56 protein-coding genes and 1 pseudogene (2 of these 57 running past the window's edge) are annotated in these 57,671 nt (G+C 39.1%); 18 read left to right on the top strand and 39 right to left on the bottom strand.

Annotation, left to right across the window (positions count from 1 at the left end):
- Positions 1-290 carry the final stretch of a MerR family transcriptional regulator gene (locus LS684_RS10210; protein WP_233811474.1) on the top strand. Its footprint begins 451 nt before the window's first position, so the window shows 290 of its 741 coding nt (coding positions 452-741); the start codon falls outside the window, past its left edge; the stop codon is at positions 288-290.
- 1 nt (position 291) lies between these two features.
- Positions 292-1,023 (top strand): CPBP family glutamic-type intramembrane protease, encoded by a 732-nt coding sequence (locus tag LS684_RS10205; RefSeq protein ID WP_233811473.1) that lies wholly within the window; start codon positions 292-294, stop codon positions 1,021-1,023.
- A 251-nt stretch (positions 1,024-1,274) separates the two neighbouring features.
- Here LS684_RS10205 and LS684_RS10200 read toward each other — a convergent pair whose 3' ends face one another.
- The 4 genes from LS684_RS10200 to LS684_RS10185 form a co-directional block, all read right to left on the bottom strand.
- A complete protein-coding gene (locus LS684_RS10200; protein ID WP_233811472.1) occupies positions 1,275-4,034 on the bottom strand; it encodes a dynamin family protein in 2,760 nt (919 codons plus the stop codon).
- A 440-nt stretch (positions 4,035-4,474) separates the two neighbouring features.
- Positions 4,475-5,284: a ZIP family metal transporter gene (locus LS684_RS10195; protein ID WP_267930418.1), complete on the bottom strand. Its 810-nt coding sequence runs from the start codon at positions 5,282-5,284 to the stop codon at positions 4,475-4,477.
- 203 nt (positions 5,285-5,487) lie between these two features.
- Positions 5,488-6,312 (bottom strand): 5'-nucleotidase, lipoprotein e(P4) family, encoded by an 825-nt coding sequence (locus LS684_RS10190; RefSeq protein ID WP_432418810.1) that lies wholly within the window; start codon positions 6,310-6,312, stop codon positions 5,488-5,490.
- A gap of 296 nt (positions 6,313-6,608) precedes the next feature.
- Positions 6,609-7,760, bottom strand: coding sequence for an MFS transporter (locus tag LS684_RS10185; RefSeq protein ID WP_233811606.1), 1,152 nt, complete (start codon positions 7,758-7,760; stop codon positions 6,609-6,611).
- A gap of 292 nt (positions 7,761-8,052) precedes the next feature.
- On the opposite strand from LS684_RS10185, the gene LS684_RS10180 reads away from it, so the two are divergent.
- Positions 8,053-9,282 (top strand): MFS transporter, encoded by a 1,230-nt coding sequence (locus LS684_RS10180; RefSeq protein ID WP_233811469.1) that lies wholly within the window; start codon positions 8,053-8,055, stop codon positions 9,280-9,282.
- 43 nt (positions 9,283-9,325) lie between these two features.
- On the opposite strand, the gene LS684_RS10175 is transcribed toward LS684_RS10180, so the two are convergent.
- Both LS684_RS10175 and LS684_RS10170 read right to left on the bottom strand, forming a co-directional pair.
- Positions 9,326-10,618 (bottom strand): methyl-accepting chemotaxis protein, encoded by a 1,293-nt coding sequence (locus LS684_RS10175; protein WP_233811468.1) that lies wholly within the window; start codon positions 10,616-10,618, stop codon positions 9,326-9,328.
- A 23-nt stretch (positions 10,619-10,641) separates the two neighbouring features.
- Positions 10,642-11,382 carry an EAL domain-containing protein gene (locus tag LS684_RS10170; protein ID WP_233811467.1) on the bottom strand — a complete coding sequence of 247 codons (741 nt, stop codon included), beginning with the start codon at positions 11,380-11,382 and terminating at the stop codon, positions 10,642-10,644.
- A gap of 217 nt (positions 11,383-11,599) precedes the next feature.
- On the opposite strand from LS684_RS10170, the gene LS684_RS10165 reads away from it, so the two are divergent.
- On the top strand, positions 11,600-12,256 hold the full coding sequence (locus LS684_RS10165; RefSeq protein ID WP_233811466.1) for a response regulator transcription factor: 657 nt from the start codon (positions 11,600-11,602) through the stop codon (positions 12,254-12,256).
- A gap of 876 nt (positions 12,257-13,132) precedes the next feature.
- Here the strand turns inward: LS684_RS10165 and LS684_RS10160 are convergent.
- From LS684_RS10160 to LS684_RS10120, 9 genes are all read right to left on the bottom strand, one after another.
- On the bottom strand, positions 13,133-13,909 hold the full coding sequence (locus tag LS684_RS10160; protein WP_233811465.1) for an IclR family transcriptional regulator: 777 nt from the start codon (positions 13,907-13,909) through the stop codon (positions 13,133-13,135).
- Positions 13,910-14,041: 132 nt separating this feature from the next.
- Positions 14,042-16,234 carry a malate synthase G gene (locus tag LS684_RS10155; RefSeq protein WP_233811464.1) on the bottom strand — a complete coding sequence of 731 codons (2,193 nt, stop codon included), beginning with the start codon at positions 16,232-16,234 and terminating at the stop codon, positions 14,042-14,044.
- Between the two features lie 218 nt (positions 16,235-16,452).
- A complete protein-coding gene (locus tag LS684_RS10150) occupies positions 16,453-17,379 on the bottom strand; it encodes a dipeptidase (RefSeq protein ID WP_233811463.1) in 927 nt (308 codons plus the stop codon).
- Positions 17,380-17,393: 14 nt separating this feature from the next.
- Complete coding sequence (dat, locus tag LS684_RS10145) at positions 17,394-18,236, bottom strand: D-amino-acid transaminase (RefSeq protein ID WP_233811462.1); 843 nt, start codon at positions 18,234-18,236, stop codon at positions 17,394-17,396.
- Positions 18,237-18,376: 140 nt separating this feature from the next.
- Positions 18,377-18,901: an RNA polymerase sigma factor gene (locus LS684_RS10140; protein ID WP_233811461.1), complete on the bottom strand. Its 525-nt coding sequence runs from the start codon at positions 18,899-18,901 to the stop codon at positions 18,377-18,379.
- A gap of 21 nt (positions 18,902-18,922) precedes the next feature.
- Positions 18,923-20,902: a DUF6449 domain-containing protein gene (locus tag LS684_RS10135; RefSeq protein ID WP_233811460.1), complete on the bottom strand. Its 1,980-nt coding sequence runs from the start codon at positions 20,900-20,902 to the stop codon at positions 18,923-18,925.
- Positions 20,877-21,776 carry an ABC transporter ATP-binding protein gene (locus LS684_RS10130; RefSeq protein ID WP_233811459.1) on the bottom strand — a complete coding sequence of 300 codons (900 nt, stop codon included), beginning with the start codon at positions 21,774-21,776 and terminating at the stop codon, positions 20,877-20,879. The genes LS684_RS10135 and LS684_RS10130 overlap by 26 nt, the downstream gene beginning before the upstream one ends.
- A complete protein-coding gene (locus LS684_RS10125) occupies positions 21,760-22,158 on the bottom strand; it encodes a GntR family transcriptional regulator (RefSeq protein ID WP_233811458.1) in 399 nt (132 codons plus the stop codon). The genes LS684_RS10130 and LS684_RS10125 overlap by 17 nt, the downstream gene beginning before the upstream one ends.
- 344 nt (positions 22,159-22,502) lie before the next feature.
- The gene (locus LS684_RS10120; protein WP_233811457.1) at positions 22,503-23,282 is read right to left on the bottom strand and encodes a TerC family protein; all 780 of its coding nucleotides are present in this window, start codon (positions 23,280-23,282) and stop codon (positions 22,503-22,505) included.
- Positions 23,283-23,722: 440 nt separating this feature from the next.
- On the opposite strand from LS684_RS10120, the gene LS684_RS10115 reads away from it, so the two are divergent.
- Both LS684_RS10115 and LS684_RS10110 read left to right on the top strand, forming a co-directional pair.
- Positions 23,723-25,006 carry an ATP-binding protein gene (locus LS684_RS10115; RefSeq protein ID WP_233811456.1) on the top strand — a complete coding sequence of 428 codons (1,284 nt, stop codon included), beginning with the start codon at positions 23,723-23,725 and terminating at the stop codon, positions 25,004-25,006.
- A gap of 243 nt (positions 25,007-25,249) precedes the next feature.
- Positions 25,250-26,821 (top strand): bifunctional metallophosphatase/5'-nucleotidase, encoded by a 1,572-nt coding sequence (locus LS684_RS10110; protein WP_233811455.1) that lies wholly within the window; start codon positions 25,250-25,252, stop codon positions 26,819-26,821.
- Between the two features lie 112 nt (positions 26,822-26,933).
- Here the strand turns inward: LS684_RS10110 and LS684_RS10105 are convergent, their stop codons facing one another.
- From LS684_RS10105 to LS684_RS10055, 11 genes are all read right to left on the bottom strand, one after another.
- On the bottom strand, positions 26,934-27,830 hold the full coding sequence (locus LS684_RS10105) for a DUF4097 domain-containing protein (protein WP_233811454.1): 897 nt from the start codon (positions 27,828-27,830) through the stop codon (positions 26,934-26,936).
- Positions 27,827-28,387: an HAAS signaling domain-containing protein gene (locus tag LS684_RS10100; protein WP_233811453.1), complete on the bottom strand. Its 561-nt coding sequence runs from the start codon at positions 28,385-28,387 to the stop codon at positions 27,827-27,829. Before LS684_RS10100 ends, LS684_RS10105 begins: the two co-directional genes overlap by 4 nt.
- Positions 28,377-28,703: a PadR family transcriptional regulator gene (locus LS684_RS10095; protein ID WP_233811452.1), complete on the bottom strand. Its 327-nt coding sequence runs from the start codon at positions 28,701-28,703 to the stop codon at positions 28,377-28,379. Before LS684_RS10095 ends, LS684_RS10100 begins: the two co-directional genes overlap by 11 nt.
- Before the next feature lie 221 nt (positions 28,704-28,924).
- Positions 28,925-29,923, bottom strand: coding sequence for a DUF3231 family protein (locus LS684_RS10090; protein ID WP_233811451.1), 999 nt, complete (start codon positions 29,921-29,923; stop codon positions 28,925-28,927).
- Positions 29,924-30,017: 94 nt separating this feature from the next.
- The gene (locus LS684_RS10085; RefSeq protein ID WP_233811450.1) at positions 30,018-30,671 is read right to left on the bottom strand and encodes an NAD(P)H-binding protein; all 654 of its coding nucleotides are present in this window, start codon (positions 30,669-30,671) and stop codon (positions 30,018-30,020) included.
- A 20-nt stretch (positions 30,672-30,691) separates the two neighbouring features.
- Positions 30,692-31,471: an SDR family NAD(P)-dependent oxidoreductase gene (locus tag LS684_RS10080; protein WP_233811449.1), complete on the bottom strand. Its 780-nt coding sequence runs from the start codon at positions 31,469-31,471 to the stop codon at positions 30,692-30,694.
- A gap of 69 nt (positions 31,472-31,540) precedes the next feature.
- A complete protein-coding gene (locus LS684_RS10075) occupies positions 31,541-31,843 on the bottom strand; it encodes an ArsR/SmtB family transcription factor (protein WP_233811448.1) in 303 nt (100 codons plus the stop codon).
- 200 nt (positions 31,844-32,043) lie between these two features.
- Complete coding sequence (locus LS684_RS10070) at positions 32,044-32,661, bottom strand: histidine phosphatase family protein (RefSeq protein WP_233811447.1); 618 nt, start codon at positions 32,659-32,661, stop codon at positions 32,044-32,046.
- 17 nt (positions 32,662-32,678) lie between these two features.
- Entirely contained in the window at positions 32,679-33,422 is a 744-nt protein-coding gene (locus LS684_RS10065; protein ID WP_233811446.1) for a hypothetical protein, read from the bottom strand.
- Positions 33,415-34,140: a hypothetical protein gene (locus LS684_RS10060; protein ID WP_233811445.1), complete on the bottom strand. Its 726-nt coding sequence runs from the start codon at positions 34,138-34,140 to the stop codon at positions 33,415-33,417. Before LS684_RS10060 ends, LS684_RS10065 begins: the two co-directional genes overlap by 8 nt.
- An 81-nt stretch (positions 34,141-34,221) precedes the next feature.
- On the bottom strand, positions 34,222-34,563 hold the full coding sequence (locus LS684_RS10055; protein WP_233811444.1) for a winged helix-turn-helix transcriptional regulator: 342 nt from the start codon (positions 34,561-34,563) through the stop codon (positions 34,222-34,224).
- Positions 34,564-34,916: 353 nt separating this feature from the next.
- On the opposite strand from LS684_RS10055, the gene LS684_RS10050 reads away from it, so the two are divergent.
- Positions 34,917-35,549 (top strand): nitroreductase family protein, encoded by a 633-nt coding sequence (locus LS684_RS10050; protein WP_233811443.1) that lies wholly within the window; start codon positions 34,917-34,919, stop codon positions 35,547-35,549.
- A 49-nt stretch (positions 35,550-35,598) separates the two neighbouring features.
- On the opposite strand, the gene recQ is transcribed toward LS684_RS10050, so the two are convergent.
- On the bottom strand, positions 35,599-37,743 hold the full coding sequence (gene recQ, locus LS684_RS10045; protein WP_233811442.1) for a DNA helicase RecQ: 2,145 nt from the start codon (positions 37,741-37,743) through the stop codon (positions 35,599-35,601).
- Between the two features lie 298 nt (positions 37,744-38,041).
- On the opposite strand from recQ, the gene LS684_RS10040 reads away from it, so the two are divergent.
- Together LS684_RS10040 and LS684_RS10035 are read left to right on the top strand one after the other, a co-directional pair.
- Positions 38,042-39,130 carry an AI-2E family transporter gene (locus LS684_RS10040; protein WP_233811441.1) on the top strand — a complete coding sequence of 363 codons (1,089 nt, stop codon included), beginning with the start codon at positions 38,042-38,044 and terminating at the stop codon, positions 39,128-39,130.
- Positions 39,131-39,281: 151 nt separating this feature from the next.
- On the top strand, positions 39,282-39,479 hold the full coding sequence (locus LS684_RS10035; RefSeq protein WP_233811440.1) for an alpha/beta-type small acid-soluble spore protein: 198 nt from the start codon (positions 39,282-39,284) through the stop codon (positions 39,477-39,479).
- 35 nt (positions 39,480-39,514) lie between these two features.
- Here the strand turns inward: LS684_RS10035 and clpP are convergent, their stop codons facing one another.
- Together clpP and LS684_RS10025 are read right to left on the bottom strand one after the other, a co-directional pair.
- Positions 39,515-40,099 carry an ATP-dependent Clp endopeptidase proteolytic subunit ClpP gene (clpP, locus tag LS684_RS10030; RefSeq protein ID WP_233811439.1) on the bottom strand — a complete coding sequence of 195 codons (585 nt, stop codon included), beginning with the start codon at positions 40,097-40,099 and terminating at the stop codon, positions 39,515-39,517.
- Between the two features lie 35 nt (positions 40,100-40,134).
- Positions 40,135-40,782 (bottom strand): sigma factor-like helix-turn-helix DNA-binding protein, encoded by a 648-nt coding sequence (locus LS684_RS10025; protein ID WP_233811438.1) that lies wholly within the window; start codon positions 40,780-40,782, stop codon positions 40,135-40,137.
- A gap of 153 nt (positions 40,783-40,935) precedes the next feature.
- Here LS684_RS10025 and LS684_RS10020 point away from each other — a divergent pair, with 153 nt between their 5' ends.
- Positions 40,936-41,151 (top strand): methionine aminopeptidase, encoded by a 216-nt coding sequence (locus tag LS684_RS10020; protein WP_233811437.1) that lies wholly within the window; start codon positions 40,936-40,938, stop codon positions 41,149-41,151.
- Between the two features lie 131 nt (positions 41,152-41,282).
- Here the strand turns inward: LS684_RS10020 and LS684_RS10015 are convergent, their stop codons facing one another.
- Both LS684_RS10015 and LS684_RS10010 read right to left on the bottom strand, forming a co-directional pair.
- A complete protein-coding gene (locus tag LS684_RS10015) occupies positions 41,283-41,756 on the bottom strand; it encodes a hypothetical protein (RefSeq protein ID WP_233811436.1) in 474 nt (157 codons plus the stop codon).
- 118 nt (positions 41,757-41,874) lie between these two features.
- Positions 41,875-43,533: a glutamine--tRNA ligase/YqeY domain fusion protein gene (locus LS684_RS10010; RefSeq protein ID WP_233811435.1), complete on the bottom strand. Its 1,659-nt coding sequence runs from the start codon at positions 43,531-43,533 to the stop codon at positions 41,875-41,877.
- 244 nt (positions 43,534-43,777) lie between these two features.
- Between LS684_RS10010 and LS684_RS10005 the strand changes: the two genes are divergently transcribed.
- Positions 43,778-44,680 carry an AEC family transporter gene (locus LS684_RS10005; protein WP_233811434.1) on the top strand — a complete coding sequence of 301 codons (903 nt, stop codon included), beginning with the start codon at positions 43,778-43,780 and terminating at the stop codon, positions 44,678-44,680.
- 42 nt (positions 44,681-44,722) lie between these two features.
- Positions 44,723-45,319 carry a CBO0543 family protein gene (locus tag LS684_RS10000; RefSeq protein WP_233811433.1) on the top strand — a complete coding sequence of 199 codons (597 nt, stop codon included), beginning with the start codon at positions 44,723-44,725 and terminating at the stop codon, positions 45,317-45,319.
- 64 nt (positions 45,320-45,383) lie between these two features.
- Here the strand turns inward: LS684_RS10000 and LS684_RS09995 are convergent, their stop codons facing one another.
- Positions 45,384-46,598 (bottom strand): alanyl-tRNA editing protein, encoded by a 1,215-nt coding sequence (locus tag LS684_RS09995; RefSeq protein WP_432418809.1) that lies wholly within the window; start codon positions 46,596-46,598, stop codon positions 45,384-45,386.
- Between the two features lie 253 nt (positions 46,599-46,851).
- Positions 46,852-48,732 (bottom strand): selenocysteine-specific translation elongation factor, encoded by a 1,881-nt coding sequence (selB, locus tag LS684_RS09990; protein ID WP_233811431.1) that lies wholly within the window; start codon positions 48,730-48,732, stop codon positions 46,852-46,854.
- Between the two features lie 161 nt (positions 48,733-48,893).
- Here selB and LS684_RS09985 point away from each other — a divergent pair, with 161 nt between their 5' ends.
- Together LS684_RS09985 and LS684_RS09980 are read left to right on the top strand one after the other, a co-directional pair.
- Positions 48,894-49,490 (top strand): DUF421 domain-containing protein, encoded by a 597-nt coding sequence (locus LS684_RS09985; RefSeq protein WP_233811430.1) that lies wholly within the window; start codon positions 48,894-48,896, stop codon positions 49,488-49,490.
- Between the two features lie 64 nt (positions 49,491-49,554).
- Positions 49,555-50,307: an AAA family ATPase gene (locus LS684_RS09980; RefSeq protein ID WP_233811429.1), complete on the top strand. Its 753-nt coding sequence runs from the start codon at positions 49,555-49,557 to the stop codon at positions 50,305-50,307.
- Positions 50,308-50,690: 383 nt separating this feature from the next.
- Here LS684_RS09980 and LS684_RS09975 read toward each other — a convergent pair whose 3' ends face one another.
- Positions 50,691-50,882 (bottom strand): hypothetical protein, encoded by a 192-nt coding sequence (locus LS684_RS09975; RefSeq protein WP_233811428.1) that lies wholly within the window; start codon positions 50,880-50,882, stop codon positions 50,691-50,693.
- Positions 50,883-51,377: 495 nt separating this feature from the next.
- Here LS684_RS09975 and LS684_RS09970 point away from each other — a divergent pair, with 495 nt between their 5' ends.
- Positions 51,378-51,557: a hypothetical protein gene (locus tag LS684_RS09970; protein ID WP_233811427.1), complete on the top strand. Its 180-nt coding sequence runs from the start codon at positions 51,378-51,380 to the stop codon at positions 51,555-51,557.
- Between the two features lie 320 nt (positions 51,558-51,877).
- On the opposite strand, the gene LS684_RS09965 is transcribed toward LS684_RS09970, so the two are convergent.
- A complete protein-coding gene (locus tag LS684_RS09965) occupies positions 51,878-52,261 on the bottom strand; it encodes a hypothetical protein (protein WP_233811426.1) in 384 nt (127 codons plus the stop codon).
- 151 nt (positions 52,262-52,412) lie between these two features.
- Here LS684_RS09965 and LS684_RS09960 point away from each other — a divergent pair, with 151 nt between their 5' ends.
- Together LS684_RS09960 and LS684_RS09955 are read left to right on the top strand one after the other, a co-directional pair.
- Positions 52,413-52,976 (top strand): C39 family peptidase, encoded by a 564-nt coding sequence (locus LS684_RS09960; RefSeq protein ID WP_233811425.1) that lies wholly within the window; start codon positions 52,413-52,415, stop codon positions 52,974-52,976.
- A 473-nt stretch (positions 52,977-53,449) separates the two neighbouring features.
- Positions 53,450-53,897 (top strand): annotated as a pseudogene (locus LS684_RS09955) (Tn3 family transposase); the annotation flags it as partial.
- Positions 53,898-54,461: 564 nt separating this feature from the next.
- Here the strand turns inward: LS684_RS09955 and LS684_RS09950 are convergent.
- The 4 genes from LS684_RS09950 to LS684_RS09935 form a co-directional block, all read right to left on the bottom strand.
- The gene (locus LS684_RS09950; RefSeq protein WP_233811424.1) at positions 54,462-54,653 is read right to left on the bottom strand and encodes a hypothetical protein; all 192 of its coding nucleotides are present in this window, start codon (positions 54,651-54,653) and stop codon (positions 54,462-54,464) included.
- A 76-nt stretch (positions 54,654-54,729) separates the two neighbouring features.
- Positions 54,730-54,915 (bottom strand): hypothetical protein, encoded by a 186-nt coding sequence (locus tag LS684_RS09945; protein ID WP_233811423.1) that lies wholly within the window; start codon positions 54,913-54,915, stop codon positions 54,730-54,732.
- Positions 54,916-54,974: 59 nt separating this feature from the next.
- Positions 54,975-55,193, bottom strand: coding sequence for a hypothetical protein (locus LS684_RS09940; RefSeq protein ID WP_233811422.1), 219 nt, complete (start codon positions 55,191-55,193; stop codon positions 54,975-54,977).
- A gap of 251 nt (positions 55,194-55,444) precedes the next feature.
- Positions 55,445-56,377: a hypothetical protein gene (locus LS684_RS09935; protein ID WP_233811421.1), complete on the bottom strand. Its 933-nt coding sequence runs from the start codon at positions 56,375-56,377 to the stop codon at positions 55,445-55,447.
- Positions 56,378-56,724: 347 nt separating this feature from the next.
- On the opposite strand from LS684_RS09935, the gene LS684_RS09930 reads away from it, so the two are divergent.
- Positions 56,725-57,671, top strand: partial view of a YhgE/Pip domain-containing protein gene (locus LS684_RS09930; protein WP_233811420.1) — the 5' portion only. Its footprint extends 253 nt past the window's final position; the window shows 947 of its 1,200 coding nt (coding positions 1-947); it begins with the start codon at positions 56,725-56,727; its stop codon lies beyond the right edge, outside the window.

The raw sequence follows: 57,671 nt of genomic DNA, 5'->3' as shown, positions 1-57,671 counted from the left end.
ACAAATCCGAGAAAGAACAATTAGAGCTTGAAATCAAATGGGCTAAACTCCTCTCAGAGATTAAGAGATTGTATGGCAGAGAGGCTAGCGATCCAGAGGTCAGTGGATTAACTGAACAGCTTCTTGAATTATTTAATGAAGTGGTTGGTGAAGAATTATCGTCTATTCTTCAAATGTCCGAAGCAGAGCTGCCAGAAGATCCAACGAGCCCGCTACCCTTAACAGATGATGAAACAGAATGGCTAAGGAGATTGATTGAACCAATGCTAGCTCAGAATGGAGAGGAGTAAGATGATGAATGTCCAAGCGATTATTCTCCTCCTTTCCCTTTCCCTACCAGGAATGCTATTTATGGCTAGAAGCGAGAAAAGACTCATACAATTTTTAAATCCGGAAGAAATTCCTCCACCACTTTGGTTGAGATTAGTAAACCATTTCGTCATAGTGATTTTATTTATCATTCTTGGAGTGTCCTTTTATCAACGAGCTGGCTTCACGTTACCGAGTTTTACGGGCATTCATACCGCAACCATCCTAATTAGTGTCGTTACAGCTTTGATTCACGTTGGTTATTATTATTTAATCGTCGTTAAGAGAATGGATGAACGCTCCTATAACAGAGTGGAACGTTCAAGACGAGAGACTGGAATTTTCGCACGGGTGCTTTATGGTGGAATTGTCGAAGAAATCATGTTCCGGTTTGGCTTATTGAGCTTTATCATGTGGGCATTAGCCTTTGTGTTTCAGAATGAACTATTCGGGTTTTGGATCGCCAATCTAGCTGCTGCTTTCTTATTTGCACTTGCTCATGTACCTGGCATGCACCAACTGAACATTAAAGTAACGGTAAATCTATATGTGTACAGCATAAGTATGAATATGTTGGTTGGTATCGTTTGCGGCTGGCTATTTTGGACGAATGGACTTGAAGCAGCCATCGTCTGTCACATGCTGTTTCATATCGTTTGGTACATTTTTGAATCACTGAACATCGGGAAGCCGATGAATCTGACAGAAGACTGAAGATCCTCGACTTTTACGGGATTTGCTGAATAGGTGAGATCCAGGAAGCGCTATAGTCGCTAAGGAGGCTCACCGCCCTCCCGCGGTAAGCGAAGCATGTATCCTGTTATGGAAATCAACTGCCCCAATAAATCAAGTGATTCATTCAGAACGTAATCAGCGACTTCGTATGCAAGCTTAATTCACGGAAATCACATTTCTTTTCAATCATAAAATAAGGGATGCTAAAAAAGCATCCCCCTCAAAATAAATTAAATCGTTTGTTTTTTAACTCCAATCATCAGCTGCCATTGCAATTGTCGCAAACGAAGCTCAAATAACTTGATTGGATCGAGGTACACATCAGGTTTTTCCTTCATCTCTTCCAATAGTTGCTTATGATGGTGAATATCAGCTTGAATTTCAGCCACCACCGTGTCTAACCCTTCGTAACAGTTCCCAAAGAATAATTTTACATCACGATCTAATGCTCGTTCAAAAAGCTCAAAGGGTTGTAAAAATTGCTTCGCGATCGACTCAGCGACATCATGATAATCTTCATTTTCAATGTAAGCTGTATAGCGATTGTAGAGGATCGCTTTATTTTGCGGAATCGCTCCAAAGAGCTTGCTTGCACTTTTTAATAAAAATTGCGAAGGGTTAAAGCGCAGCAGGATGTTCATTTGCTCTAGTTGTATACTACTGGTTAATCTATTGATATCCCGCTTCCAGTCTTCCATAATTTGAAAATCGCATGCTAATTGTAGACGTTCTTCAGAAAATAAGGCATTAAATCCATCCCTCATCTCATCCATAAACAATTGACTCTGTGTTAATTCTTCTTGTGACAATTGCATCCATTCTTCCAAATAGCGAAAATAAGTAGGTAATAGCTCCCTTTGAAGGTATTCTTGAATCCGTAAATTCATTTCCTCATTTAGTTCTTGATGAATGTTTCTGAAATCGGAGTCTTCTGAAATGAGACTGGCACAATTTCTTAGAATCGTAGGGATGTTCTCAGTAATTTCCGACTTCACTCGTCGTTTTTGTTCAGCAAAAGCATTTCTTACCTTAACCACTTGATCTTTCTGTAAGTCATCAAGCTGATTGAGCGCTCCCTTTAACTTTCCAATCATTTCTTCGTCCTCTTGGATTTTAGCCTCCAATTCATGCTCTACTTGAACACGCTCATTTAATAAATGATGAATGGATTGATAGATCACATGTAAGAGTTTTTCGGTCCGATTTTCCTCTACTTCCTCAAAATTGGTAATGAGCTCTAAGAAATTGCTGAAATCATTGATCTGACTCATCCGATCAAATTTTGAGCTAAAGGCAAATAGCTTGCCGTTTGGAAAGTAGAACTTTATACGTGCTTCTGTTTCGTCCACTAATTGAATAGCCTCTTTCTCATTGTAAATCATATCCATTTTATTCAAAACAAAATGAATAGGCATGTCAGGATACATGGCTCTTATGCGAAGAACCGTTTCTCTTTCTAATTCAAGAAAAGGTTGATTTGCATTTAGAACAAATAAGATACGATCTACAAATGGTACCCATTTTAACACTTCTTCCCCCTGATTATAGTGACCATTTATCCCAGGCGTATCAAGAATGGCTAGCTGGTTTTTTTGAAGGAAGGTGTTAGGGATTCTCACATCAACCAGTGATGTATTTGTCAACGCTTGCCTTCCAACAGTGGTCTTCTCATATAATTCTTCTAAACCAACTACCTCGGTGCGGCCATTGGATGTAATTTCGTCAATTTCTATCTCGTGATGATGCTTAAACCGAACAACTGTTGAGGTCGGTGCTTCTCCAACAAGCTGTTCACCTAATAGAGAGTTAATAAAGGAGGATTTCCCATTTCCAGCCATCCCTACTACCAACATGTTCGCCGTTTGATCATCTACAAGCTCTCCTGCTGACCATTTATACGTATAATCCATTGATAGCTCGTGCTGATTAGCCCAAGCCTCCATCTCTTCAAAAAGGGCAATGACTTCACTTTGGCTTGATTCATGTTGTCTTGCAACAGTCAGCACTTTCTCTGCCTTTTCAATTGATTCAGGAGATATGCTTGCAGGATATTGATCATTCCATGCTAATATCGTCGTGGCAGCAAATAGGTTATGTGATGAAGTGGCAACCGTTAAGTAATTTGTAAGTAATGAGGGAAGGATCCCCTGAATTTGTTTAATTAAATAGTTCCCACTTATCAGCTCAGTAATCGTTCCTTTATATCGATTTGAAAGCTCCTGCCATTTGCGCGTATCTTCTATTTCGAGCTTTGACAAAAATTCATTAAATTCAATTAGCCACTTAAAGTAGGACGGCTCTGCATGAAAGCTATCCCAGATCGAAGTAGCTAACTGTTCAAATCGCTTTTCATCCACTTCATAAAGTCTCATTAACACTTGAAGATAGGTTTCTGGCATCAAGCCTTTCGTAAACCCATTTTGAATATACGAAACTAACGTATCAAACCAAATCGGATTTTCTGTACGCAAGCATTCTGCGATGGCAAGTTCCACCGCACTTTCCCAATCCCCTTGATTTTCATAAAATGTCCTTGCTAATCGAGTCACATTTTCATAATCTGGGTGAATCAAGACCACTTTCTTAATCACCTTACTCGCCGCTTCCATTCGGTCTTGTTCAAGATAGATGGAAAACAGTTGGAGTCCGACCTCTACATTTAAAATTGGATGATCCGATTCTATCGATTTATAAAGTTCCACTGCATTTGATAACAAGCCAAGCTGGTAAAAGGCATCTGCCCGATTTTTTTGAGCCCATGGCTCTAGTTCATTTTGGACATGCTCCCATTTAAAAATAGCAGCTTCATAATCCTTAATATGATAATAAAGCTCCCCTTGGGCAAACCGAATATCAGCTAAGTCACCTATCTCCTTCTTTTGCTCAGCAACAAACAATTCACCTAATCTATGTAATGGATGTTCTTCTACTTCTGTTCCTAGCAACGTTTGATAATAGCTTTTCTGAATCAAACTCTTTTCAATACTCATATCCAGCCTCCATTATTTAAGCATCTCTTATATGTATTCGCAGGCAACAAGCTCATTCCGACCATTAAGGGATGTTTTTTTAATTTATCAAATTCAGATTATGAGTAAGTAACAAACCGTTATCAATTTAGAGACAACTCATCTGAGAAATGTAACGAAATTTTAATAAAGAGTGAGGATTTTCCTATTCATGTCGATGTTTTATGAAAAATGTGCCTAGAAGAATCGAAATTACTCACCGATAGAGCAACAATGAGCGAAAACGTGGAACCTACGAGCGAAAGTAAATCGAGTGGAGCAAATTATTGTCAATTGGGAGCGAGCATTTGAAAAAGCGAGCGAAATCTACCAACCTGCGAGCGAATGCTCACATTTGGAGTGATCGCTGGCTACTTGATCGAAGGCAAAAAAAACAGTCAATCCAATAGCGGATCAACTGTTTAACCTAAGGCAACATCGAGTATCATCATAATGACAAAGCCTATCATAAGTCCTAATGTAGCTAAGTCCGTGCTTCCTGAAGACTGAGATTCAGGGATTAATTCTTCTACGACAACGAAGATCATAGCTCCTGCTGCAAAAGCAAGCGCGTATGGCAATACAGGTTGGACCAACAGAACCGCAGCAGCACCAATTATGGCGGCAATTGGTTCGACAATCGCTGAAAGCTGTCCATAATTAAAGGCTCGCAATCGGGACATCCCTTCACCTCGTAATGGAACAGATAGAGCTGCCCCCTCTGGCATGTTCTGTATCCCAATTCCGATCGCAAGTCCAATCGCACCAATTAATGAAGCATCCCCTAAGCCTAAGGAAGCAGCTCCAAAAGCAACACCGATGGCCAGTCCTTCGGGAATATTATGTAGCATGATCGCTAGAAACAATAAGGTAGATTTTTTTAATTGTGTGGGTGGCCCTTCCGCTTTATCACGTGTATCCCCTAGATGTAAATGAGGAACGACAAAATCTAAAAGCCTGATAAATAATCCCCCTAATAAAAATCCGATGGCTGGAGCGAGCCATGGAATTTTCCCACTATCTTCACTAAATTCGATGGCTGGAGCTAAAAGAGACCAAAAGGATGCCGCAATCATTACCCCTGCCGCAAAGCCAAGCGTCATGTTCAATACATGCTTATCAATTCTTTTGAAAAAAAAGACGGCTGCAGCGCCAAATGCTGTTAGACCCCAAGTCAATAAGCCGCCAAAAAGTGCTTGAACCACAGGATTTAAGCTCTCAAACCAGTTCATCCACATATTGAATAAGTCCTCCATTACAAATGATATGGCATGTCTATAACTATACTAAATCGGTGTACCTATAGAAAGTAAAGATGCTTGTAAATGTTAGATCAATTTCTCATGTTACTTAACGATCATTGTATTTACTATGATAAGTAATCTTTCGCGTTATGAATAAACAAGCACATGGATACACTCCATGTGCTTGTCTTCTACGGTTGAAAAACCTTTAAGTGCTCCTTTTGATGCTTTACTTTATCTTGACAGGATTGCTCATAATCATAGTTGTATATGGCCCCTTCCCAATCTCCATAGATCGGGTTTGGAAAGACAATCAGCTTTTCACCGAATAGGCTTGCGTTTTTTTCGACGGCTTTGACTCTTTCAGCTGCCGACAACCCATCAAATCCGCTAAAATCCCCTAAATTGTCACCAAATAAAAGAATGATGTCATGCGTTTTTTCCACTTCTTTTCGCCGATCTTCCTTTCCCTCTTCACCCGGCTGAAGAAGGAAAATGTGGTCGGCAACAGATTGTGGAGCGCCAATTTTCTTTAAATTTTCAATAGTTGCTTTCTTAAAGGTTTCCTTCCGGTTTGATATGTAATAAATATCGACACCTTTTGAATCGGCATAGTGCAGAAAATCAAGTGCACCTGGAAGCGGTTCAGCACTCGCTTGATTAATCCATGCATCCCATTTCTCAGGGTATGCCTTTCCAGTTAAGACTGACCAGGCTTGGTAGGGACTATTGTCAAGCACCGTTTCATCTAGATCCAGCACAACAGCTGGTTTTTTCACTGGCTTTTTCTTGTTCTTTACAATCTCATCTAACCGCAGCTTTCCGAGATAATACCCCTGTTGAAAAAGGGCTTTCGCTTCCCCAGATGTTTGAAACCACAGAACAGACTTCATATTTTGTTCAGCTAAGGAGCAATCTGGTTGAAGCTGCTCCTCGGTTGCGTGAACGCGGGTATTACTTATCGATCCAAATAAAATAATAGCCAAGAAGAATAATTGAATTTTCTTCATTTTCAAACCTCCTTATTTAACAAGTCGAGGTTAGTATGTGAAAATAACAGAATTTCAATCATCTTATTGGCTTAATTTTACTTTAGTGTTTTCTTTGGCTCTGTTAAATTTCGTTGTTGATTTCTGCTACAGGCACTCGTTTTCCGTGGGCGAACCCGGGAGCCTCCTCTTCGCTAACACTCCTGCGGGGTCTTCCAAAGCCAATTTCCCACAGGAGTCTCTCACCTTTCGCTACAATCAACTGATTGTAAAAATCAACACTACGCTTTAACACAGTTTTTTCTTTCAACTGATTTCACCACTTATGAGGAAGCTTGTGTTTGAGGCTGTTTCCCTTTTTTTCCTTTAACAATCGTCATGACAATGGCAATAAGTAAAAAGACGCTTGAAATTTGGAACAGTGTACCTGTATCAACAAAAGGTGCAAGGATGCCGAAGACAAGTCCTCCTAAACCAATCCCAAGATCGATGGAAGAAAAATACATTCCATTTGCGACGCCTCGTCGATGTGGGGGTGTTTCTGATAAGGTCCATGACTGCAGCGTCGGAATAAGCGAGCCAAACCCAATACCAAATAAGATACCCGCGGCAGCAATCGTCCAGTTGTGATGGGCAAATGATAATACCCACATGCCAATAAACGTGATGAACAAGCAAAAGATTACGATTCCAATTGGCCCACGTGTATCAAACCACTTACCAGCAATCGGTCTCGAAATGGAAGCCATAATGGCATTTGTTAAATAGAAAAGAAAAACCTGATCGATTCCTCGTTCATCAGCAAAAATTACAATAAATGTGACAATAGAGCCATAGCCAAAGGTGGTTACAATTGTAATAAATGCCGGGTACCAGCTAGATTTTTCTATTAATGATCCCATATAAGAAAACTTTAACTCTTCTTTGTTTACTTGCTTAACGGCTTCTGGTGTTTGATATTGAATTATTGAAAGGAGAATAATAGCGATAAATCCTAAAGCAGCCGATAGATAGATGAGATTAGTAAAGCTCGTTACTTGATATAAGTAGATTCCTAGGCTTGGTGCGATAATCATTCCAATCGTGATGGAAAGTCCGTAATACCCCATACCCTCTCCTAATCGAGAGTTCGGTACAAGGTCAACTGCAGCGGTACCATTCACGGTAGTAGACCATCCCCATGCCATACCATGAATCAAACGAAACAAAAGGAAAAATAGGACAACGGATGATAGTGGATAAATGATGGTCACAGCAAAAAGCATGATGGCACCAATAATGACAAGTGGACGTCTGCCCCGGTATTCAAGCATATATCCAATAAATGGCCGACTAATGACAGCTCCGACTGAAAATAGTGTCGTAACTAAACCAATTTCTAACCCTGATGCTCCAATTGATTTTATGTAAGGCGGAAATGTGGGAATTAACATCTGGAAAGACATAAATACAAATAAATTTCCGACCATTAGCATGATAAAGGATTTTGTCCATAATGGCTCTTTATGTTGGTTGTTCAATGCACTCCCTCCCTTTCTCAAGAATGGAAACCTGTTGAATAAGAGATAATCCTATCATACTTTTATTCCAAAGAGAAGTAATCTGAACCAGTTAACATAATATAATTACCATCAATTAAAAGTGTTCCTGATTCAATTTTTTAATTATTTTAAAAAATCGACACTTCCGGGTTCATATTTGCTAATTATTTCGGTATGATTATATTTAGATAACCGAAATTTCTAACGAACAGAAAGAAGTGTTTAGATGACTCATCAAAGGATCGCGAAACGAAACATGGTGATTATGTGGTTAGCCAATTTTTTTATTGCAGGTAGTATGACCATGGTGCTCCCTTTTTTATCATTGTATATAGAAACATTTGGTTCCTACTCAAATGAATATGTCCAAAAGTGGTCGGGATGGACGTTCGGGGTCACTTTTGTTACTGCTTTTTTATTTTCTCCCTTCTGGGGTCGCTTTGGCGATCGATATGGCCGGAAGAAAATCCTCATCATTTCAAGCATTGGTCTCGGAGCTTCTATCTTTATGATGAGCTTTGTTGATTCGGTATGGGAATTACTCACCCTTAGGCTCATAATGGGGATCTTTACAGGATTTATCCCCATGTCGCAAGCATTCATCTCCACTCAAACACCAAGAGAAATTGCTGGGCGTGTACTTGGCACGTTGCAAACGGGAAGCATCACAGGGGCGCTATTAGGACCGATGCTCGGTGGTGTGTTGGCAGATACGATCGGATTTTCAACGACCTTTAAATGGACCTCTATCTCTATTTTTCTATCTACTGCACTCGTTCTTTTAGCGAAGGAGATTCGGATCAAAGATGTAGGTGATGAAGAAGCGAAAGCAAGTTACTCCCGTAAGGAAGTTTTACAGCATATTGTAAAGAATCCCATCCTATTAAATGTCATGCTTATTTCGGCTCTTGTTCAAATTGCGCATTTTAGTATACAGCCGATTCTATCCTTATATGTTAGTGAATTGCATGGTGTAGAAAATTTAGCCTTTTTTTCTGGTATTGCCTTTTCCGCAGCTGGCTTAGGAAACTTATTAATGGCTCGAAGATGGGGAAAGATGGGCGACGAAAATGGGTATATCAAACTTCTTGTTCTCTTGCTATTTGTGGCAGGTCTCGTCTATTTACCAGCTGCCTTCGTTTCAACTATTTGGCAGTTAGTGATCATACGGTTTATTCTCGGCATCACAATAGGAGGAATCATTCCTCTTCGAATGGCATATATTCGCCAAGCCGCACCCGTTTCTATGCAGGGAGAGGTACTTGGCTATAATACGAGCTTGCGTTTTTTGGGAAATATCATCGGACCTGCGATGGGCGGAATGATCGCAGGCTATTTTGGGTTTACGGCTGTATTTGTTTCAACCACGTTTTTGCTTCTCTTAAGTGGAATTATTCTTTATGTTGGAATGCAAAAGCATCCAGGCTTGGTAAAGCATTCCTCACTGAATTCATAAATAAAGCTGCTTCTCTTTTGGAGAAACAGCTTTTGAAATCCGATTACACCGATTCATGTGACCCAATTTTAAAGGTTGAAACGAGCTGGTCAAGTTCTTTCGAAAGGCTTTCTAATTGGGTAAAATGATTGAGTACTTCTTTTGTTGCCATGCTTTGTTGCTGGGCGGCTGCGGCAACTTCTTGAGAGCTTGCTTTTGACTGCTCAACGACGGACGCGGTATTGACAACTGACTGGACTACCTCTTCATTTCGCTTTGAGAGCTCTTCACTCGAACCAGAAATTTCTTCAATTTGAAGCTTAATTTGTGTTGCTTCATTTTTAATCGTATTCATCATTTTCTCTGTATCATTTACAGACAGAACCATTTCTTCCATTTCGTGCTCGCTTTTTTCCATTCGGCTAACGATTTGCTCTGTGCTCGATTGAACTTCACTAATTAGCGATTGAATATTTGCTGTTGCAGAGCTTGACTGTTCCGCTAGCTTTCTTACTTCATCGGCAACAACAGCAAAGCCTTTTCCATGTTCCCCGGCTCTTGCTGCTTCAATGGAAGCATTTAACGCAAGAAGATTCGTTTGTTCAGCTATTGAATTAATGATATTAATGATCGAGCCGATTTCATCCGACTTTACGCTTAGTAAACTCACACTATTAGATGTTTCTTGGACACTGCTTTTGACATTCTGTGCTTTTTCATAGGAATTTAACACATATTCGTAACCGGTTTGAATCGATTGCGATACATTTTGGACGGATGTCGATGCATTTTTAATATTACCTGAAATGGCCACATTTGAATCCTTAATTTCATTTGCGACATGTACAATCGATTGAACTTCATCCTCAATGCTCTCTGCACCAGAAGAGATTTGCTCAATACTTGCTGCAATCTGCTCCGTAGAACTTTGCGTTTCTTCTAAAATTGATTTCATCTCTTCATTCTTCCCGTTTAATTGATGACTAGATTGTTGAATCTCTTTAATCAGATTATTCAGCTTGTCAGCCATCAGATTAAACATATTTCCAAGCGTCTCGAATTCGTCCTTCGTCTTCATGTCAATTCGCTGGGAGAAATCATTATTCGTTAATGTTTCAGCGAATATCATAAGCTTTCGTAAAGGACGTTTTACAAAAAACAAGATAATGAAATAGGAAGCGATCGAACCGATTACAATAAAGATAAGCGAAGCACACACAAATAATAGAACACTATTATGAACATATGAACTGATGAAATTCATTGTTGCAGAACTAAGGGAGATTAAGATAAATAATAAGACGATGATAAAAAAAGTTAGCTTTACTTGTAAGTTTAAGCGTAATTTTCTCTTCATTATGTGACATCCTCTACGGTTATTTAATTTACAAAATCTTTTTGTGGTCTTGCTAGCAAATACCCTTGCCCATACATTACGCCAAGCTCCTTGGCTATCTGTAAGTCGTCATTTTCTTCAATTCCTTCTAAGATCAAGGTAATTTGATGCTGTTGGCAATAGCCGACAAGCTCTCGAACTAACATTTGATTCTTCAGAGTTGAAGATAGCTTTAAAGCCAAGCACTGATCTAATTTAATGATGTGTGGAATGATATTCTCCATCTTTTCGAGTGGCACGCCCCACTTCCCTATATCGTCCATTGCCACTTGAATGTTCATATTTTTAACGATGGTCAGATTACGAAGAAATTCTGGGGTATCTAAAATAGCCTCTTCTGTAATCGCTTCGTTTATTTCAAAGATGACTTGCTTCATGTTAGAAGGATAATGTTTCTTCAACTCGTGTAAGAACGCAGGAAACCTTGGATGAATGATAGTTGAAGGAAATATATTTAGAAAAAGGTATGTTCCGTCCAAGTATGAACGACTAAATTTTTCAAGTGCCATCTCTATGGAAATCGTATCCATATCATAGAGTTTATTTAGTTCATTCGCTTTATTAAAAAGAACTTCAGGATTCTGAATCTGTTTATGTCGTATGAACGCCTCAAACCCAATGATTTGATTATTGATTATGTTATAGATTGGTTGGAATACGTGTGTTAAACTCTCCTTTGCAAATAAATGTTTGACTACACCCATAGTTGTTTGATTTACTGCCATTTTTCACTCCCCAATTTCATTCATCACGTATTAATACTTCTAAAAAGGATTTAAATAGTATTAGAACTTTAAGACTACATTGGAAGTATAAACCATTAATGTAATTAAATCGACACTTTTCTACAACTTTTTTACTTATTTAGCATATTTAAACTCGCATTTACATGGATTAACAGATAAAATAGTACTATATTCATAGTGCAAAAGGAAAAACAATATGACAAAACTACTATCTTTAGAATATTTAATTGAGCTTTATTGTTACAAAAATCGGTATGCCTGCGTCGTAACTAACGAGAATGGCGAAATCATGATTAGAAATTGTAAGCATAATGAGCCAAGTAAAAGCATCGTTGAAAAGATGAACTTTCCACATTCACCAGAAGCATTAAAAGGCATCATCAATAATTTCCGTGGCGTTCAAAGGCCCATTATCATGAATGGGTACATCACGCTAAGGCCCAATTTTGTTTTTTCTCCCATTCCTAGTAAGCAACCACTGTATATATTTGTCGGTTTTTTTACCGATTCTTATAGTAAACAGATCATCACAGATTCGATTCAAAGCCCTTGGACCAGAGAACTGGATTTCTTAACTCATCCTTCAAAAGATGAACAAAAACAGATCGTGGAGGAACTCTCGAAGCTAGTCCTAGCTATTTCAGAGATGATTGATCAAGGTCAAAGAGAAAGGAATACAAAAAAGAAGCTCACAATTAAAGAAAAAGCAATTGTTGAGCTCGTCAACCAAGGACTTAGTAATGGGGAGATTGCTGCATCCCTTGGAGTGAGTGAAAATACAATTAAAAGCCATTTATATCGTATTTACAAGAAGCTGCAGATACATAATCGAAATGAACTTGAGCATGTATAGTAGATTGCATGAGAGCCATGAAGAAGGAATGTTCTTCATGGCTTTTTATCTATTCATTCGTTTACATACTGAATTCGCTGGTGAAAAGCTAGCAGCATTAAGAAAGGGGTGGTTTAATGTGCAGAAAGATTCGGAGATTTCCAATCTCTAAGTTGCCCTATACCAACTTGTGAGCGAACGCTCCTTTTTTGAGCGTTCGCTCGCGCATGGAGGAAATTCGCTCGTTATTTGTATTTTTCGCTCGCATTTGACTGAAATTCGCTCACTATCTACCTGATTTCGCTCATACATTCGATATTTTCGCTCATGATGGAGATTGGCGATGAGGGTGTAGCTTCGAAAGGGTACGTTTTTTCAGAAAAATGCATGGTTTTATAGAAAAAGAGAGTCGGAGATTTCCAATCTCTAAGTTGCCCTATACCAACTTGTGAGCGAACGCTCCTTTTTTGAGCGTTCGCTCGCGCATGGTGGAAATTCGCTCGTTATTTGTATTTTTCGCTCGCATTTGACTGAAATTCGCTCGCTATCTACCTGATTTCGCTCATACATTCGTTATTTTCGCTCATGATGGAGATTGGCGATGCGGGTGTAGCTTCGAAAGGGTACGTTTTTTCAGAAAAATGCATGGTTTTATAGAAAAAGAGAGTCAGAGATAGACAATCTCTGAGTTGCCCTATACCAACTTGTGAGCGAACGCTCCTTTTTTGAGCGTTCGCTTGCGAATGGTGGAAATTCGCTCGTTATTTGGATTTTTCGCTCGCATTTGACAGAAATTCGCTCACTATCTACCTGATTTCGCTCATACATTCGTTATTTTCGCTCATCATGGGGGGCAGTGTAGCTACAAATGTACGTTTTTTTAAAGTAATCTTGAATTCAACTCTGAATAGGTACAAATCCGAGTCTCTTCGAAATTTCATGACCGATTTCTAGCATTTTTCCTTGTAGCCCGCTTAACCGCTCGTCCGTCATCCTCCTGGTATGTCCTGAAATACTCATGGCAGCGACTACGTTCCCTAAGTGATCAAACAAAGGAACTGCCATGCATGTAATTCCTTGTTCATTTTCTTCGAGGTCGAGTGCAAAGCCTTTTTTCTTAATGGCTTCTAACTCCTTAAGCAATTGATCTTTATCAGTAATTGTATATTCAGTATGCACTGGCAGCCCTTTCCGATCGAGGATGTCGTGTACTACTGCTGTTGGGAGGTAGGCTAAGATCGCTTTTCCCACAGAAGTGCAGTGCATCGGGGCTCTTTTTCCAACTTTAGAGTGCATGCGAAGCGTTTCATTTCCCTCTAGCTTCTCAATATATACGACTTCACCTTGATCATATACAACAAGGTGTATGACTTCATTCGTTATTTTCTCAAGCTCTTGTAAAAAAGGCCTGGCTTCTGTACGAAGGTCAATGGATTCTAGCAATTTGGTGCTTACTGCTAAAAATTGATAGCCCAATTTATATCGATCTGTTGCTTCATCCTGTTCAATATAGCCGTATTGTGCAAGCGTCGTTAAGATTCGATACACAGAGCTTTTGTTAATATCCATTCTCTTTGAAATGTCAGTTACTCCAAGGCCGCCTCTATGCCCGCTTACGATTGCAATTATATCGAGTGCTCGGCTAACAGACTTGACCATATGTTCTCGTTCCAATTTTGCTCACCTCATGACATCCCATCAAAAACATGGTTTGTTGTTTTTCGTATATATATCGTTCGATTTCCTGCCGTTTTCCCCAAAAAGGAAATAAGGGCTAACGAATTGGGTTAGCCCTGACGCATGAAATTAAATGGACGAAAGATTCACCTGTTCCTTTTGTTTCGCTTTAGCTTCTAGTCTTCTACGATGTAAAATGGGCTCTGTGTATCCACTTGGTTGATCATACCCGCTAAACACAAGGTCGTATGCTGCTTGGAATGCAATCGATTCATCAAAATGTGGAGCCATTGGACGATAATTGTCGTCTTCATTATTTTGTAAATCTACGACATTCGCCATTCTCTTTAATGTTTCTTGTACTTGTTCTTTTGATACGATTCCATGATGCAGCCAGTTCGCCATATGCTGACTCGAAATTCGGAGTGTTGCCCTGTCCTCCATTAGCCCCACATTATTGATATCAGGCACTTTTGAACAACCCACACCTTGATCTACCCAACGAACAACGTATCCGAGAATTCCCTGGGCGTTATTATCGAGCTCCTGCTGAACTTCTTCTTCACTCCAGCTCGTTTCTTTTACAATTGGAATTTGCAATATATCATCCTGCCAATCCATTTGTCGGTTAAGCAGTTCGTTTTGCACAGCTTTGACTTCAATTTCATGATAATGCAAGGCATGGAGAGTGGCAGCTGTTGGCGAAGGAACCCAGGCTGTATTCGCACCGGCATTTAAATGACCGCCCTTTTGCTCCATCATATCTGCCATTCGATCAGGCATGGCCCACATTCCTTTTCCTATTTGAGCATGGCCTTGAAACCCTACAGATAATCCCACACTTACGTTAGAAGCTTCATAGGCTTGTAGCCATTTCGAAGACTTCATATCATTCTTTCGAATCATCGGCCCTGCTTCCATTGATGTATGCATTTCGTCACCTGTTCGATCAAGGAACCCTGTATTAATGAACACCACTCGATTCTTGACCTCGCGAATACATGCTTTTAAGTTAAGGGACGTACGGCGTTCTTCGTCCATGACACCAATTTTCAATGTATATCGGTCTAATCCTAATAAGTCCTCGACACGATTGAATAATTCATTTGCAAAAGCCACTTCTTTGGAACCATGCATCTTCGGTTTCACAATGTAAACGGATCCTTTTGAGGAGTTCTGGAATCGACCGTTTGCAAGAAGGGAATGCTTTGCTAACAAGCTCGTCATAACCGTATCCATAATCCCTTCTGGAATTTGATCTCCTGTTTGATCGAGAATCGCATTTGTTGTCATAAGGTGACCTACATTTCGCACAAACATTAACGAGCGACCTTTTAACGTAAGCTCTTCTCCATTTTTGGATGTATAGACCCGATCTGGATTCATCTTACGAGTAATGGTCTGCTCCCCTTTTCGGAAGGTCGCTTCTAGTTCGCCTGTCATTAGCCCTTTCCAGTTGCGGTAGACAACGACTTTGTCTTCCGCATCAACAGCTGCTACAGAGTCTTCACAATCCATAATTGTTGTAAGGGCAGACTCTACATAGACATCCTTTACGCCTGCTGCATCCGATTTTCCAATTGGATGTGTTCGGTCGATTTGAATTTCGAAGTGGAGACCATTATTTTTAAATAATAGGGCAGAAGGCTCTGCCTGCTCTCCTTGATAGCCGACCAATTTATCATTGTCAGCTAATGAAGTCATTTCACCAGATGGTAACTGAACGAAAAGCTGCTCCCCTTTCACTTCATATCTTTCCGCTTGTTTGTGTGACCCGGTTTGCAATGGGACGATTCGATCGAGAAAGCCTTTCGCATATGCTATTACTTTAGCTCCTCTAACAGGATTGTATCCACGGCCTTTGGTTGCTCCGTCTTCTTCACTAATCACATCTGTTCCGTATAATGCATCATATAAGCTTCCCCAGCGAGCGTTAGCAGCGTTAAGGGCATACCGTGCGTTATCTACAGGAACAACCAACTGCGGGCCAGCCACCTCTGCAATCTCTTCATCTACATTTTCTGTTGTCACTTGAAAATCTTCAGCTGCCGGTTCTAAATAGCCAATTTCTGTCAAGAAAGCTTTGTATTGCTTAAAATAAATTTCCTTATTTTGTTTATGCCATGTATTTATTTCCGCCTGCAGCGCTTCTCTTTGGTTTAATAGCTCTTTATTTTTTGGAGATAAATCGTGAATGAGCGAATCTAACCCTTCCCAAAAGGAACCTACGTCTACTTCACTCTTAGGAAGTGCTTCGGTTTGAAGAAAATCATAGAGAACCTCTGCTACTTGCAAGCGACCTATTTTCACGTACTTTGTCAAAATCAACTACCTCCCTAAATTCAATCGGCGTATGTTGTTGCGTAATAACAAACACCGTTTCTTTTTATCTGCTAAAAAAATCATACCATGAATCTTTTTGATTTTTCAATCTATTTTGTATAATTTTTCTAGGTTTCTTGAATTCTATGTGAACGGGATGAAAAAGGGGAATGATAAAAAAAGCTAGAGATTTAGGATTTAAACCTCTAGCAGCGTTTTTATTTTGGAAGATGATTGATAAAATTTTGGTAGGCAAACCCTCTTACTTCATGCTCTTTATAATATTTGAGCAATTCATTGATAAGATTTTGGGTTTTTCCCGCGTGTTCTAACCCAGTTATATAAGAAGCGATTCCATCGAAATCAGAACCTAACCCAATATGATGTACGCCACCAAGTGCGCAGAGATGATCAATGTGTCTTACGAGATCACTGATGGTTACTTGATCTTTATCCGATACAAAAAATGGGTAATAAACCACATGAATCATTGATTCTTTTGAAAACATAGCCTTTGCTTGCTCATCTGTTAAGTTCCGCGGATGATCGCAAAGCGCTTTTGCGTTGGAGTGACTTGCAATGGGGTAGTTCGCAAGATCCATGACATCCCAAAATGCCCGTTCACTTAAATGAGACACATCCGTTAAGATTTTGCGTTCGTTATTAAATTGTACGATTTCTTTTCCAAAAAGAGTAAGACCTCCGCCACGAGGCTCACCTGCACCGTCTGCAGCAAGATTGGCATGGTTCCATGTCAGCCCAATGGACATGACGCCTAATTCAGCTAACATCCGTAGCTTCATGAAATCATTTCCGATGGCTTCTACACCTTCAAGGGTTAGCATCGCGCCAATTTCCCCTTCTTCAAGTGTGTAGAAATCTCCCCAATTTTTTATGTGCTTCATCTCGGGATTTTTTCCTAGAACTTCATGATAAAAATAATCTACCTGCTGGAGGGCTGCTTGAAATTGTTGATCGGCGCTTATCTCTGGTTCAATAAAGATGGCAAAGCATTGAACCATCACTTGCCCTTCTTTCAACCGTGCTATATTTGCGTCGATTTCATTGCTAGTTGCAAAGCTTCGGGTTCCTTTTCCTTCCCAAAGCTTTAACAATGCATCACAATGGAGATCAATTATCTTCAATCCCTTCCCCTCACTTACTTTTGGTTTTCGATGGTACGACAAAACTCTTCATAAAGGGTAGTGGTTATTTCTCCAGGTATTCCATTTCCTACTGCACATTTGTTGATCTTCACTACCGGTAATATTTCGGCCGTTGTACTCGTCACAAATACCTCATCAGCTTCCATTAGTTCCTCTTGGGACACATGTTGTTCAATAAATGATATCTCTAATTTTTCTGCTATTTGTTTGACAGCCATACGTGTAATTCCCGGTAAGATTTGCTTAGAAAGTGGCGTTGTATAGACTTTTCCATCTTTTACAACGTACACATTTGAGCTCGTTCCCTCTGTCACAAATCCCTCTTTTAATAATATGGCTTCAAAGCAGCCTTGATCTTCTGCTTCTTGTTTCGCTAGGATATTTGGCAGTAGGTTTAACGACTTGATATAGCAATTAGCCCAGCGCTCGTCGTCACGTGTGATCGCAAATACACCCTTTGCTCGCTCGTCTTTATCAATCGTCTTTGCTGGGCGAACCGTCATCGTAATGGATACGGGTACATTAGGAAACAAATGATTTCGCGTTGCAATTCCCCGCGTGATTTGAATATAGACATTACAATCTGAAATGCCGGCTTTCTGAACGGCTTCCATAATGAGCTTTCTAAAGCTATCCAGGTCATCGGTAATCGGTAGCTTTATCGCATATGAACTGTTTATTAATCTCTCTATATGTTCATCTAGCATAAAAGGCTGACCAGCATAAAATCGAATCACCTCATATACGCCATCACCAAATTGATGCCCACGTTCATCAATTGGAATCACCGTTTCATCTAATGAAATATATTTCCCATTTATATAACCAATACTCATATCGCAGCCTCCTATACTTTCGATAATAATCATTGCCTCTATACTAAAATATATGAAAATTGAAAATTAATCCATCCATATTTTTTCGATTCAAATTAAAAACCCATTACCAAAGACTGTCCTTTGATAATGGGTTATGATTATGCCAATGTTTTTTCCAGCAGTAAGCCTTTGAGGCGTTTTCTTGCTCGATAAAACACGGTTTTGACCGTTGCAGGGTTTAGTTGAAGGGTTTCAGCAATTTCTTTCTCCTTCATGCCTTTTGCCGCTTTTAGGATAAAAATGTTTTTTTGATTCGGAGTAAAGTCATTGACCATTTCCTGTACTTCCTCCATTAAGAAGCTTAGTACCACTTCTTCTTCAACATGATCCTTGGCTTGAAACTCACGATTCATCAGCAACGTGCCTTCGAGTGAGATTTCATTTTTCTTTTTCTCTTTTCGAATGAAATCGATGGCTGTTCTTGTTGTAATGGAACATAACCAGGGCCCAATCTTCTCTTGATCATGAATCGTATCTATTTTTCGAAAGGCTTTGATTAATGATTCTTGAACAACGTCCTCTGCTAAATGGTGGTCACGGGTTACCCCATATGCTACATGAAAAAGACGTTTGTGATAAAGCGTACATATTTCTTCCATCAACCGCTCATCTGCATGTTCCACGGTCATTCCTCCCCTAACATCCTACTTAAAGAAATTCATGATTTCCTCAGGGGCGTTAGAATAGTCGATACTTCGAATATATGGTGTATCCTGTCCCTTTAAATAGACAGCTAACACAAAATGACCATACGGATCTGATACCGATTCATCTAAAGCTTGAATTACCTTTGCAGGATCTGTTATTTTCAACGTCTCCGTTGATTCTTGTATTTCTTCCAACACATTTTTTCCGTATCTAGTAAGATCGTGTATTTGTTCTTCGCTCAATTCATCTTGGTTGACAACAACGGCATAATCTATCTCATCCTCGACGATTTTCACATCATCTAATAGACCTTTCTTCTCCAGCCATTGTTCAAATTTTTGATAAGATGAAGGGAGACTTAAAAATTTGTTGTTATGACCACCATTCATCACGAATTGAATTTCAGAGCGCATTCCTCGATGATTATTCGTTTCTTCATAAGTTTCTTCGTATACTTCCTCTTTTAGAATCGCTAACGCTTCCTTCACGTCCTCTTTCTCAGAAATGATTACTCTACTATCAACCGGTCCTTCTGGAATAATCATCATGTAGTTTATTTCTTCAGCCTTTACATGAAGGATGGAATGATTCGCTTCTTTAAATTCTTTTGATTCAGAGATGACCTTATAATAGGACGTGTAATGATCTTCGTTAATGCCATATTCTCTGACAAGTTTCTTTCCATTTTTCAATTCGTATAAGAAGAATGCCGTCTCGTTCACTTTGTTTTGCTGACTTAGTTCTTGCTTTTTATTTAAGACAATTTCCTGGTGCAGATCCCGTACGAATTGAAGGTTTTCCTTTTCTTCTAAGGAAAATGGTTTATCTCCCTCAGGGTTTGTATACATGTAGGGGCTTTTACTTAAGTGCACCTTCTCTATTTCGGAAAGCTCTGGTACCTTTTCTTCAAATCCAAGCACATCCATTTGAAGAGCAACAATGACGACAACTAACCCCAATGCATAATAGAAAAAGCTCTTTACGTTAGAAAATACTCGCCATGTTTTTTGCAGGACCATTTCTGCTGCCAAAAAGCCGATAATTGAACCTATTGCATATCCGAAAAACAGCCACCCATTTGTGCGACCTTGCGTCTCTCCGAAATACATTCCAAATAGAAAGGATGTACAGCCAATTACTCCGAATTTGAAAATTGGCTTTAAAATAGGAAAAACCAATGCTTGTGAAACAGCTTCCACTTTTCTATTTTTATATATAATGAGTGATAATACATAGAACACAATAGCTATGGCTACGTAAAGGACAATAAGCTTAACAGGTAGTTTCATCCAGCTTAATCTCTCTGTGAGGACTAGCGGTGAATAGTATTCAATATTGCTGTTCATATAATAGTTTCCAGAAAAACCGAATAAAAGGTACTGTAAATTGTACGTAAACAGCATATACAGGCCAACTGGGAGTAACAAAAAGATATAGGTAAGTACTCCATGTACGATGGAAATCCCTGTAATCATACCAATTAGAACGGCTCCCAAATAGATCACCGTGTTCAGTAAAATGGTCGTGCCTGCCCAGTAATAGATATCAGCTACTGAAAAAGTACCCCATTTGTCCAAATTCCACATCAAATGCTGAATATGAACGATCATGGCAATGAACAAGACCGGTACAATTAAATAAATTAAGCCAGTTAAGGTGAATTGATGAAAAATCGCCTCTCTTTTAATAGGCAGACTATGCATTAAATCTGAGCTTTGCTTAAGTTGCATAAACCGGAACAAAAAGAGTGCAACTACTACAGGTGCTGCTAAAATCGTTAAAAATTGGATATCAAAGTTATAATTGTATAAAAATTCGACTGGCCAAAAATCTTCCCTTTCACTTGTTGAAATGGAAAAAAGATGAAGTGGCAGGGCAAAAATTAATACGATGAAATAAACAATCGAAACCCATCCCGCACTTCGATTCATTTGCTTCATTAATTCTTTATTAAACGAGAATACTGTGGATCGCATATCCCGCATCCCCCATTTCATAGATAAAAATTTCTTCGAGTGTCAGTGGCAGGACATCCAAAATAACTGGATGAAATTGTTCGATTTGGCGAATGACATCTGCCTCATTTCCTTTGACGATACAAAGGAGAATACTTCCTCGCCGTTCTTGGTGTACCACCTGTAGTCCAGAAAACACAGCATTGGGTATATCCCCTTTAAATGCGAGCTGGATTTTATGGATATCTGACTTCAAATAATCAAGCTCTTCTTCTAATATCATTCTTCCGTTATGAAGAATTCCGACCACATTACAAATATCCTCGACTTCTCTTAGGTTGTGAGACGAAATTAGTACCGTCATTTCTCTGTCTGCCACATCTTCAATTAGTAAACTTTTCATATTTTTCCGAACAACCGGATCAAGTCCATCCATTGGCTCATCGAGGATAAGAATTTCAGGCATGGTCGATAATGCTAAGATAAATGCCGCCTGCCTTTGAACTCCTTTTGAAAATTTATGGAGCTTTTTATTCCCTTCAATAGCAAAGGCCTCTACAAGCTTCCGAAAACGTTCCTCATTCCAATTGGTATAGATGCCTTGATAGAACTTCCCCATTTGGATAATCGAATATTGGGGCAAGAAGTAGGGGTAATCTGGAATAAAGAAGATTTTTTCTTTTACCGCAGGATTCTCGTATACCGATTGTTCATCAATCAACACATCCCCTTGGTCCTGTTTAAATATCCCCGCAAGTAGCTTCAGTAGGGTTGTTTTTCCGGCTCCGTTTGACCCGAGTAATCCATAAATAGATCCCTTTTCAATCGAAAGATCAACCTGCTCGATTGCTTGAAAATTCTCGAATCGTTTTTGGATATTATGTAAGCGAATCATTCTCATTCCCCCCTCTTACAGTTGTTTCCGCTTCTTTTATCAATTGAATAATTTCGTCGGCACTAATTCCAAGATATAAAGCCTCTGATAGTATTTTTAGCAACTCATTTTTCATTTTCATGATTTTCTCCGTGTTTTGTTTTGGGCTCGTTGGGCTAACAAAACTTCCCCTTCCTTTAACAGAGTAGATATATCCTTGGTTTTCTAGCTCTCTATATGCTTTTTGAATCGTATTGGGATTAACTGTAATCTGCTGGGCTAATGACCGCACAGAAGGTAGTTGTTCATCCTGTTTAAGAACTTCAGAGATAATGAGTTCTTTTAATTTATCGACTAATTGCTCATAGATCGGCTTTCGACTTCTTACATCTAATTCGAACATATTCAACCTCCCATCTGTATGCAGTGTACTATTATTCATAATACAGTTAGTACAGTTAGATTATATTACATGCATTTCCATTTGTGAAGCTTTTTTTTCTGTTCTCGTATTTAAATTTGTTGTTGAAACATTGGCAGTTTTCCGCTTACGGATACTCGCTTGCCGAGAGTCGTGCACTGAGCATCCCTGGCTTCTCCTGTTGGATTTCACCTGTCCCATTTCACCAGCACGAGTCTACGCATCCTTCCGTTCAGTTACCTATTTTTCTAAGAAGATCTTTACTTCATTTCCCAATAAATGCAAAAACCACCTATCTAATGAAGATAGGTGGCTAATCTCTTTCGTTATGCAGTTTTTGATACTTCGTTCTCATCCTTTTTTTCCTTTGAGAGAAACCAGCCGGCAAGTGCAATTCCGACAAGGACAATATAGAATGATAACTTCCAAGCTGAAGATTTAGCGAATGCTTCTGGTAATACGGATAATGCCGGGTGAGATAGTGTATATACTGCAAGCTTTACCCCTACCCATCCTACGATAGCAAATGCTGTAATCTCTAATCCTGGTCGCTTATTTAATAATTGTACAAAGAAGTTTGCTGCAAATCGCATGATGATTAAACCAATTAACCCACCTGCGAAAATGACGAGGAATTTCCCTCCATCAAGTCCCCCAATAGTTGGAAGGCCTGTATCAGGAAGGGCAACTGCTAATGCTACAGCAGCTAAGATCGAATCAACCGCAAAAGCCATATCTGCTAGCTCTACCTTCAATACCGTACCCCAAAACCCACTTTGCTTTTTCACTTTCGTGTCAGTCGCTTCTTCTGCCTTTTTCTTTACTAGTTTTCTCGCTATGTGATTAATGGCAATAAACAATAGATAAAGTGCACCCAGTGCTTGAACTTGCCATACATCCACTAAGAACGAAATCGCAAACAAGGAACCGAATCGTAATATAAACGCTCCCGCTAAGCCGTAGAATAAAGCCCGCTTTCTTTCTTCCTCAGGTAAGTGCTTGACCATAATCGCTAATACAAGTGCATTGTCAGCAGCTAGCAGCCCCTCTAATGCAATTAAAACCAATAATACCCAGCCATACTCTAATAATAAGGATAATTCCATTTGTAAGCCTCCCATTTCTTAATTATTGACAACAAAAAAACCTCTACCGCTACTGGTAAAGGTTTCTTGAAATAAATACAAAAAGGCCCTTACCAATATAAGTAAAGGTCTTGCTAACAACGAATAAGTTGCCAACAAAGCCGAGAGACTTGTCTCCGTAATGACGACTTTGCTGTAAAAGCTACTCCCCTTTGGAGAAGTATTCTGTTATGTTATTAGCTTATTAGATATTTTTGGATATGTCAATATAAAGCGATTGAAAAACTAGAGATTTACAATATCTTAATATTTCACCTAAAAGAGTACTATAATGAAATGCTCTTCAATTTTTTCAATGTATCTAGTATAATATTTACTTGTGTTCAATATCAAAATTTTTACAGCATCCACTTGTATCCTTCTATACAGATAGAAGCTGATATGAATAATGGAGGGTATAAATGATTACACTGATTAAACCACTTTTAGTCAATATTACCATCTTATTTTCATTTACCTTTAATGCCAATTTGTTTTTCCCGTTTCATAAAAAACAATCCTTTTCAATTAAACAAAAACTGATCTTTGGGCTTATTGGGGCCATTGGTGCCTTATTTTGCATGTTTTACCCGATCGAAACACTTGGAGATACACGCTTTGATTTAAGAATGGTCGCTATTCTAATCATTACATTATATGTTGGATGGATTCCAGGCTCCATCGTATTTATCATTACGTCTATCTTTCGTTATCTCTCAGGAGGTCCGTATGTATCCATTGGCATTTTGGTATCATTTCTAGCCTTTTTTATTGCTCTAATCTTTCGTCGCTGGTTTCTACAATCCACATTTCGAGTTGGGACAGGAACAGTCATTGTCATCATATACTTTCTTATGTATATTGCCGTATTGTATCATTCGGTGAAGATTTTAAATCACAATTTTTATATCGTCTATTTTATTTCCTTCTTTTTAACATTTATTTCCTTAGTTTTTGTCATTGACCATTTGATAAAAATTAACACACAAATAGAGGAAATGGTTTACATCGACAAGCTTACGATGATTGGACATCTTGCCGCTTCATTTGCACATGAAATTCGCAATCCTCTTTCAACTGTCCAAGGGTTTATCCAATACTTAAGTAAAGACACAACCGATCCGGAATTCAAGAAATTTTCTCCGTTAATCCTAGAAGAATTAGACCGGACGAATAAGATTATTACGAATTACCTTCAAGTTGCCAAGCCTGAGCAATTTCATCTTTCTGATATTGAAATCACACGTGTGATTCACGATTGCGTCGAGCTTCTTAGACCCCTTGCGTCCTATTCAGATACAACTATTGAGTTTTCTTTTGAGAATGAGCATTTTGTCTATGGCGATGAACATCATTTGAAACAAGCCATAATGAATGTGTTGAAAAATGGAATCGAATCAATATCTGACAAAGGACATATTCGGGTAAAAGTAAGATCGGATTATCTGAATGACTTGGTGCAAATTACAGTTGAAGATAATGGATGTGGAATGACAACTGAGCAATTGAAGCAGATTGGGCTGCCCTTTTATACGACAAAAACGAAGGGAACCGGACTCGGAAGTATGGTCACAAGTAAATTAATCCGAGAAATGAATGGAAGCATTGAATATGAGAGCGAAGTCAATAAAGGAACCATCGTCCATATTCATCTCCCCTTATTTATAAAAGAAAAACAACAAAAAACTGCCAAGGAAAATAAATGAGTTCCTGGCAGTTTTTTGTTGTCTATTTCGATTATATAGGATTGAAAAATAACCCTCTCAATAATTTAAGCTTAAACTAAAGTAAGTCGTCTTACTTGTAAAATACCATCATTAATGGTTAATAAATTGTAAATAATTAAAAATATGGATATTGGTAGTTAACTTCACTGTATGAACCATTTATACTAGTAGGAACATGTGCTTTAGATTTCTATTTGAATATTCAACTAAGGAGTGTTCTGATTGGAAACCTGTCAAGTAACAGTATTACAAACTAGTGATATACACGGGAACCTTTTTCCATTCAATTATGGGTTGCAAAAGGAGATGAATAGTGGGTTAGGAAAGCTTGCTTCCCTTATTAAGGACGAGCAGATGATAGCTTCTAATTGCCTCTTAATTGACAATGGCGATATGATTCAAGGAACTCCACTCACCTACCACTATGCAAAATTCTTAGCCGATACGGAACACCCAGCTATCACCTTAATGAACTCGCTTCATTACGATGCTGCGATTCTAGGTAATCATGAATTTAACTTTGGACTAGATCTATTAACAAATGTGGTTTCCCAATCTAACTTTCCTTGGCTATCTGCAAACATTGTCATGACAGATGGTACTCCTTTCGTTGGAAAACCATATTTCATCAAGGAATTGCCGAATAAGCTGCGCGTCGTTATTCTCGGTGTAACAACCCACTATATCCCAAACTGGGAAGATCCGAATCACATTGAAGGACTGCGGTTCCAGGATGCATTCGAGACCGTTAACAACTGGCTGGATTTTATTAAAGAAAACGAAACATACGATCTATTAATCGTTTCCTATCATGGGGGGCTTGAGCGAGATCCTGTGACTGGGAAGGAAACGGAACTCTTCACAGGAGAAAACCAAGGATACCTCATGTGTACCGAGCTAGAAGGAATTGATGTGTTGCTGACTGGTCATCAACACCGGGCACTTACAGCTGAAATTAACGGAGTAACAGTAGTCCAACCAAGCTATAATGGGCAAGCTCTAGGGAAGGTTACGATTGATTTTGCTAAGGACAAAGGCAAATGGTCGATCATCCAAAAGACGGCAGAGCTCATCCATGTAACAGAAAAAACAGAAACGGATCAAGCTCTTCTAAATTTAGTCCAATCATATGAGCAACAGACACAGCAATGGCTAGCTCAGCCGATTGGAAGAATTACCTTTGATATGGAAATTAGAAACCCCTTTGAGGTGAGGCTTAAAGATCATCCCCTTATCGAATTCATTAATAAAGTGCAAATGGATGCAGCTGGTGCTAACATATCTAGCACTGCTCTATTCGATAATCATTCAAGAGGGTTTCCACAAGAGATTACCATGAGGGATATAGTTTCAAACTATATTTATCCAAACACACTGAAAGTGATTGAAATAAAGGGACAAGACATAAAAGATGCACTTGAGCAATCGGCTACGTATTTTTCTTTAAATGAAAAGCAAGAAATAATCATTAACCCCCATTTTGTCGAACCAAAACCACAGCATTACAATTACGATATGTGGGAAGGAATTGAATATGAGTTGAACATCTCTAAGCCCGTTGGAGAACGAGTTGTGCAATTGAACTACATGGCACTTCCTATCCAAATGGACCAAACATTTGAGGTGGTTATGAATAATTATCGTGCAGGCGGAGGTGGGAATTTTCCTATGTTTAAGGACAAGCGAGTTGTAAAAGAAATACAAATCGATATGACTGAATTAATTGCGAACTACATACTGAAGCGAAAAACGATTCATGCTACATGTGATGGAAATTGGAAGGTAACGAAATGAAAAGCAAACCAAAGCTCCACCCTTTTCGCATCATGTACGGGGATGGAGCTTTAGCAAGATGAATCGATGATTAACCATTTATTCCTATTGATAGATGAAGAGTTTACGTAATTTAACGAAGAGAAAAATCCCCTGAGCTTGTTTCTACGTGGATTTCATATGCTCCTGAACCAATTTTTCCTTTAAAGTGGTTCTCTTCTTTTTCCTCAAATAAGAAGCCATCGATATCGACTGTTCCCTCTCCTGAGCTCCCTTTATAATGGACAACCATGGAATCAGGCTTTTCAGAAAAGCGAATATCCACATCTCCACTATGTACTTCAGCGGTCATATTTCCTGTTAGACGCTCGTTTTCTATTAAGATTTCACCAGATGACGCTTTAGCTGTAATATCGCCTGGTACATTTCGTAAAATGATATCACCTGAACTCGTTTTAAAGCTAGACAGTTTTGCACCGCTCAAATTTTCTGCCAGTAGATCACCACTACTTGCTTTTAATTCTACAACTTGGGCTTCACTGTCCTTTGCCGTTACGTCTCCACTACTTGCCATCAATTGAAGCGTTTCTTTCACAATCATATGTTCTGCCGCGATATCGCCTGACGATGTTCGTAGCTGAATCGACTCATAGCTTTGTTCAGGTAATGAAATGATTATGTCCAAACTGATTCTCGTCACACCCATGTAAATTTTTTTCTTTTCATCAATTGAAATGGTGAGAGTATCCTCATTCTCTTCCACGTTAAGTTTAAAGTCGTCTTCTAGCTTTTTACTTACTTCACCAACTAATTCAACTGTTATGTCTTGACTTGATGACTTATTGAGAGTGACATCGGCGGAGGATACGTCTAACTCAATATGTTGGATAGCAGACCCCTCAACAGTTACTTTTTCCTCTACATCGGTTGTATGAAATGAAAAATAGCTACCCGAAGAGTTCGAACTGATAAATGTACCGATGACGCCAATGATAAATAATATGAATAAAACATAGACTAGCTTCTTCATGCGGCTCTCCCTCCTTTAATGATGCGAATATTAAATTTGATGTAACGCAGGATGGACATATAGAAAAATTTCCCTACATAGATCATTCCAATGCTCATTAGTAATCCGAGACTAAACAATGCTAATGATCCAAAGAAGTTAACTGTAAAGTTCTCAAACGTAAATCCAAAAAAGGAAGAGAACAATAAGAAAATCGGTGAGATGGTTAGAATGATTGCTACTACAAATAGCGCTATATATACGCCAAATATTCCAACAACTGGACCGATGATAAAGGCAAGATTAAAAAAACTTAAGCTAATCGTCGCAAAAAGGGCTTTGAATATATTGGAAACGGATTGATCCTTTTCTGCGAGCTCCACTCGATACGTTGCAAGAAGATCCCTAGCAATTACATGAGGATCACCCAGTTCAGCCATGATTTCCTTTTCGGTTTTTCCATTTGCTAGACCTACCTCGAAATGTTCCACATAGTCATAGAGCATCTCCGCTCGCTCTATTTCAGGTACTTTTTTTAATAACTTATTTAGCGTAATAAGAAATGCGTTATCTTCCATGATTCATCCCCTCCTCAATTAATGAATTAACACCGTAAGCAAATTGTTTCCATTCTTCAATAAGTGAAAGCATGTATTCTTCCCCTTTAGCTGTGAGAGAATAATACTTTCTTGGTGGCCCTTCAGTCGATTCTGCTAAATACGTTGATAAATAGTCTTCTTTTGTTAGTCTTCTTAATAAGGGATATAGCGTTCCTTCTGCCACTTCAATTTTATTCGAGATGTTCTGTGCTAATTCATACCCATATTGGTCCTTCTTTGAGATGAGAATGAGTACACATAATTCTAAGACGCCTTTTTTAAATTGCACATTCAAGGAACAGACCTCCTAATTCCTACTACTCTTTATCCACTACTGATTATTATACAATAGGTTAACGTGAAACATTTACCACTTCTTTACTATAATACACACTAGTGAACATTGCAAGGTAGTGATGGAAAATTTTCACTAACTAGTGCTGTCCATTTGAATAAGGAAGAAGTACGGCACACTTTAAAAGCGCTGACTCCTCTTCTGGTTTCAGCGCTAGTCCATTAACGTCTTCTTAATGCATCACGATCCGCATTTTGCGGCGGTTCTTCCATCCAATCAAATCGAATCATAAGCTTTGCACTATCCTCTGCGTATTGACCGACTTCAGCCAACAATCTACCATAATTTAGGTTGATGTCCTTCCTCATGCTAGCAGCCATCCCTAAACCGTAATTCCCGATTGTAGTGGCATTTAATGAGCCAATTAGAAAGAGCATCAGCTTATCAGAGAATGGGGGGGTGATTGATTTTGAAACGGTTGAATCCCATGTGGAAGGAGACGGGATATCATCCTCAACCAACATCGAGCTTAATAAATTCTCATGCTTTTCAGCAATTTCCTTCCCCCGAACCAAATGGTCTCTGACTTCTTTTTGTTTGGCCACTTGTGAGAACCCAATTATTAACGTTCTCCCTATGGAGTTTGTTTCTAAATTTTTTGCGATATGCGATATTTCAATAGCCGTTAATGGACGGTGTTTTCCAAAAAACGATGAAAAGAAAGATTGATCCTTTATATTTTCTGCTTTATCCGGATAGTTAATGATTGGAGATCGAACAAATACCCCTTTGGAAAGCAGGAAATCCACCGTGTCATGAAAGAGAGCAGCCATTTTTCCATACACACTGTGAAAAAACGTACGAATATCCTTTCTTGCTGCGGTTCCCTCAGCCATCGAAAAACTAACCATTGCACCAGATGCCATAAACTGAATAAATCGAAGGGAAAAAATATCAGAATAAAGCCGTTCCACATATGGGTTAATATCTTGATCTGAAAAGGCATTCGGAATCGGTATCCCTTCCACTTTATAAATGCACTCAATCCCTACTTTCACATCATTCAGTACAGATAAGGCCCTCTCAAAAATTGGCTTTGCTTCCTCGTCCTCGTTGACTGCTTGAAAACAAGTGATAAAACAGCTCGTCATCGAACCCTCCATATACAGACTCCAAAGAGCTGCTAGTTCATTTGTGGTTAGCTTTGAATTATGGTTCATATGTATACAGCACCTTTTGTATTTTTTCTTATTTTGGATTTGTTTCTTTGAAAAAATACACGATTTAGGTGCTAGTTAACCACTGTATTCGAGATTATGTGTTCATCATGGTAGAAGGATGGATATGAAACCCGGTTTTCTCTTGAAGGGCTTGTTCGTACATGAATTTTGCTACTCTTCTTCCTTCGATTGGACGATATACCTTTAGCGGGCCGGAGAAAAGAAACGGCAGCCGCTCACTTACCTTTTCAGCGAACTTCTCCCCTCTTCTCCATTCGTCTCGCTCACCAAGTAGCAGGGAGGGCTGACATATAAGAACACAATTTAGTTCGATGTCTCGAAGCTTATCTTCGACCTTTCCCTTTACGCGATTATAAAAGAAAAGAGAATTTGAATGAGCGCCTAATGATGTAATCGTTAAGAAATTGGTAGCCTTTTCGTCCGAAGCTAACGTAGCAGCTGTAATCGTATATTCATAATCGACTTTTTCAAAATTCGCTTTTGACTTTGCTTTCTTAATCGTTGTGCCAAGACAACTGTATACATCATCAACCCTGAATGCCGAACGATATTCGGATAACTGCTCAAAGTCGATCACAAGCTGCGTTAATTTTTGATGCTGAATAGGCAATTCACGGCGACCAAGCACCGTAACTGCCTCGTATTCTTCTGATTGAAGCAAGATAGTCAATAGTTCAGAGCCGATAAGACCCGTTGCTCCAAGTAAGAGTGCTGATCGTTTCTTCATTTTTTCACCTTCTATTATAATTACTTTTTCCCTTGAACATTTCTTACGATGGATGGTACGATTTTCCGCGGCACGAATCGGATGCTATTAGCCAGGAGTTTATTTTTAAAACCTGGAATAATAACTGTCTGTTTGTTGAATAACTGCTCGTATCCGATATTTACAACCGTTTCTACATCCATCACTCCTGCTTGGAAGAGCTTCGATTGAGCGAGATCTGCACGATCTGAGAAGCCTGTTGCAGTTGGTCCAGGGCAAAGGGCAGATACGGTAATATTGGTATTATTTAACTCGTTATTTATCGCTTCCGTAAATGAGAGAACATAGGCTTTTGTCGCATAATAGACCGCCATTAATGGTCCTGGCTGAAAGGCGGCAGTTGAAGCAACATTTAAGATTTTCCCTTCATTATGTTTCACCATATCACGCAGTACCAGTTTCGTTAAATGAGTCAAGGATCGAATGTTTAGGTCGATCATATTTAGTTCTTGTGATAGATCCGTTTCTAGGAACTCTCCATATAATCCAAATCCCGCATTATTAATTAAGACATCCACTCTTATATTCATTGATTGAATATCTTCGTATAATGCATCAATTTCATCAGCAATTGATAAGTCTTTTGCAAAAATATGAACCTTAATATGGTAGGTTTTCTCCAATCGGTTCTTTAGTAAAATGAGCTTATCATAGCTTCGAGCAGAAGCAATAATATCATATCCTTCACGGGCAAATTTTTCAGCAAATTGTTCCCCTATCCCGCCAGAAGCTCCTGTAATAAGAACGGTTTGATTGGTCATCTGTTCCATCTCCTTTTTATAAGTTTAAACATTTAAACATAATGATTTTTTTAAAACCCCTAGGTTTCCCTAAAGGCAATCATGTTCGACAGTATCGATCAGGTCTTTTAATAATTGAACGGATTCATCTAGTGCTAACGAGTAGTATCGCAACGTTCCTTTTTGCTCCACATCAATTAAACCTTTTTCCTTTAGCAGCTTTAAATGATGGGAAATAGCAGGTCTTGATAAGGAAGAGTGCTCTGTTATTTCATTAACAGTTAACGCATCATGTTCAGCTAGAAGTAAAATAATGTCTTGGCGATGTGGGTCACTTAAGGTTTGGAATAATGGAATACACTTGCGAAAAATGTCCATTGCTCTTTGGCCCATCTATTCAAACCCCCTAGTTCATTTTTAGAAAAACTTACTGCATCATCTTTGATGCATACTTGTCTTTGCCCTTTCATTTCATTAGAAATGGGCTTTAAGCTGTCATTTACATGAAAAAATTCACGCAAATCCGAAAACAATGCGTTTAAACTTTTAAACATTTAATACATTTCTTAGTTTATATAACCACAGGTCTTTTGTCAATTAGAATGTTCACGATGAGATACATCCCCTAAGGTAACGATGTTCCACTTTGCACCATTCCATTCGATGATTGTTAAGCTCGTATCATGGATAAATGGTGGGTCCCAAAACGTATGTAAGGGTCGTTGTTCTACATGGGCAATGATCGCTTTGATAAAAACGGCATGTGTGACAAGTAGAATATTTCCCGAAGTGTGATTAGCAGTTAGGGAATCTAGAACTTTCTTAGCTCGGGTCAGAAGCATTGGAAAGGTTTCTCCCGTTTCTGTTTGATACAAATGAGGCTTCTTCCAGAAGAAATCAAATGGTTCCTTGTACGTCTCTCTTAATGTCTTATGTGTTTGGCCTTCCCAATGGCCAAGAGAGATTTCCCTTAAGAGATCCTCTTTGACTACTTCGAAGCTCCGTTCGCCTTTTACAATTTCAGCCGTATGTACAGCTCGATCACTTGAACTGGAATAAATGGCTTCGAAAGGCGTTTTTCTTAACCGTCTTTCAAGAAGGGTTGCATGATAGACTCCTTTTTCTGTTAAAGGAGAATTTTTCCACCCTTGTAGTCTCTCTTCTGTATTCCAGATCGTTTCTCCGTGTCTAGTAATATATAGTGATAGCATGTTCGTTACTCCTCCAGTCATTTCGTTTCTAAGTCGATTTCGTTTAAAATCATTAAATGATCTAGTGTAATATCCTCAAAATAATGAGCCATTCCATTTACTGAGCTCTCTGGAAACGTATATTCCCCTGCCCCATTATACGGAAGCCATCCGAAATAAATATGTTGATCGAAATAAAAATGATCAATCAAGCTAACCGTTTGCTTTGATGCTACGGTTTTTTTGTAGGATTGCATAAATTGAACCCATTCCAAAGGCAGGTTCATCACTCCGTATGGATGCTGAGAAAATGACATCTCCTTCATCAGCTCAACCTTCGGAACATATTGCTCTTCTCCATCGGACACGATATAATTTCGATTTCTGATCAAATAAAATTCCACGTAATCCACTTGTTCACTCGGAGCAATATTCCAAACAATATAATGGGTCGATGGATCATTCTCTTTCAGCTTCCATGTCTTCGGCTCACCTGTTGAATCCATTGAAGCTAATTTCCATTCGTTCCAGCGCCAAACCCAATGACTCACTCCGTATGCACCAGACTTTGAAATATACGGAACGAACAGATGCTTTGGATCAAGGGGGATTGAATCGAGGATGTTTTTCACTTCCATTTGAGGTACAGCTCTATTCATTTTTTCCACTAATTCTTTCTCTGTTAGGAATGGAGAAGGAGGTGAAAAATAGAAAAACGAGCACACTGAAATTGCTATTGCTGTAAGAATTGCTCCTATAAGTATCTTCAACCTTCTAGTCAAGCTCAGCTCCTCCTATCCAAAAAGAGTGTGTTGAACGAAAATAATGCTGCTTCGTCTTAGATGATATCACCAACACACCTTTGCCATCTCGCTCAAGGTAGATTTGGGTGTTTAACCCACTTCCGAAGGCTGGTTCTGCCCCAATGAGTAGAAAAGGAAACCGCTCAGTAACTTGTGCATTTTCTTTTCCCAAGTACAGCTCCTCATACCACTCATCATTGTAAAATTTCTCAGAACTCATTTCATCTAAGAAGGAAAGAAATTTCTGATCATCTAGTTCTCTGCTCTTAGAAGAGGCATGGAGAGTGACAACGTTTGGTGATGAAAGACTAGAAATATAGGTAGATAGCTGGTTTTTGGGATAAACCATATCATGAATGAATGGCTCGCTTACAGATCCTATCAAGAAGATGTAATTCGCAATAAACCCAATCCAGGCAAATTTACGATAGCTTTCCCAGCTTTCTTTTTTTCGATAAATCCCATATAAGAGCCAAACTCCTAATGGCAGAATCGAAATCGCTATGTACTGGTCGTTGAACGGAAATTGAAAAGAAAAGGAAAACACTCCCACGAAGAATACAATAATGGCCTTCCAGCGCTTAACTGGATATGTAACGTTTACATATACCATATGTAGCCAAGTCAAAAGCCCCCCCCAAGTAATGAGTGTAATCAGAAGACCTACAATAGAAAAACCTATGTGAACATTCATCATCGATTTTCCCCCTCTCTTTGAATCTTCTATTTCATCCCCCTTACACATGTATAGACAAAAAAGAACCCATGACGGATTCTTTTATTCACCCTTAACGCTTGGGGAATCGCATGTCATGGTACCTGTCCACTCATATGCCCAGCTCTGTATTTCTCTCATAATAGGCTCGAGGGCTTGCCCTTTGTCCGTTAAGCCATATTCGACCCGAACGGGGACCACGTTTGCATATACGCTTCTGTGGACGATCCCTTCCTCCTCAAGCTCCTTCAAACGTTCTGACAACAGTCGACCACTAATTGGCATCGAAGCTTCTATTTCTGAAAACCGTAGAGAACCCGATAAAAGCCGATACACAATGAGCCCTGTCCAGCGCTTACTAAGTATCTGCATTGCCTTTTCAAACTTTGGACATAATTCCGACATTTCCTTCACCTCTATAGAATGAATTATACCTTAAATCCTCCCAGTGTTGGGAATCAGTTTAGGAGACTTTGCTATTAATGGATGATTTTAACACAATCATACAATTGAAATTCACAATTTATTTAAGTTATCCCTTGACACCTTATAATATAATTATTATAGTTACTTACATAAAGTAAGTTAGTAACCATTATGCTATTAATTACTTTCATCTATTTTACTACAAGTTTTTACTTACTAAAAGTAATTTATGTATAATTAATTACTGACATGATTTTCATTTTTTTCTCACTGTTATTAGGGGAAGAATACAAATGTACTCTCCCACAAATTATCCATTGGAGGCACAAATTATGACAACAACAGCTACAAAGCCAGATTTTTACTCAGTAATTAATGAGCGTCATTCAGTTAAGAAGTATGACGCTTCACACAAAATGACGAAAGAAGAAATTCATCAGCTGCTTGAGGATTCCCAAAAAGCACCTTCTGCGTGGAATCTTCAGCATTGGAAATTTCTTGTACTAGAAAGTGACGAAGCTAAAGCAAAAGCTTTACCAATCGCATATGGTCAACAACAAGTGGCAGACGCTTCGATTGTTGTTTGTATTTTAGCAGATACAGAAGCAAATAAAAATGCAGATCCTGTATTTGAAGAGGCTGTTCAAAAAGGGTATATGCCAAGAGAAGTAAAAGACAGCCTTATTCAGCAAATTGAAGGCGCATATACAATTCCTGATATGGGTAAAGATCAAGCGTTAATGAATTCATCTCTTTCTGCCATGCAATTAATGTTAGTTGCAAAAGGAATGGGCTATGATACATGTGCTATGGGCGGATTTGACCGTCAAAAAATGACAGAAGAGTTTCACATTCCTTCTCGCTATATTCCAACCATGTTAATCTCTGTTGGGAAAGCAGCAGAAGCAGCATACCCAAGCACTCGCTTTCAAGTTGAAGACGTAACGATCTGGGAAACATTCTAATATAGTTGATAAAAGGGACTGAGAGCAAACTCTCGGTCCCTTTTTGTCGTTAATTCAAATGCATCTGCTTTTGCCGTTGAAGGAATAGAAAGACTTTAATCATGAAATAGCTGATTTCATCTGGTACGTTTTCTTTTATTGGTTTGAGCTTCTCGTTACCAGCAACCTCTATTGCCGCTTGAATCAGCGAAATCGCTTCTGCTGGAACTAATGGTGCTAAGTCAATGTCAAGGCCTTGTTCTGCGCATTGAAGTAAGTGGTTTTCAACCGTCGTGATTGATAGCTCTCTTTTTTGGGAGATGTCTTTAATACCCAATCCCTGGTGAAAAAGCTCTAATGTTAATTTGTGTGAATCTTTCTCTTTTTTCGCTGCTTTTCTAACAGGTTTCACTTCCATACTTCCCTCTGATTCAGGGACAGGGTTTTCTTCAAGGAAACCTGTGATGGCCTGTAAAAATTCTTCGCCATATTTCTTTAACTTTAACTCCCCCACCCCATTTACTTGAAGAAATTCTTCGCCAGTTCTTGGCAGCTTCGCACACATATCTTTCAACGAGGAATCGGAAAAAATAACAAAAGGTGGAACGCCCTCTCTTTCTGCTATTTCTCTTCTCAATGATCGGAGTGCATCAAATAACGGGTGATCCACTGCGATTTTCTTCGTTTCTACAACCGCCTCTTTCCTCGAAACGGTCGCTTTTCCAAGTAGAATATCCTTTCCTTTCGGAGGTACATAAAGAGTGGGATACTGTCCATGCTCCACCCCCACTATTTCTTGTGAAATCAGATATTCCATTAAATCACTAACCTGTTTCGCACTCATGTCTTTTAATATTCCATAGGTGGTTAGCTTTTCAAAACCAAATTGCTTGATCTTCTGATTTTGTGAACCAGTTAATACTTGAGCGGTTAACGTTTTTCCGTATTTTTTCTGCCCCATACGAATCACGCAAGATAAAATCATTTGCGTTTCCTTAGTAATATCAAAGCTTGTTCGTTGATCGGTACAATTACTACAGCGTTCACAAGCTTCTGTATTTGTTTCACCAAAATAGCTTGTAATATATTGCTGCAAGCAGTTTTCCGTGTGACAATAATCAACCATGAATTGAAGCTTTTCAAGCTCTTGTGTCATTCTTTCACGATCGCTCGATTGGTCGATTAAGTACCGTTGAACTTGTACATCTTGTGAAGAATATAACAGTGTACATTCACTAGGTAGGCCATCACGTCCCGCACGGCCTGCTTCCTGATAATAGCTCTCCATATTTTTAGGAAGCTGAAAATGGACCACATAGCGAATATTTGATTTGTCTATCCCCATCCCAAATGCAGAAGTCGCTACCATAACGGTCGTATCGTCTTGCAAAAATCGTTCTTGTTCTTCACTCCGGTCGGCATCACTCATGCCTGCATGGTATTTGCCAACCTGAACACCTTTTGCTACGAGTAAGTCATAGAGCTTGTCCACTGCTTTTCGAGTAGCTGCATAGATAATACCTGCCTCATTTTGGTTGTTTTTAATATATGACTGTAGGTATTTCAAGCGATCCTGCCCTTTTACAACAGAAAATGTTAGATTTTCTCTTTCAAAACCCGTCATGACCGTTTGCTTTTCATTAATATGTAATAGATGACAAATATCATCGCGCACATTTGGGGTAGCTGTAGCTGTCAATGCCATGATGATCGGCTTACTTGGAAGCTGTTGAACCATTGATTGAATGTACCTGTAGCTTGGTCTAAAGTCGTGTCCCCATTGCGAGATACAGTGAGCTTCATCGACTGCCACTAGCGGGATATTCATTCTCTTCAGCTCTTCGACAAAGGCATAACTCTCCAACCGTTCAGGTGCAATATACAGAAGCTTATACTGTCCCTCTTTCGCTCGAAATAGTCGCTCCCCTGCCTCTTTAGCTGAGATCGAGCTATTAATATAAGTTGCTGAAATTCCGACTTGTAAGAGTGCATCCACTTGATCCTTCATCAAGGAGATTAGTGGAGATACGACAATTGTTAAGCCATCAAGAACAAGTGCTGGAATTTGATAACAAATGGATTTTCCGCCCCCTGTCGGCATCACACAAATCGTATTTTCTCCTTGTAAAACAGATTCTATGGCCTGTTCCTGACCTTTGCGAAACTCAGAATAGCCAAAATAGGTATGTAAGTATTGCTTAGCTTGTTGTAACAAATTGAAATACTCCTTTCTCATTGAGATATGTAATGTGGACGTTTTGCGTTCTACCTTTAATTAATAGGTAGATCAGGTAGAATCTTTATTGAGGGTTTTCTCGTTTGTGGTTGTAGCAGAGGCACATATAGTATACAACAAAAAATTTCATTCTTAAAGATGGGTTGATTAGAAAAGCGAACTAGGGGGAAAACTGGATACCCAATGAAAACAGATAAATTTCTCTCTGCAAAATTTATGAATGTGACGAAAAATTTGGTATAATCCTCTTATTACATATGGAAAAGGTGAATTCTCTTTGGCAAAGAAAAAGCTTCAGTATTGGTCATTGCAAGTCTTAATCATTATTGCGATCATTTATCTTTCAACGAAAATTTCATTCTTATTCGAACCGATTGGAATCTTTGTATCGACACTCTTTTTTCCAATCATTATTTCAGGGTTTCTTTATTTTCTTCTAAACCCAGTCGTAAAATTATTACAGAAATATAAGTTCCCTCGTACACTGGCCATATTAACGATTTACTTGGTCGTAGCAGGGCTTATTGTTCTCGTCGTATCAAACGTAGTGCCTATTATCTCGAAACAGGTAACCGCGCTCTTTAATGATATCCCGCAATATGCGAAGCAAACGAAACTCGTAATTGAGGATGCGATCAAAACAGAAGAATACAAATGGTTCGTCAATCAAGATTATGTAAAGCTTGAAACGATTGAAGAAAAACTGATCGAATTCGCCAATACTTTGCCGAATACGATTACAACGAGTATTTCAAGTATTTTCAGTGTGGTCACAAACATCGCTATAACGATTGTAACCGTCCCATTTTTACTATTCTATATGTTTAAGGATGGAAATCGCTTTCCAATCGCTGTATCTAAGTTTCTTCCAACTTCCTACCGACAACAAGGATTAAATACGTTAAAGGAAACAGGCGATACATTAGCAGCTTATATTCAAGGACAAGTTACGGTCGCTCTTTTTGTTGGAACGATTAGTTATATTGGCTATTTGATCATCGATATGCCATATGCACTTGTCATGGCTTTAATTGTAGCGGTGACCAATATTATTCCTTATGTTGGACCGTTCTTGGGCGGAGCACCTGCTGTTCTCATTGCCCTCTTTGATTCACCAACAAAAGCTTTTCTTGTTATCGTTGTTATTACGGTGGCACAGCAAATTGAAGGAAATGTCCTCTCCCCGCTAATTATCGGGAAAAAATTAGACACACACCCAGCCACGATTATTATTTTATTGCTTGTTGCTGGAAATTTAGCAGGTATACTTGGGATGATCTTAGCTATACCAACCTATGCAGTGGCAAAAACCATTATTGTCAATTTGGTTCGTTTCTTAAAGGCTCGTGCTTCAACGATTGACTAAAGGTGCATAATACCTCTTCTCCCTCATGAAAAAATGGGGGAGATATGATATCCATCAATTTCAATTAAGCTAATGGAATAACTCATTTTTAACGGGAGAAACTAGTGTTGAGCGATTCTAGCTCAAACTTTTTCGTCGGGAGTGATGGATCATGGCAAGAAGCAACAAACTGTTGGTTCCTGGTTCAGAGAATGCTCTCAATCAAATGAAGGAAGAGATTGCCAATGAGTTTGGAGTTCAGCTTGGTGCTGATACGACCGCACGAGCGAATGGTTCTGTTGGTGGCGAGATGACCAAGCGACTGATTGCAATGGGGGAACAACAATTGACCAATCAATCACAGCAATAAAATGAAGGAGAGGTCCAATTGGGCCTCTCCTTCCCTTATCTCGTAGGAACAATTATTTCATCAATAATCCCATATTCCTTTGCTTCTTCTGCACCCATAAAGAAATCGCGATCGGAGTCTCTTGCAATTTTATCAATAGGCTGGCCCGTACGTTCGGCAATGATTTCATTCACTTGTTCACGAAGCTTTAGGATTCGCTTGGCAGAAATTTCAATCTCAGTCGCTTGCCCCCGTGCTCCGCCAAGTGGCTGATGTATCATTATTTCACTATTTGGCAAGGCCAAACGCTTTCCTTTCTTCCCAGCTAGTAAGAGCATCGCCCCAAATGAAGCAGCAAGTCCTGTGCAAATCGTCCGAACGTCTGGCTTGATATACTGCATCGTGTCAAAAATAGCAAAACCTGCAGAAGTGGAGCCTCCAGGGCTATTAATATAAATGGATATATCTTTATCTGGATGATCCGCTTCTAGGAATAGAAGCTGGGCCACAACACTATTTGCAACGTGGTCATTTATCTCTTCACCAATCATAATGATTCTGTCCTTGAGCAGCCGAGAATAAATATCGTATGATCTCTCTCCACGGCTCGATTGTTCAATTACATACGGAATGGTACTCATTAGAATCTCCTCCTAGACTAGAAATACTAGACTGCTTAAGCAGCCATGGAGAAGGTACATAAAGGAGGTTGTTGAGCACGGCTGAACGTAACATGAGATGGGGCTTCTGAAAGAATAGCCTTTATGAGTGTCGTCGGGTCTTCCGTTAGCAATGCTTCGTACAATAATTGAGAAACAGCCTGTCGATCCTGATCTTCCCAAACTGGAAGCATCAGCTGTTTTTGCAGTCTGTTTTTTCCTCGATACAGCAAAGCTTTGACAGCCGTTTCAGATATATCAAGCAGGTCAGCGATTTCTTTTGACTTGAACAGAAATCCTTCTTTTAATGTAAAAATAATCGCTTGCTTGCCCGTCATCACCTGCATGAGCCTATCAATTGATTCCTTGCATCGAATCATTCGTTCGGAAGGATCCTCTTGCATTTGTGTGGATGGTTCCTGTTCACGGATTACTTCTCGCTCCCTTTTCCTAACAGTGTCAATCCATGCATGATAAGCGATTTTCTTCAACAATGGCGGACTTACTTCATGGTATGCTTCCAAAGCCTTCATCCATGCTGCATGTGCCATATCTTCCCCATCCCATTTATTCTTGGAAAGAAAACAGCAATATTTCTTCAGGTGTTCATACATATCTCCTTCTATATCCGTCGGTAAATGTTCGTTAAGCATTTTCTGCAACATCTTCACTCCTTCCTGCCCTTCTCATTTCTTAAACGAATGACTATTCAAAAAAGATACGGGCAAATAAATATATTTCACTTTTGTCAAATAGCATAATTTACTAAATTGAATACCATAATAATAATACTATTTTAAAAAAAGGAGGGATCAACTATGGGTCTTTGGGATGCAATTACTCAATGGCAAGCATCTAGATATGAAAAGCATGTATCAAAAATGGAGGCTGAAGGGAAGTGTCCGGATTGTTATGGAAAAGGGTTCAACATTTCCGTTGTAAGTGAATATGCTTATTACACTGATTCTAACGAGTGTCCAGGCTGTAATGGAAGTGGAAGTTTTGCGGATTGGGATTCGGCTAAATACTCATAAGGAGTCCTACTCAAGTAAATGTTCTCCTCCTCTTCTTGAAACCTCTATGATGTTCTTCCACATCACTTCAATCGTAATCATAAACCAAAGACAAATTTGAAAGTAGACGATCAGGAACTTTCTCTGATCGTCTACTCATGGTTGGCTCCAACAGATGTTAGCTTATCTTTTAAGAATTCAAAACCATACAAGATGAGAGACTTCAAAAGGAATAGAAGCAGCAGCTGGTACCTTCTTAATCTAACAGTAGATGCAATCCCTAATCGTTTCATGCCATCCAAAACAGGATACGTAAACAGCAGATGAACGAGAATGTTGGTCGTTACATACAAGTAAAATTTACCATACGTGAACTTCATAATCCATAACGTCCCTACAAAAAACGGGCCTAAAATGAGAGGTAGCTCTCCGACAACTACTCGACCCAATTTCTGATAAAACCACCACCATACTCGTTTCCTAGCAAGAAAGCTTTCGGCAAATACAATGAATGACATAAAGGTTGCAGCTGGAGCATATTTTTTGAAGGTACTTTTCCCTATTAAAGGAACAGTGAGCCATGATCCGACGATAACAGCAATTAGGACTAGCTTGGGATATTTCATACAAGTAACACCTCTGTTCTAGGTTAGCATTCCTTTCTACACATAATATGTGTCACATTTCCCAAAATAATGTAACAAAAAAACAGTGGAGCGCTGCCCACTGTTTTTTTATATTATCTTATAATTTAAACGAACTTTTTAACGACACAATACGGTTAAAGACGGTTTTATCACTTGTTGTTTGTTTTGGATCAACGTTGAAATAACCGTGACGGAAAAATTGGAATTTATCCTGCCCTTTGGCATCCTTCATATTCGGCTCAATGAACCCTTGGATGATCTCAAGAGAGTTTTCGTTCACCATGTCTAAGAATGTTTTCCCATCCGTATCGGCTTCTTCTGCTTCTTCATCAAGAATTAAGGGCTCATAGAGGCAGAATTCAGCTGGAATGGCTTGTGTTGCCTCGACCCAGTGTAGAGTTCCTTTCACCTTTCTTCCTGTAAAACCCGTTCCGCTTTTCGTTTCTGGGTCATATGTACATCGGATCTCGACGACATTTCCTTCCTCGTCTTTGATTACCTCTTCACATTTAATGAAGTAAGCATGCTTTAATCGAACTTCATTCCCAGGGAATAGGCGGAAATATTTCTTTGGCGGATCTTCCATGAAATCTTCTTGCTCAATATAGATCTCTCTAGAGAACGGAATTTGACGCATACCCATTTCAGGATTTTCAGGGTTAATTTCTGCATCAAGCATTTCAACTTGCCCTTCTGGATAGTTCGTAATAACCACCTTCAATGGACGTAAAACGCCCATCGTACGAGGAGCCTTCATCTTAAGATCCTCACGAACGAAATGCTCAAGCATTTGCGTGTCAACCGTTGCAACCCCTTTGGAAACGCCAGATTCCTTAACGAATTGACGAATCGCTTCAGGTGTATAGCCTTTTCTTCTTAAGCCTGAAATCGTCGGCATACGCGGATCATCCCAGCCATCGACAAACTTTTCATCAACTAACTGCTTAAGCTTCCGCTTGCTCATGACCGTGTTCGTTAAGTTTAATCGGCCAAATTCAATTTGCTGCGGCTTATGTGTCATTTCACATTCTTCCACAACCCAATTGTATAATGGACGTTGATCTTCAAATTCTGTCGTACAAAGTGAGTGAGTAACTCCTTCAATTGCATCCTCTAATGGATGAGCAAAAGCATACATCGGATAAATACACCAGTTGTCTCCGGTATTGTGATGTGTCGCATGAGACACTCGATAAATAACCGGATCTCTTAAATTAATGTTTGGAGAAGACATATCAATCTTGGCTCTTAATACTTTTTCTCCGTTTTGGAATTCGCCATCGCGCATTTTCGTAAACAGCTCAAGATTTTCTTCAATTGAGCGGTTGCGGTATGGACTTTCTTTTCCAGGCTCCGTTAATGTCCCGCGATATTGACGGATTTCGTCAGCTGTTAAATCATCTACATAGGCTTTTCCTTTGTTAATTAATAACACCGCACGATCGTACATCTCTTCGAAATAATTGGATGCAAAATGAAGCTCTTCCCACTCATATCCGAGCCATTTCACATCTTCTTTAATTGCATCTACATATTCTTGATCTTCTTTCAACGGATTCGTATCGTCAAATCGTAAGTTTGTTCTCCCGTTAAAATCATCTGCTAATCCAAAATTAATAACGATTGATTTGGCATGGCCAATATGTAAGTAGCCGTTCGGCTCTGGAGGAAAACGCGTAATAACATGATCACGCTTACCTGATTCTAAATCTTCCTTCATAATCGTTCGAATAAAATTCGATGAGTTATTTTCCAACCTGTATCACCTTTCCTTGTATGTACTTCCTACCATTTTACTTGAATCAATAAGAAAAATAAAATATTATTAAGTGCTACTGTAAGATAATAATATGTTTTGAAAGGTTTCTGCAATTATCTTTTTTGAAAAAAGACGATTTTCACCTGTTTTTCCTGAAAACCACACGTTTTCTTTCAAAGAATGTCATGTTTTTTCTAAAGTTGAATAAGGCAATTCGATTAAATGAAGTGAGGCTTCTTGTATGACCGTATTTATTCAAGTACTTCTTCCGATTTTCGGCATTTTTGCTGCTGGGTTTGGTGTTCAAAAATGGCGGAAGTTGGATGTAAAGTCGATTTCCACCTTTGCCATCTACATCTTAACGCCAGCATTAGTATTTCGAACGTTTTACACGGCTACATTAGACGAGCAATATTTGATGATTACCTTGTTTGCCTTTGCGCTACTTTTCATTCTAATAGGGGTAAATAAAATTTACGCAAAGCTTCGCTGCTTAGATCAATCAATGGAAAGCGGACTCATCCTCTCGACCGCATTTATGAATGCCGGAAATTACGGTACACCAATCATCTTGTTTGTCTTTGGGGAACAAGGCTTTACTTATGCCGTTTCCTTCTTAGTCCTTCAATCCATGATCATGAATTTTTTTGGCGTATACTATGCTGCTCGAGGGAGACAGACCATTGTTGCATCTATTCAATCTGTCCTTAAAATGCCTTTAACATACACATTACTCCTTGCGCTGATTATGAACGAGTTAAAGATTCCTTTAACACGAAATATCTTTTCTGCTATTGACCTTCTTGCAGAAGCTGCCATTCCTGTTTCCATGCTGATTTTAGGAATGCAGCTAGCTGAATTAAAGGTCGATCATTTATCGGCAAATCTGTCCCATACAATCGTTGCCATTTTCGTCCGGTTAATTGGCTCTCCTTTGATTGCTTTTGGACTCGTCTCGGTGCTACCGATGGAGCCGCTTCTTCAAAAGGTATTAATTATTTTGACGGCTACACCTACTGCCGTCACAACAACAATGTACGCTTTGCAATTCGATTCCAGGCCAAAGCTTGTTTCAAGCATCGCGTTATTTACAACGCTGTTAAGTAGTCTTTCGCTTTCCATTTTATTAACCCTCATCGGATAATCAGCGTATTCCTACACACACTAGAAAGAAGGAGTGTGTAGAATGATGATACTTGAATGGGTATTCGCTAGCGAAAGCCTGTTAGCATCTAGCCCTACTTTAGATGAGTTAATCGAGACAGAGCGACACTTTAACGAAGTATTAAAGGCGTATTGGGTTGCTGAAAATTATTTAACCTTTAATTGGTGGGTGCTCATCTTCTTATCCATCGTTCCTGCCGTTATTTGGTGGAAATTCGTTGATAAGTCGAGGATCTTTGAGATTGTCACGTTTGGCTTATTTCTAGGGAATATCGCCATCATTTTAGACTCAATTGGAAGCACGGCATTAGTTTGGTACTATCCCGTACGTATATCTCCCTACTTATTCCCACAGCTGTATCCCTTTGATATATCGCTCGTTATTATTCCCTTTATGTTTGTTTATCAATGGGCTAGGGATAATGACACGAAGTTTTATGTATATACGGTCCTTGTTTCTGCATTTAATTCATATTTTGCTGAAGCTGTAACGATATGGATTGGGATTTACAAAGAATTCACTTGGACGAGCTCCAAGTCTTTTTTCATCTATATTGCCCTTGGAATTCTTTGTCGATTAATTATTAAATTCATGAAGCGTGCCGCGCTAAAAGATTGACTGCCCCCAAGGATGGAGGGCAGTCCATTTTTGTATATGGTTATATATTATTTAATCATTCTGATCACGGCGTATCCGTACCTGCACCGTTTAACTTATTCACAGCTAGACAGATGAGCTCTTCTCCTGTAATCAACTTACTGCCCCCACCTTGAATAAGGCTTGGACTTCCTCCTCCTTTTCCATTAATGGATGGAAGGATTTCTGCTGCTAGCTCTTTAAGATTGATGTTCATTTGTTTTCCTGCAGCTCCAACAAATTGAAGCTTGTCCTCATTTTCCGATACGAAAAAAATGAATCTTTCTTCATCTGCTTCTATCACTTGTTTGGCTAGCTTTTGCAGGTCCTGAATCGAACGATTCTTAAAGGCAGCGCTAATGATCGGAGTATTTGTTTGAAGATACCGTTCCGCTTCTCCCTGCAACAACTGCTCATTTAATGCCTCGATGGTCTTGTCTTTTTGCTTATTTTGCTCTAATAATCTCGAAACAGCATGAACCAGTTCTTCTTCTGGTGCATTTACAGATTGACTTAATTGCACGAGACTTTGTTGCTTCAGGTGTAGCTGCTTGATGATTCGCTTTCCACAAATAAATTGAACACGGATTTTCTTCCGCTGCTTTTCCCAGCCTAGTATTTTAATGGCGCTCACTTCTCCCGTTGAGCGAGGATGTGTCCCGCCGCATCCGTTGTAATCATAATCTGGGATGATGACTAAACGAATGTTCCCTGTAACAGCAAGCTCTTTTCTCAATGGGTAGTTTCCCGCTTCATCCATTGACACCCATTTCGTTTCAATCGGGCGATTTTCTAAAATGATAGCATTCGCTTTCTCTTCCACCGCCAATGCTTCTGCTTCTGTCAGGTTCTCGATATCCAAATCGATCGTACACGTCTCTTTTCCTAAATGGAAGCTTGTCGTTTCCATTCCAAACACTTCTATAAAGGCAGCAGTTAAAATATGCTGACCAGCATGCTGCTGCATATGGTCAAATCGCCGGACCCAATCAATTTCCCCTTGAACCTCAGTTGTGCCATCTTCAAGTGAACCCGAAGGATAATGACGAATTTCGCCATTGATTTCTTCTACACCAATGACTGGAACGCCGTTAAGTGTTCCGATGTCATGTGGTTGTCCACCACCAGTTGGGTAAAATGCGGTTTCACTTAGTACCACATATGTTCGATTCTGTTCATCTGTTGCCACTTTCTCAACCTTTGCAGTAAACGAAGATTGATAGGGGTTTTGATAATATATTTTATGCTTCAAAAAGGTCACTCCATATCATTTAATAAGACTGTATTCATATACTTTGTTGCTTAGGAATATTGGCAGTTTCCCCCTCAATCATACTCATTTCTAGAGGGGGGGGGGGCAGTGAGTATCCTTGGCTTTGCCTTTAGGATCCTATCTGTCCCACTGCTCCCACAGGCGTCTAGCATCTTTCAGCAACAAACAGCTAGCTTCACATGAAAATTGGTATCATACCAGCTATAAATCAACAAGCTTTTAGAAAAAATCTAAACCATATTTAAATCCATACACGTTTGTTGTCAATTCTTTTGGTGAATCCTTTCGAATCAAGTGTTTCGAGGAAAGGAATCATATATTTTCTAGAAAGGCCTAATACATCCTTTGCATCAGCTACTTCAAATTCCGTACCTGTTTTTGCTTTTAGTTGCGAAACGGCTGTCCGAAAATGATCCCCATGCCATGCATATTGTTCATCGATGGGCACAATCGTCTCGTCTTCTTCAAAGAAATGCTTCAACTCCTGATGTAGATCTGCTGGAATTCCTGAAGTCTTTAGGTAGTCTTGAAAATATACAACCTTGAATCCATCTTGCTTTAACTGTTCTAGTAAATTCTCAGCGCGCTTTTGCCAATTCTTTGGAACACTAGGTTGATAATCAGCTAAGTGAAGGAATTGACCTTTTCGGTTGAATTGCTCCTGCTTGATCCCCTGGTCAAGGACATATTCAATTAGCTGCTTTGGTGCTGAGTCCTGCATACTTTGCAGGAGAACGGCTTTATTCAAGCCTTGTTTCATCGTATGTTGCAGGTGATATTGATGGAGACGGTCAAATATGTCTTCCTCAAGCAAATGAACTAGTTTAGCAGTTGTATAGTCTTTTCCGTTGAAACAGATAAACTCATCCCCACTTAGCTCATGTGATAATACGTCCTCATCCAGTGCAGTTTGCTTCACCAGCTCATGAATGGGTAAGCTTTTGCTTTCCCATAAAGCGGCTGTAATCCGCTCTTTTGGAGTCCCCACCTTCTTTTTCGATAGCTTCTCAATGGTCTGGTTTCCAAAGCGATATTTCTCTCCATTCGGATCAATGACCCAGCCTCCCCCAATGGTTTCTTGGGGGCTTGGGCGTCTCAGAATGAATCGATCTCCTCGTTTGGTGACAATCTCTTCATCTAACCGAAGCTGACAAAGGATTTCATCCGATTCTTCCTTCAATTCGTTCCGGTCAAAAAAGACGATTCGGCCCATCACCTCTGCTGTTCCAATATGACATTTAATTGGCATACGCTGTTTGACCAAATAATCCAAATCAGAAGTAAAGCGGACGGATACATCGATGGTATTGGTTACGATGAAATGCTCTGATGAAACAAGAACATCTCCACGAACGACATCGTCTTTGGAGACACCCGAAAGATTAATCGCTGTTCGTTGCCCAGCATATGCTCTTTCAGCGGGTTGATGATGAACCTGGAGCTGACGTGCCCGTACTTCTTCCCCTCTTGGCATAATCTGTAAGAGCTGCCCTTCTTCTACAGTCCCCTCATAGACGGTTCCTCGAACGACCGTACCTTGGCCTTTCACCGTAAAAACCTGGTCAATTGGCAACCGAAATGCCCCTTTCGAATCTCGCACATTTTGTGCTTTCAACATATGTATAATCTGATCTTTTACCACATCTATCCCTTTTTTCGTTAGACTATCAACTAACACAAAAGGGGCCTCCTCAAAGACTGTGCCTTGAAGCTCTTCTAAAATATCGTCCTTCACGAGATCAATAAATTCATGATCGACTCGGTCAATTTTCGTAATCGCTACTATGCCCGTTTGAATGCCTAGAAATCGAAGAATCTCCAGGTGCTCTCGTGTTTGCGGCATGACGCCTTCATCAGCAGCTACGACTAATACAACGAGATCAATCCCCGCCACTCCAGCAATCATTTGGCGAATAAACCGCTCATGTCCAGGAACATCGACTACTGAGATTTGCAGTTCATCGTCTTCATGTAATGGAGCAAATCCAAGCTCAATGGAGATTTGCCTTTCTTTCTCCTCTTTTAATCGATCGGTATCGATATTCGTTAATGCTTTCGTTAATGTTGTTTTTCCATGGTCTATATGACCAGCCATTCCGATTGTAAAATATCTTTTGCTCATCGTTTACTGCCACCTACTTTTATGATGCGAACCGAATCATTCAGTTCATTTCTACTTTTAGAAATTATATCATTCTCCTAAACCGGAAGACAAAGGGAACGATGTATGAAAATTTTCATCTAACCCATTATAAAGATATCAATGAAAAAGGAGGTGCTCTGATGCCTGGCTGGCTACAAGCTTTGATTTATCTCCTATCTGCGCTCATTTTGCTACGTATAGGGGGGAAGCGAAGCTTTTCACAAATGACTCCAAGCGAGGTGGTTGTCATGATCGGAATTGGAACGGTATTGGTTCACCCCTTGAAATCCGATAGTTCTCTTACAAGCGTTTATCATGGTGCATTAATTATTGGAGGACTACTCATCATTTCATGGGTACAGCTTTATGTTCCGCGCACGAAAAGATGGCTTATGGGAGAGCCGATTCTACTTATACAAGATGGGCAAATTATACATGAGAATTTACGAAAGACGAGGATGCCAGAAGATGAATTGAAAATGATGTTACGTCTTAATCAAGTAAACGATCTGACAAAGGTGAAATCGGCAAGTCTTGAGGTAAGCGGAGAGCTTGGGATTGAAATGAGAAGCAGCGAAGAGCCGGCAACGAAGAAGGATATCGAAGAGTTAAAAGCGCTCTTTCAAGCCTTACAAGCTACGCAATCCCATCCAGCCTTCCCTCCTGCTGCGCAGAACTCAAATCAAAATCTCTTTCATCAGGTACAAGAAGTACAGCATCATGACCCCCTTCAATAAATGGTTGACGAATCCCCTCCTATTGCTACAATAAACCTACACGGACTGAAACGGAGGAAGATTCATGTACGAGACAGATACATATATTCGGAAGCTCCTCATGAAAAAAGAGGAGTTTCCATCACAGCATCACCACCCGTTTAATTTACCAATGATCCAATCGATTGATGAGCTGACATTCCACCCGAATGTTACGTTTCTAATTGGAGAAAATGGTATGGGGAAATCGACGTTACTTGAAGCAATTGCCATTAGCGCAGGCTTTAACCCTGAAGGTGGTTCATTAAATTTTCAATTCTCAACATTTGATTCCCATTCCATACTTGAACAATATGTTCGCTTAGTTAAAGGGGTAAACAGACCATCTGACGGATTTTTCCTTCGAGCAGAAACCTTTTACAATGTGGCCTCGCAAATAGAAGAGCTAGATAGCGATCCTTACTCAGGAGGAAAGGTTATTGATTCCTTTGGCGGTGTTTCCTTGCACGAGCAATCACATGGTGAAGCCTTTTTTGCTACATTTTCCAATCGATTTCGAGGAAAAGGACTCTATATTTTAGACGAACCAGAAGCCGCACTTTCCCCATTAAGACAATTATCGATGCTTACGATTATGGATGAACTTGTGACCGATGATTCACAGTTTATTATCGCCACCCATTCACCGATCATCATGGCCTACCCCCATGCAAAAATACTAGAGTTTACGACAGAAGGTGTCCAAGAAGTAAAGCTAGAAGAAACCAATCATTATCAACTAATGAAACAATTCTTCGATGACAGGGACCGCGTCCTCCATCATTTGCTCGGCAACTAAATGAAAGACAAAAGAGAATGGGACTTAACTTAATCACTCCTTCTCAAAGACGAACAATGACTTTATTCAAATTTTTTAGGTTGTAAAAACAAGTTCGTTCCTCCTGCACTTCAGGTTCTCGCTTTCCGCGGGGAGGAAGCTGAGCCTCCTCGCTGCGCTTTGGTGTCTCAGCCTTTCCTCTATTTCCCTTAGTAGTCGAGTGTCTTCCGCTCCATTCCACTATTTAAAAAAAACTTGTTTTCCGAACCAACAAAAATACCCGAACGAGTAAAAGGAGATAACTCCTAATCATTCGGATAGACCATTGACTGAAACACGTATGTCCCAGCCTCTTTATTTCATTTAAAGACAGTGTGGTCACTTTCTATAAATCTACCTGTTGCTTACATAATGGTATAAAACGCCCATGTAATCAGTGCAATGCCTGCTACACCCCACCTGGCTGTTCCGACAACCCACCAAATAATCGAGGAATTCGTTGGATTTGGTCGATGCTCTATTTTTCTTTTCGTGAAAGAAAGGAAAACGAATCCAGCTATGATGAAACCAATCGTTATCCAAAGGAATAGGTTCACTCTCATTTCCCTCCCTACTTGGCGGAACCATCTCCTAGTGTATCAATGTAATAGAAGATAGATTGTCATATTTCTCTTATTTATTCTTTTGTTTTTTCAATAGGAATTCTTCACTTGCTAATTCGTTATTAAAACGAAGTTCATCCTTCGCACGATTATAAGAAACTGTTTCTAAAACATTAGTCTCACTTTCAACGTAAGCTATTTGAACATTCCCGTTGGTTTCTAATGTTATTGTATAAGTTTCCCCTTCATGTACAAAAGTAGGAGAATCTTTAATTCCGTTGGATGTTTATGGATCTGAGAATGCTGCCAGTGACTGTATTGGAGTGGCGAGAAATAATAATAAAACACTAAAAACTAGTAAAAACCTTTTTTCATGTCAATATCCCCTTTTTATTTAAAAAGGATAACGCTACCATATTTTACAAAGAAAAGATTTTTGATATGAAAAATAATTAGTAAATTTTACAAAAACAGGAGGTTTGAACTAGAATGAAAACATTTTTAGTTATATTAGGAGGGTTGTTAGGAATAATAGTTGGAGCAATCATGTTATCTATAGGTGATGAATATACAACCTTTCAAACTAGATTCCTTTTAAAGTTAGTTGGCCTTCTATTTTTTATTGGAGCAGTGTTTTTTGTTCAGAGGTATTGGAGTTCTTTAAAATAGGAGATCAATTAAGAAAAATATCCCCCCGGTCTATATTTGCTGAGGGGATTTCATGTGTTTGACTTCTGATTCACTAATTGACTCCAGTAACATTTTATCATCATGCTGCCAAAGGTGGTATGGCGCACAGAGAAAGTCCTCTCCATACAATTTCATTTGGTCAATTTTATAGTGGGAATGTACTTTTTTTAGCTGGATTTTGCCGTAATAGGGGTACCGTCAGGAAAATGCGCTTATTTACAACGTTAAGTATATAAAAAGTAAATAGCCAATCTCATTGTAAAAAGGGATTGGCTTATACCTACATTCTAGTCCTAAAACTATTCGAAATATTTTTTTATTTTTTCTACCGGAACTTCTTTATCTGTTTCATAATATTGATCATTTATCTTTATCATTTTATTAAAAAAAAGAATTTGGTCAGATCCAATGTTAGCAAGATACTGGTATCCTTTAATTTCTTCATCTGAGACTTTTAATAAATTTATTTTTTCAAATAATAATAGAAACTCTTTCACCTTTTCTTCTTCGACTATTTCAACAGTCTTTCCAGTTTTACCATCCCTAAGTTCAATAATATTCTTTTCTCCTTTAGTAATAAAATTATTAAAACTATCCCACTTTGTTTCATTTGTAGTGAATCCACAAGCTGTAATAACCGATAATACGATAGCTATTAGTAAAAATGAAAATACTTTCAACACTAATCCCTCCTCCTAGTCCATATTAATTATATGCTATAAAACCGAAAATTAAAAATAATCAAAATATTATTTTGAAAAAAAAGGAAATTATTCAATTCATATTTATGTTGGACCCGTACTGCACTTTAGCAAAGTAGATAACGAGTATGCTATGAGTTTAAGTAATAAAAAAGTTGAAAAAAAATCAAAACTAAAATTAAATGCACCATTAAGCTATGAAAATATTGAAAAATATGCAGATGCTACCTCAACTGTAGAACCTGAGCAAATTGGTACACAAGCAGTCACTAACTACAAATATAAGCTTATTTCTGGTGTACCGGATTATACATGGGATATAGGTTGTGCGCCAACTTCAGGAGCAAATATCGTAAAATATTGGGATAGCCGAGGATATCCCAACCTTGTTGGTACATCTCAAACTACTCACAGTTTGATTGACCAATTAGCTACAAGTATGAACACAAATCGTAGTACCGGGCGAACCTCTGTTACTAACATGAGAACTGGAATGATAAATTTTGGGGGAGCAAGGGGATACGGAGTAACAGTAACTACTTATTCGGGTTCTTTTAGTACTCATATGAACGAAATTAATGCAGGTAGACCTGATTGGGTTACAACTGCCAATCATCCAGTTTGGGGTGATCATGCAATGACTGGCGTTGGCTATGAAGAATATTACAATACTAGCGATTTTACTTGGTATCGCTAAGTAATCTTACATGATACTTGGAGCAGCACTCCTGTAGATTACTGGATTAAATGGACTTCTTATTTTGACTATGTAATAAAGGTACAACCAAATTAAATTGACATTGATTATAGTTATCTTCAAAAAGACATTGGTAAAATTAAGTAATTGTAATTTATATGTTTGAATAGTTTCTTAAATGCAATTCAATAATTCTTGAAATAAATGGATACCTTTCATAGGTGTCCATTTTATTTTTGAGGTGGATAAATATTAGAAAAGGAAAGATGTCATATTTATGCGATTGATTGTTTAATATTATGAGCCAATAAATGAATAATGAATGAAAATTTATAGAATATTCTAAAGTTAACTAATTATCTATTTTTCTCTAAGCTTTCGCTAAAACGCAGCCTGACTAACTCCTGTAATCGTGCATATAACCTTTACTATTATCGGTAGTTTTACGCAATTCAATCGCATGATTCATACCAGCTGCCAATTCCAACAAGTTAGACGGGGTTTCTCTTGAAAAAGGAAAGCTGTCAGTTGCACGCTTAGAAAAAGATGTTCCGGAAGATGCAAAAAAGTTTAGTGCGAGCCTTTATCAAATGCTGCCAAGAATAAAATTAACTGATTTACTAATGGATTTTGCTCATATAACAGGATTTCATGAGCAATCAACTCATGCTTCCAATAATCGAAAACCAGATAAAGAAGAAACAATCATTATCATGGCTGCCCTTTTAGGAATGGGAATGAATATTGGCTTGAGCAAGATGGCTGAAGCCACACCCGGACTTACATATAAACAATTAACCAATGTATCTCAATGGCGCATGTATGAAGATGCCATGAATAAAGCCCAAGCTGTATTAGTAAATTTTCATCCCACAACTACAATTATCTACCTATTGGGGAGACGGTACAACATCCTACTCGTTCTCCATCCACGATATACCGTTGTTTCAGGTTTTTGACCATCCCAATGACATCCAAACTTATCATGGAATTCTCATGCGGCTAGCTTGGTTTGGATTGGAGTCGTAAGCATGATCATCATCCTCCTCTCCTCATTAAAGGGTTCAAAAGACGCACAAACATCACAACCAGCTTTACATACGAATTCATAAAACGAGGCTGGAACATAACTTAATGACTCCTTCTCAAAGACGAACAATGACTTTATTCAAATTTTTTAGGTTGTAAAAACAAGTTCGTTCCTCCTGCACTGCCGGTACTCGCTTTCCGCGGGGAGGAAGCTGAGCCTCCTCGCTGCGCTTTGGTGTCTCAGCCTTTCCTCTATTTCCCTTAGTAGTCGAGTGTCTTCCACTCCATTCCACTATTTTAAAAAAACTTGTTTTCCGAACCAACAAAAATACCCGAACGAGTTAAAGGAGATAACTCCTAATCATTCGGATAGACCATTGACTGAAACACGTATGTCCCAGCCTCTTTATTTCAGTTAAAGACAGTGTGGTCACTTTCTATAAATCTAGCTGTTGCTTACATAATGGTATAAAACGCCCATGTAATCAGTGCAATGCTTGCTACACCCCACCCGGCTGTTCCGACAACCCACCAAATAATCGAGGAATTCGTTGGATTTGGCCGATGTTCTATTTTTTTTTTCGTGAAAGAGAGGAAAACGAATCCAGCTATGATGAAACCAATCGTTATCCAAAGGAATAGGTTCACTCTCATTTCCCTCCCTACTTGGCGGAACCATCTCCTAGTGTATCAATGTAATAGAAGATAGATTGTCATATTTCTCTTATTTATTCTTTCGTTTTTTCCAATTGTATGGTACTTTTGCCCACTCAAACAACAAATAGAAAAATAAAGCAGCAAGGCATATTCCCATATTTTCGATCCACATCACATCTTTATGTGCAATAAACTGCCAAACGGTTGCGCTGAGAAATATGGCGAATATCATCTTAATCATTTCACTAAACATAATAACACCCCCATCTTACTGCATGGCCTATAAACTTTGCTTTACTTAAAATGGTTTTATCAGGATTGGTTATAAGTATCCTCTGTTCCCCTTACTCTGTATAGAAAAACACCTAATAAAAATAAGACTCCTGAAATTGTAGATATATTGAAGACTGTACTTATACCTTCAAAGAAGGCGGCGATAAGATTACCAATAATTAAAAATCCACCAATACTGAAGAATATGAAGGATAATTGCTTGGGCTCTTCATAAGAATATTTTTTTCTTTTAAACATATGAAATTCCACCTCCTTATTGAGTGTAACTTATTAGTGAACCTTTAGTAAATATTCCCTATTATTCAATTATGAAATAACTCGGTGCGAGACGACGCCTACGGGAGTAGTGGGACAAGTGAGACCTCTCTGGCGAAGCTTAGGATTCTCACCGCACGCCTCGCGCAAGCAAAAATCCAGGAGAGGAAAAGAAATCCATGTTTCAAGAGCAACAATGGATACGAAAACAGCCTCTTAAATACATACATGCCCTATCTTTTTTTTACACAATCATACGGGTCAATATGAATGGTTTCAAAGTTTCCTTTCGAATGTTTACGGAATTGGGAGATTAATACGTCTGTATCGTTGGTTAGTTGATAGAAGATCAATCGATATTCGGCTCCATCCGTTCCGATAAAAACAATTGTCTTCACGTAGCCTTCTTGTGTCGTAGGAAGCTTCTTTTTTATTAGTTGACACCAGTTTCCGTACATAACCTCTACAACTGCTTCCGCATCATGCTGCCAAAGGTGGTATGGCGCACAGAGAAAGTCCTCTCCATACAATTTCATTTGGTCAATTTTATAGTGGGAATGTACTTTTTTTAGCTGGATTTTGCCGTAATAGTAAGCAAAATAGGTGAGTCCCTTTGAGGACCCCTCAATCGTTTCGAGTTCAATGAAATAAGACACAACTTCATTTTCATCAGGTAATCTGTTCAGCTTAATTACATTTAGATGTCCGATTCCTCTAAACGATTGGAGATATTCCTGATAGGAAACGTTTTTGTGATAGTCCTTAGTGAAAAACTGGTACGCAATGGGGTAAGGAAGCTTCGCCATCCCCACCGTCCCGCAGCCACCCATTTGGCTCGGAGTGAGATTTTCTGCTTCTCTTAACACACTAAGATAGGCTAATACCGTTCCCTCTGCTGTTCGAGTGAGTGTAGCAGGCAGTTTCATTTCGTTGACGTCTTTATCATAATATGGATCAAAAAAGTGATGATCCGTAAAGAGGGTATTTTTTATTGGCAGCGAGGAAGGACGGAAGTATGTTTCAACATCTCTACCCGGAAACTGCGAGGATTGGCTTCTATCAAGCGGTTGACCATAGTTCTGTCGTTCATATTGAGCTCCCATAACAAGGGATAAATTTTTGCTTTTAGAAAATTTTTGCTTTATCTTCTGAACGAATCCTTTCACCTACAGTCCCCCCTTTCACCTTATCTAAATCTATTCCGTATGTTTGGAGATTAGTTGCAAAAAATCCCCGTATTGATTTTCTGTAGATATTTAGCGAGTGACTACTCACTTTTTATTGACTTCTACAGATTTATTGGGTAATATCACTTTGTAAGTGATTACTCACTATCGAAGAAGCTGGATTTTGTATAAAAATGACCTATTAAGAGAAATGAATCAACCCTCCTTCTCTATGAATGTATAAGTCTAGTTACTTGATCCGCTACTTTTAGGCAACAACGTTTGGGAGGGTGAGATCTAGTTGATTTAGGGCCATTAAAAAAAATGAATATGGAGGTTTTATCCGAATGAAATTTTTCAAAAACAAACAAGTACTGCTCACACCACTGATCGCTTTTGCTATTCTATTGATTTTCTCGTTAACTCTGTTTCCATCAGTACAGCCACAACCTAAAAATTTACCTGTTGCGATTGTAAATGAAGATCAAGGTGTGGAGCTTCCCAATCAGCCAAAAATGAACATAGGGGAAACGATGGTTGATATGATGCAAGACCGTATATCAACGGATGATGAAGCCCCAGTTGTGAAATGGGTGGAAGTAGAAACCGAAGAGGATGCGAAGAAAGGGATGGATAATCAGCAGTATTACGCTGCCTTTGTCATTCCAAAAGAGTTCAGTGCCAAGCAGGCATCCTTACAATCTCCTTCCCCATCTTCGCCAGAAGTGCGAATCTATATCAATCAAGGTATGAACACGGCCGCAGCAACTATGGCTGGTCAGCTCCTTCATAGCATGGTAGAAAACATGAACAACCAAGTTCGTACCCAATTGCTTGATGGGTTCGAGCAACAAGGAGTTACATTAACTACAGCTCAAGCTCGGAGCATAGCCAATCCCATTGCAAAAACTGTTACAAATGTGAATGAAATTGGCACCAATAGTGTAAATGGTAATGCGCCAGTTTCTTTATTCCAACCTTTATGGATGGCAAGCATAGCAAGTGCAGCGATCCTGTTTATGGCGGTTCGAAAAATATCTGTTGCGAACCGAAAAGAGAGCTTAATGGCAAAATCTGCTCAAGTACTAATGGGGGCGATTATTGCACCATTGATTGGATTTGGCTTAACCTGGCTAGCGGATGCATTGATTGGATTAAACATTCCATCATTTTTGGACATAGCCTTATTTCTATCCATTACTTCTTTCAGTTTTTATTTATTGATTTCTGCTGTTCTTTCCCTTCTAGGGTTTAGAGGAATTCCTATATTTGTGTTACTGCTTTTCTTCGGTGC

The sequence above is a fragment of the Cytobacillus spongiae genome (genome assembly GCF_021390075.1).
Note: the sequence above shows the minus strand (reverse complement) of the source record. Positions and strands in the feature narration are given on the sequence as shown.

Excerpts from the sequence above, each read along its gene's own strand:
- LS684_RS10205 (WP_233811473.1), top strand. The coding sequence starts at position 292 with ATGATGAATGTCCAAGCGATTATTCTCCTCCTTTCCCTTTCCCTACCA.
- LS684_RS10200 (WP_233811472.1), bottom strand. The coding sequence starts at position 4,034 with ATGAGTATTGAAAAGAGTTTGATTCAGAAAAGCTATTATCAAACGTTG.
- LS684_RS10195 (WP_267930418.1), bottom strand. The coding sequence starts at position 5,284 with ATGAACTGGTTTGAGAGCTTAAATCCTGTGGTTCAAGCACTTTTTGGC.
- LS684_RS10185 (WP_233811606.1), bottom strand. The coding sequence starts at position 7,760 with ATGCTAATGGTCGGAAATTTATTTGTATTTATGTCTTTCCAGATGTTA.
- LS684_RS10180 (WP_233811469.1), top strand. The coding sequence starts at position 8,053 with ATGACTCATCAAAGGATCGCGAAACGAAACATGGTGATTATGTGGTTA.
- LS684_RS10175 (WP_233811468.1), bottom strand. The coding sequence starts at position 10,618 with ATGAAGAGAAAATTACGCTTAAACTTACAAGTAAAGCTAACTTTTTTT.
- LS684_RS10170 (WP_233811467.1), bottom strand. The coding sequence starts at position 11,382 with ATGGCAGTAAATCAAACAACTATGGGTGTAGTCAAACATTTATTTGCA.
- LS684_RS10165 (WP_233811466.1), top strand. The coding sequence starts at position 11,600 with ATGACAAAACTACTATCTTTAGAATATTTAATTGAGCTTTATTGTTAC.
- dat (WP_233811462.1), bottom strand. The coding sequence starts at position 18,236 with ATGAGTATTGGTTATATAAATGGGAAATATATTTCATTAGATGAAACG.
- LS684_RS10135 (WP_233811460.1), bottom strand. The coding sequence starts at position 20,902 with ATGCGATCCACAGTATTCTCGTTTAATAAAGAATTAATGAAGCAAATG.
- LS684_RS10130 (WP_233811459.1), bottom strand. The coding sequence starts at position 21,776 with ATGATTCGCTTACATAATATCCAAAAACGATTCGAGAATTTTCAAGCA.
- LS684_RS10125 (WP_233811458.1), bottom strand. The coding sequence starts at position 22,158 with ATGTTCGAATTAGATGTAAGAAGTCGAAAGCCGATCTATGAGCAATTA.
- LS684_RS10120 (WP_233811457.1), bottom strand. The coding sequence starts at position 23,282 with ATGGAATTATCCTTATTATTAGAGTATGGCTGGGTATTATTGGTTTTA.
- LS684_RS10115 (WP_233811456.1), top strand. The coding sequence starts at position 23,723 with ATGATTACACTGATTAAACCACTTTTAGTCAATATTACCATCTTATTT.
- LS684_RS10105 (WP_233811454.1), bottom strand. The coding sequence starts at position 27,830 with ATGAAGAAGCTAGTCTATGTTTTATTCATATTATTTATCATTGGCGTC.
- LS684_RS10100 (WP_233811453.1), bottom strand. The coding sequence starts at position 28,387 with ATGGAAGATAACGCATTTCTTATTACGCTAAATAAGTTATTAAAAAAA.
- LS684_RS10090 (WP_233811451.1), bottom strand. The coding sequence starts at position 29,923 with ATGAACCATAATTCAAAGCTAACCACAAATGAACTAGCAGCTCTTTGG.
- LS684_RS10085 (WP_233811450.1), bottom strand. The coding sequence starts at position 30,671 with ATGAAGAAACGATCAGCACTCTTACTTGGAGCAACGGGTCTTATCGGC.
- LS684_RS10080 (WP_233811449.1), bottom strand. The coding sequence starts at position 31,471 with ATGACCAATCAAACCGTTCTTATTACAGGAGCTTCTGGCGGGATAGGG.
- LS684_RS10075 (WP_233811448.1), bottom strand. The coding sequence starts at position 31,843 with ATGGGCCAAAGAGCAATGGACATTTTTCGCAAGTGTATTCCATTATTC.
- LS684_RS10070 (WP_233811447.1), bottom strand. The coding sequence starts at position 32,661 with ATGCTATCACTATATATTACTAGACACGGAGAAACGATCTGGAATACA.
- LS684_RS10060 (WP_233811445.1), bottom strand. The coding sequence starts at position 34,140 with ATGATGAATGTTCACATAGGTTTTTCTATTGTAGGTCTTCTGATTACA.
- LS684_RS10055 (WP_233811444.1), bottom strand. The coding sequence starts at position 34,563 with ATGTCGGAATTATGTCCAAAGTTTGAAAAGGCAATGCAGATACTTAGT.
- LS684_RS10050 (WP_233811443.1), top strand. The coding sequence starts at position 34,917 with ATGACAACAACAGCTACAAAGCCAGATTTTTACTCAGTAATTAATGAG.
- LS684_RS10035 (WP_233811440.1), top strand. The coding sequence starts at position 39,282 with ATGGCAAGAAGCAACAAACTGTTGGTTCCTGGTTCAGAGAATGCTCTC.
- clpP (WP_233811439.1), bottom strand. The coding sequence starts at position 40,099 with ATGAGTACCATTCCGTATGTAATTGAACAATCGAGCCGTGGAGAGAGA.
- LS684_RS10025 (WP_233811438.1), bottom strand. The coding sequence starts at position 40,782 with ATGTTGCAGAAAATGCTTAACGAACATTTACCGACGGATATAGAAGGA.
- LS684_RS10020 (WP_233811437.1), top strand. The coding sequence starts at position 40,936 with ATGGGTCTTTGGGATGCAATTACTCAATGGCAAGCATCTAGATATGAA.
- LS684_RS10015 (WP_233811436.1), bottom strand. The coding sequence starts at position 41,756 with ATGAAATATCCCAAGCTAGTCCTAATTGCTGTTATCGTCGGATCATGG.
- LS684_RS10005 (WP_233811434.1), top strand. The coding sequence starts at position 43,778 with ATGACCGTATTTATTCAAGTACTTCTTCCGATTTTCGGCATTTTTGCT.
- LS684_RS10000 (WP_233811433.1), top strand. The coding sequence starts at position 44,723 with ATGATGATACTTGAATGGGTATTCGCTAGCGAAAGCCTGTTAGCATCT.
- selB (WP_233811431.1), bottom strand. The coding sequence starts at position 48,732 with ATGAGCAAAAGATATTTTACAATCGGAATGGCTGGTCATATAGACCAT.
- LS684_RS09985 (WP_233811430.1), top strand. The coding sequence starts at position 48,894 with ATGCCTGGCTGGCTACAAGCTTTGATTTATCTCCTATCTGCGCTCATT.
- LS684_RS09980 (WP_233811429.1), top strand. The coding sequence starts at position 49,555 with ATGTACGAGACAGATACATATATTCGGAAGCTCCTCATGAAAAAAGAG.
- LS684_RS09970 (WP_233811427.1), top strand. The coding sequence starts at position 51,378 with ATGAAAACATTTTTAGTTATATTAGGAGGGTTGTTAGGAATAATAGTT.
- LS684_RS09960 (WP_233811425.1), top strand. The coding sequence starts at position 52,413 with ATGAGTTTAAGTAATAAAAAAGTTGAAAAAAAATCAAAACTAAAATTA.
- LS684_RS09945 (WP_233811423.1), bottom strand. The coding sequence starts at position 54,915 with ATGTTTAGTGAAATGATTAAGATGATATTCGCCATATTTCTCAGCGCA.
- LS684_RS09940 (WP_233811422.1), bottom strand. The coding sequence starts at position 55,193 with ATGTTTAAAAGAAAAAAATATTCTTATGAAGAGCCCAAGCAATTATCC.